50 protein-coding genes are annotated in these 43,133 nt (G+C 51.5%); 38 read left to right on the top strand and 12 right to left on the bottom strand.

All coding sequences use genetic code 11. From position 1 onward, the window contains the following. Positions 1-178: 178 nt before the first annotated feature. Positions 179-1,021 (bottom strand): formyltetrahydrofolate deformylase, encoded by an 843-nt coding sequence (gene purU, locus AK59_RS0118250; RefSeq protein WP_013096262.1) that lies wholly within the window; start codon positions 1,019-1,021, stop codon positions 179-181. Between the two features lie 48 nt (positions 1,022-1,069). Beyond that, the gene (locus AK59_RS01000000123835) at positions 1,070-1,528 is read right to left on the bottom strand and encodes a YchJ family protein (protein ID WP_029883447.1); all 459 of its coding nucleotides are present in this window, start codon (positions 1,526-1,528) and stop codon (positions 1,070-1,072) included. Between the two features lie 115 nt (positions 1,529-1,643). Between AK59_RS01000000123835 and rssA the strand changes: the two genes are divergently transcribed. The 3 genes from rssA to galU all read left to right on the top strand — a co-directional run bounded on the left by rssA (position 1,644) and on the right by galU (position 4,760). Beyond that, complete coding sequence (gene rssA / locus AK59_RS0118240) at positions 1,644-2,546, top strand: patatin-like phospholipase RssA (protein ID WP_013096264.1); 903 nt, start codon at positions 1,644-1,646, stop codon at positions 2,544-2,546. A gap of 91 nt (positions 2,547-2,637) precedes the next feature. Continuing rightward, positions 2,638-3,651 carry a two-component system response regulator RssB gene (rssB, locus tag AK59_RS0118235; protein ID WP_013096265.1) on the top strand — a complete coding sequence of 338 codons (1,014 nt, stop codon included), beginning with the start codon at positions 2,638-2,640 and terminating at the stop codon, positions 3,649-3,651. A 200-nt stretch (positions 3,652-3,851) separates the two neighbouring features. Further along, positions 3,852-4,760 (top strand): UTP--glucose-1-phosphate uridylyltransferase GalU, encoded by a 909-nt coding sequence (galU, locus tag AK59_RS0118230; protein WP_029883446.1) that lies wholly within the window; start codon positions 3,852-3,854, stop codon positions 4,758-4,760. A gap of 199 nt (positions 4,761-4,959) precedes the next feature. On the opposite strand, the gene hns is transcribed toward galU, so the two are convergent. Continuing rightward, a complete protein-coding gene (hns, locus tag AK59_RS0118225; protein ID WP_008502781.1) occupies positions 4,960-5,373 on the bottom strand; it encodes a histone-like nucleoid-structuring protein H-NS in 414 nt (137 codons plus the stop codon). Positions 5,374-5,921: 548 nt separating this feature from the next. Here hns and tdk point away from each other — a divergent pair. Continuing rightward, the gene (gene tdk / locus AK59_RS0118220; protein ID WP_013096267.1) at positions 5,922-6,536 is read left to right on the top strand and encodes a thymidine kinase; all 615 of its coding nucleotides are present in this window, start codon (positions 5,922-5,924) and stop codon (positions 6,534-6,536) included. Positions 6,537-6,609: 73 nt separating this feature from the next. On the opposite strand, the gene adhE is transcribed toward tdk, so the two are convergent. Next, complete coding sequence (gene adhE, locus AK59_RS0118215; RefSeq protein ID WP_013096268.1) at positions 6,610-9,288, bottom strand: bifunctional acetaldehyde-CoA/alcohol dehydrogenase; 2,679 nt, start codon at positions 9,286-9,288, stop codon at positions 6,610-6,612. A gap of 478 nt (positions 9,289-9,766) precedes the next feature. Here adhE and AK59_RS0118210 point away from each other — a divergent pair, with 478 nt between their 5' ends. The 7 genes from AK59_RS0118210 to AK59_RS0118180 all read left to right on the top strand — a co-directional run bounded on the left by AK59_RS0118210 (position 9,767) and on the right by AK59_RS0118180 (position 17,652). Continuing rightward, entirely contained in the window at positions 9,767-10,414 is a 648-nt protein-coding gene (locus AK59_RS0118210) for a YchE family NAAT transporter (RefSeq protein WP_020690921.1), read from the top strand. Between the two features lie 771 nt (positions 10,415-11,185). Then, entirely contained in the window at positions 11,186-12,817 is a 1,632-nt protein-coding gene (gene oppA / locus AK59_RS0118205; protein WP_020690922.1) for an oligopeptide ABC transporter substrate-binding protein OppA, read from the top strand. An 83-nt stretch (positions 12,818-12,900) separates the two neighbouring features. Next, positions 12,901-13,821 (top strand): oligopeptide ABC transporter permease OppB, encoded by a 921-nt coding sequence (gene oppB / locus AK59_RS0118200; protein ID WP_013096271.1) that lies wholly within the window; start codon positions 12,901-12,903, stop codon positions 13,819-13,821. Positions 13,822-13,833: 12 nt separating this feature from the next. Next, complete coding sequence (oppC, locus tag AK59_RS0118195; RefSeq protein ID WP_013096272.1) at positions 13,834-14,742, top strand: oligopeptide ABC transporter permease OppC; 909 nt, start codon at positions 13,834-13,836, stop codon at positions 14,740-14,742. Positions 14,743-14,753: 11 nt separating this feature from the next. Further along, positions 14,754-15,767, top strand: a complete 1,014-nt coding sequence (locus AK59_RS0118190) for an ABC transporter ATP-binding protein (protein WP_013096273.1) — start codon at positions 14,754-14,756, stop codon at positions 15,765-15,767. Continuing rightward, complete coding sequence (gene oppF / locus AK59_RS0118185) at positions 15,764-16,768, top strand: murein tripeptide/oligopeptide ABC transporter ATP-binding protein OppF (protein ID WP_020690924.1); 1,005 nt, start codon at positions 15,764-15,766, stop codon at positions 16,766-16,768. The genes AK59_RS0118190 and oppF overlap by 4 nt, the downstream gene beginning before the upstream one ends. A 14-nt stretch (positions 16,769-16,782) precedes the next feature. After that, positions 16,783-17,652: an ion transporter gene (locus AK59_RS0118180; RefSeq protein WP_029883445.1), complete on the top strand. Its 870-nt coding sequence runs from the start codon at positions 16,783-16,785 to the stop codon at positions 17,650-17,652. Positions 17,653-17,681: 29 nt separating this feature from the next. Here the strand turns inward: AK59_RS0118180 and AK59_RS0118175 are convergent, their stop codons facing one another. Beyond that, positions 17,682-18,011 carry an HI1450 family dsDNA-mimic protein gene (locus tag AK59_RS0118175; RefSeq protein ID WP_013096276.1) on the bottom strand — a complete coding sequence of 110 codons (330 nt, stop codon included), beginning with the start codon at positions 18,009-18,011 and terminating at the stop codon, positions 17,682-17,684. Between the two features lie 33 nt (positions 18,012-18,044). Continuing rightward, on the bottom strand, positions 18,045-19,505 hold the full coding sequence (cls, locus tag AK59_RS0118170; RefSeq protein WP_020690926.1) for a cardiolipin synthase: 1,461 nt from the start codon (positions 19,503-19,505) through the stop codon (positions 18,045-18,047). Between the two features lie 144 nt (positions 19,506-19,649). On the opposite strand from cls, the gene AK59_RS1000000125025 reads away from it, so the two are divergent. Both AK59_RS1000000125025 and leuE read left to right on the top strand, forming a co-directional pair. Then, positions 19,650-19,823 (top strand): YciY family protein, encoded by a 174-nt coding sequence (locus tag AK59_RS1000000125025; RefSeq protein WP_086528096.1) that lies wholly within the window; start codon positions 19,650-19,652, stop codon positions 19,821-19,823. 107 nt (positions 19,824-19,930) lie between these two features. Then, a complete protein-coding gene (gene leuE, locus AK59_RS0118165; protein ID WP_029883444.1) occupies positions 19,931-20,566 on the top strand; it encodes a leucine efflux protein LeuE in 636 nt (211 codons plus the stop codon). Positions 20,567-20,676: 110 nt separating this feature from the next. On the opposite strand, the gene AK59_RS0118160 is transcribed toward leuE, so the two are convergent. Together AK59_RS0118160 and AK59_RS0118155 are read right to left on the bottom strand one after the other, a co-directional pair. Next, entirely contained in the window at positions 20,677-21,687 is a 1,011-nt protein-coding gene (locus tag AK59_RS0118160) for a phage integrase (RefSeq protein ID WP_029883443.1), read from the bottom strand. A gap of 96 nt (positions 21,688-21,783) precedes the next feature. After that, on the bottom strand, positions 21,784-22,083 hold the full coding sequence (locus tag AK59_RS0118155) for a helix-turn-helix domain-containing protein (protein WP_029883442.1): 300 nt from the start codon (positions 22,081-22,083) through the stop codon (positions 21,784-21,786). 119 nt (positions 22,084-22,202) lie between these two features. On the opposite strand from AK59_RS0118155, the gene AK59_RS0118150 reads away from it, so the two are divergent. Together AK59_RS0118150 and AK59_RS0118145 are read left to right on the top strand one after the other, a co-directional pair. Further along, positions 22,203-22,481: a regulatory phage cox family protein gene (locus AK59_RS0118150; RefSeq protein ID WP_001064688.1), complete on the top strand. Its 279-nt coding sequence runs from the start codon at positions 22,203-22,205 to the stop codon at positions 22,479-22,481. A 41-nt stretch (positions 22,482-22,522) separates the two neighbouring features. Beyond that, positions 22,523-22,762 carry a hypothetical protein gene (locus AK59_RS0118145; RefSeq protein WP_000042568.1) on the top strand — a complete coding sequence of 80 codons (240 nt, stop codon included), beginning with the start codon at positions 22,523-22,525 and terminating at the stop codon, positions 22,760-22,762. Positions 22,763-22,764: 2 nt separating this feature from the next. Here the strand turns inward: AK59_RS0118145 and AK59_RS0118140 are convergent, their stop codons facing one another. After that, positions 22,765-22,953: a hypothetical protein gene (locus tag AK59_RS0118140; RefSeq protein WP_000184654.1), complete on the bottom strand. Its 189-nt coding sequence runs from the start codon at positions 22,951-22,953 to the stop codon at positions 22,765-22,767. 97 nt (positions 22,954-23,050) lie between these two features. Between AK59_RS0118140 and AK59_RS1000000125130 the strand changes: the two genes are divergently transcribed. The 7 genes from AK59_RS1000000125130 (at position 23,051) to AK59_RS0118105 (ending at position 28,355) form a co-directional block, all read left to right on the top strand. Beyond that, entirely contained in the window at positions 23,051-23,221 is a 171-nt protein-coding gene (locus AK59_RS1000000125130) for a hypothetical protein (protein WP_169810063.1), read from the top strand. Further along, the gene (locus AK59_RS0118130) at positions 23,218-23,718 is read left to right on the top strand and encodes a hypothetical protein (RefSeq protein ID WP_029883441.1); all 501 of its coding nucleotides are present in this window, start codon (positions 23,218-23,220) and stop codon (positions 23,716-23,718) included. Before AK59_RS1000000125130 ends, AK59_RS0118130 begins: the two co-directional genes overlap by 4 nt. A gap of 66 nt (positions 23,719-23,784) precedes the next feature. Continuing rightward, positions 23,785-24,003 carry a DUF2732 family protein gene (locus tag AK59_RS0118125; RefSeq protein WP_045268999.1) on the top strand — a complete coding sequence of 73 codons (219 nt, stop codon included), beginning with the start codon at positions 23,785-23,787 and terminating at the stop codon, positions 24,001-24,003. A 22-nt stretch (positions 24,004-24,025) separates the two neighbouring features. Next, complete coding sequence (locus AK59_RS0118120; protein WP_029883439.1) at positions 24,026-24,289, top strand: DUF5405 family protein; 264 nt, start codon at positions 24,026-24,028, stop codon at positions 24,287-24,289. 1 nt (position 24,290) lies between these two features. Then, a complete protein-coding gene (locus tag AK59_RS0118115) occupies positions 24,291-26,606 on the top strand; it encodes a replication endonuclease (protein ID WP_029883438.1) in 2,316 nt (771 codons plus the stop codon). A 200-nt stretch (positions 26,607-26,806) separates the two neighbouring features. Next, positions 26,807-27,064: a hypothetical protein gene (locus tag AK59_RS0118110; protein WP_029883437.1), complete on the top strand. Its 258-nt coding sequence runs from the start codon at positions 26,807-26,809 to the stop codon at positions 27,062-27,064. 226 nt (positions 27,065-27,290) lie between these two features. After that, positions 27,291-28,355, top strand: coding sequence for a hypothetical protein (locus AK59_RS0118105; protein WP_029883436.1), 1,065 nt, complete (start codon positions 27,291-27,293; stop codon positions 28,353-28,355). Positions 28,356-28,425: 70 nt separating this feature from the next. Here AK59_RS0118105 and AK59_RS0118100 read toward each other — a convergent pair whose 3' ends face one another. Both AK59_RS0118100 and AK59_RS0118095 read right to left on the bottom strand, forming a co-directional pair. Then, on the bottom strand, positions 28,426-29,448 hold the full coding sequence (locus tag AK59_RS0118100; RefSeq protein WP_029883435.1) for a phage portal protein: 1,023 nt from the start codon (positions 29,446-29,448) through the stop codon (positions 28,426-28,428). Between the two features lies 1 nt (position 29,449). Continuing rightward, entirely contained in the window at positions 29,450-31,219 is a 1,770-nt protein-coding gene (locus tag AK59_RS0118095; protein WP_029883434.1) for a terminase ATPase subunit family protein, read from the bottom strand. Positions 31,220-31,385: 166 nt separating this feature from the next. Between AK59_RS0118095 and AK59_RS0118090 the strand changes: the two genes are divergently transcribed. The 11 genes from AK59_RS0118090 to AK59_RS0118040 all read left to right on the top strand — a co-directional run bounded on the left by AK59_RS0118090 (position 31,386) and on the right by AK59_RS0118040 (position 37,066). Then, positions 31,386-32,240, top strand: coding sequence for a GPO family capsid scaffolding protein (locus AK59_RS0118090; protein WP_029883433.1), 855 nt, complete (start codon positions 31,386-31,388; stop codon positions 32,238-32,240). Positions 32,241-32,295: 55 nt separating this feature from the next. After that, entirely contained in the window at positions 32,296-33,363 is a 1,068-nt protein-coding gene (locus AK59_RS0118085; RefSeq protein WP_029883432.1) for a phage major capsid protein, P2 family, read from the top strand. Positions 33,364-33,366: 3 nt separating this feature from the next. Then, entirely contained in the window at positions 33,367-34,122 is a 756-nt protein-coding gene (locus AK59_RS0118080) for a phage terminase small subunit (RefSeq protein ID WP_029883431.1), read from the top strand. A gap of 99 nt (positions 34,123-34,221) precedes the next feature. Continuing rightward, positions 34,222-34,728 (top strand): head completion/stabilization protein, encoded by a 507-nt coding sequence (locus tag AK59_RS0118075; protein WP_029883430.1) that lies wholly within the window; start codon positions 34,222-34,224, stop codon positions 34,726-34,728. Continuing rightward, positions 34,728-34,931 (top strand): tail protein X, encoded by a 204-nt coding sequence (locus AK59_RS0118070; RefSeq protein ID WP_006175797.1) that lies wholly within the window; start codon positions 34,728-34,730, stop codon positions 34,929-34,931. Before AK59_RS0118075 ends, AK59_RS0118070 begins: the two co-directional genes overlap by 1 nt. After that, positions 34,922-35,143 carry a hypothetical protein gene (locus AK59_RS0118065; protein ID WP_014170137.1) on the top strand — a complete coding sequence of 74 codons (222 nt, stop codon included), beginning with the start codon at positions 34,922-34,924 and terminating at the stop codon, positions 35,141-35,143. Before AK59_RS0118070 ends, AK59_RS0118065 begins: the two co-directional genes overlap by 10 nt. Continuing rightward, positions 35,127-35,636 carry a lysozyme gene (locus tag AK59_RS0118060; protein WP_029883429.1) on the top strand — a complete coding sequence of 170 codons (510 nt, stop codon included), beginning with the start codon at positions 35,127-35,129 and terminating at the stop codon, positions 35,634-35,636. The genes AK59_RS0118065 and AK59_RS0118060 overlap by 17 nt, the downstream gene beginning before the upstream one ends. Beyond that, positions 35,633-36,058, top strand: a complete 426-nt coding sequence (lysB, locus tag AK59_RS0118055) for an Rz-like lysis system protein LysB (protein WP_029883428.1) — start codon at positions 35,633-35,635, stop codon at positions 36,056-36,058. Before AK59_RS0118060 ends, lysB begins: the two co-directional genes overlap by 4 nt. Further along, complete coding sequence (gene lysC, locus AK59_RS1000000125290) at positions 35,946-36,191, top strand: Rz1-like lysis system protein LysC (protein WP_231501499.1); 246 nt, start codon at positions 35,946-35,948, stop codon at positions 36,189-36,191. The genes lysB and lysC overlap by 113 nt, the downstream gene beginning before the upstream one ends. Then, positions 36,154-36,621 (top strand): phage tail protein, encoded by a 468-nt coding sequence (locus AK59_RS0118045; protein ID WP_029883426.1) that lies wholly within the window; start codon positions 36,154-36,156, stop codon positions 36,619-36,621. Before lysC ends, AK59_RS0118045 begins: the two co-directional genes overlap by 38 nt. Then, entirely contained in the window at positions 36,614-37,066 is a 453-nt protein-coding gene (locus AK59_RS0118040) for a phage virion morphogenesis protein (protein WP_029883425.1), read from the top strand. The genes AK59_RS0118045 and AK59_RS0118040 overlap by 8 nt, the downstream gene beginning before the upstream one ends. A gap of 43 nt (positions 37,067-37,109) precedes the next feature. Here AK59_RS0118040 and AK59_RS0118035 read toward each other — a convergent pair whose 3' ends face one another. After that, positions 37,110-38,285 (bottom strand): DUF2971 domain-containing protein, encoded by a 1,176-nt coding sequence (locus tag AK59_RS0118035; protein ID WP_029883424.1) that lies wholly within the window; start codon positions 38,283-38,285, stop codon positions 37,110-37,112. Between the two features lie 189 nt (positions 38,286-38,474). Between AK59_RS0118035 and AK59_RS0118030 the strand changes: the two genes are divergently transcribed. Genes AK59_RS0118030 through AK59_RS0118010 form a run of 5 tightly spaced genes read left to right on the top strand, consistent with a single transcriptional unit; the run spans position 38,475 to position 42,975 of the window. Beyond that, complete coding sequence (locus tag AK59_RS0118030; RefSeq protein WP_029883423.1) at positions 38,475-39,116, top strand: phage baseplate assembly protein V; 642 nt, start codon at positions 38,475-38,477, stop codon at positions 39,114-39,116. After that, positions 39,113-39,463 carry a GPW/gp25 family protein gene (locus AK59_RS0118025; RefSeq protein WP_029883422.1) on the top strand — a complete coding sequence of 117 codons (351 nt, stop codon included), beginning with the start codon at positions 39,113-39,115 and terminating at the stop codon, positions 39,461-39,463. Before AK59_RS0118030 ends, AK59_RS0118025 begins: the two co-directional genes overlap by 4 nt. 5 nt (positions 39,464-39,468) lie before the next feature. Beyond that, the gene (locus AK59_RS0118020) at positions 39,469-40,377 is read left to right on the top strand and encodes a baseplate assembly protein (RefSeq protein WP_029883421.1); all 909 of its coding nucleotides are present in this window, start codon (positions 39,469-39,471) and stop codon (positions 40,375-40,377) included. Continuing rightward, positions 40,370-40,900, top strand: a complete 531-nt coding sequence (locus AK59_RS0118015; RefSeq protein ID WP_029883420.1) for a phage tail protein I — start codon at positions 40,370-40,372, stop codon at positions 40,898-40,900. The genes AK59_RS0118020 and AK59_RS0118015 overlap by 8 nt, the downstream gene beginning before the upstream one ends. A gap of 11 nt (positions 40,901-40,911) precedes the next feature. Then, positions 40,912-42,975: a phage tail-collar fiber domain-containing protein gene (locus AK59_RS0118010; protein WP_029883419.1), complete on the top strand. Its 2,064-nt coding sequence runs from the start codon at positions 40,912-40,914 to the stop codon at positions 42,973-42,975. The last annotated feature ends 158 nt before the right edge of the window (positions 42,976-43,133 follow it).

Below are 43,133 nucleotides of genomic sequence, written 5' to 3'. Positions count from 1 at the left end.
TTGGCCGCTCGGGAACCCCACCACGGGGTAATGCTTCTACTGGCCTGCTTCCTGCTGGAAGCGGGGCGCATCATATCAAATGACACGCCCCTGTAAAGCGTTACCACAAGAAAAATAAACTGGTTGCCTGATTTTTACCCGCAAAGCTGTAAAGCTAACCAATTCATTTCACTGTCGATTAAAGAATGATCGTTCTGTTACCGTAAACGAATACGCGCTGCGCCAGCACCTGATAGAGTGCGCGGCTCAGAACGTTCTTCTCAACATCGCGCCCGGCACGCATCATGTCTTCCGCCGTGTAGGTGTGATCCACATGAATCACGTCCTGCATGATGATTGGGCCTTCATCCAGATTGTCATTTACGTAATGCGCCGTTGCGCCGATGATCTTCACGCCGCGTTCATAGGCTTGATGGTAGGGGCGTGCGCCAATAAAGGCGGGCAGGAAGGAGTGGTGAATGTTGATAATTTTGTTCGGGAAACGCGCCACGAAGGAGGGCGTCAACACGCGCATGTATTTCGCCAGGACAACGTAGTCCGGGTTGTGCGCTTCAATAGCCTCTGCCATCAGGTTGTCGTGCTCTTCACGCGTATGGCCTTCATGGCTCACCAGCTCGAACGGAATATCAAAACGTTCAACCAGCGTACGCAGCGTCTCGTGGTTACCGATAACGGCGGCGATTTCGACATCCAGACCGCCGTAGTTTGCTTTCATCAGCAAATCGCCCAGGCAGTGGGCTTCTTTGGTCACCAGAATCACGATGCGACGACGGCCCGCTGGCGTCAGCTCGCGTACGGAACCTTCCGGCAGCGCGCTGTCCAGATCGGCAAGCAGAGTGGTGTCGTTGAAAATACCTTCCAGTTCGGTACGCATGAAGAAACGACCGGTGCGGTGGTCAACGAATTCGTTGTTCTGCACGATATTCAATTCATGTTTGTAACAGATGTTGGTAATTCGTGCGATCAGCCCTTTTTGATCGGGACAGATGGTGCGCAGAACTTTACGTTGTAGTGATTGCATCGCCGGGAAATCCTGTTTGAGTATTTGCGAAGTCTCGGTTGTCGGGCGTTACTGCCCGCAACACTTTTTAAATTTTTTACCAGAACCACAAGGGCAGGGATCGTTACGACCAAACTGCGGGCGCGTTCCGTCAATATAATACCATTGCCCGCTTTCCTTTAAGAACCGGGAACGCTCGATAATGGCACCCGGTTTATTGTGTTCAGTAAACCGGGCAACAAAGCTGACGTAACCTTCATTTTCGTGACTACCGGGTGCGGATTCATAAACGGTAAGACCGAGCCACTGGGTATTGGCGAACCCGGCTTCGATCTCCTGTTTGAAACTGGCGGCCTGGCATGAGGGGTGCCAGGTTTTAATCAGGTAGTCTGCGTCCTTGATCACAAAAGCGGTATACCGTGAACGCATAAGGTGTGATGGGTCTGGTGCAACCTGATCGCCAGAAAGATATCGCTGGCAACATAGGCTATACTCCAGAGCGCTACCACAGGGGCAGAGTTGAGACACAATTCTCTTCCTGGAACAAAAAATTAAGGGCGTAAAACGCTTCGGGTAGCACCATGTTAACTGAGCTGTTGCGTTGACGCTATGTCGGGAATCCAGGGGAAGTAAAACAGGGCTAATGAGAAAGGTTAAAATTGGACTGGCGCTGGGCTCAGGTGCAGCCCGCGGATGGTCACACATCGGCGTGATAAATGCCTTAAACCAGATGGGCGTCGATGTCGATATTGTTGCAGGATGTTCGATTGGATCGCTGGTAGGTTCCGCCTATGCGTGCGGCAAATTGCCCGAACTTGAAGCGTGGGTGCGATCCTTCAGTTACTGGGACGTGCTGCGCCTGATGGACCTTTCGTGGCAGCGCGGCGGTTTGCTTCGCGGTGAACGCGTCTTTAACCAGTTCCGTCAGATTATGCCTCTTCAGGACTTCAGCGATTGTCAGCTGCCATTTGGTGCCGTGGCGACGAATCTCAGTACGGGACGTGAGCTGTGGCTGACCGAAGGGGACATCCACCTTGCCGTTCGCGCCTCCTGCAGTATGCCGGGCCTTATGGCTCCTGTCCCGCATAATGGTTACTGGCTTGTTGATGGCGGTGTCGTTAACCCCGTGCCAATCTCTTTGACGCGGGCAATGGGGGCTGACATCGTGATCGCGGTCGATTTACAACACGACGCTCACCTGATGCAGCAAGACCTCATGCCGGTCAATTTGCAAAGCGAAGATGCCGAGGCGGAAAAACTGGCCTGGCATGAGCGCTTACGCGGGCGAATTGGTCGGATAGCCGCGCGCCGCTCGGTCGCTGCACCCACGGCAATGGAGATTATGACCACCTCAATCCAGGTGCTGGAAAACCGCCTGAAACGTAACCGTATGGCGGGCGACCCACCGGATATTCTGATTCAACCCTATTGTCCACAAATCTCTACCCTTGATTTCCATCGGGCTGAGGCCGCCATCGCAGCGGGCTCTTTAGCCGTCGAAAAGAAAATGGACGAATTATTGCCATTTGTGCGAACCGCACGTTGAGCACCTTTTTTTGACTACTTCAGCAAAATCTGACAGGCGATAGTGCCGATAGCATGCCACTATTTAGTAACTGTCAGCCAGGGGAGGAACCATGACGCAGCCATTGGCCGGAAAACATATTTTGATTGTTGAAGACGAGCCCGTTTTCCGATCGCTACTGGATTCGTGGTTATCCTCGCTGGGGGCAACCACTGCCCTGGCTGAAGATGGTGTTGATGCCCTGGAAAAAATGGTCAGTATCACGCCCGACCTGATGATCTGTGATATCGCAATGCCACGGATGAATGGCCTGAAGTTGGTTGAACATCTGCGTAATGAGGGCAACCAGACGCCCATACTGGTGATCTCCGCGACAGAAAATATGGCGGATATTGCCAAAGCATTGCGTCTGGGGGTGCAGGATATTCTGCTGAAACCAGTAAAAGATCTGAACCGATTGCGTGAAACGGTATTGGCCTGCCTTTATCCGAATATGTTTAATTCCCGCGTCGAGGAAGAAGAGCGCCTTTTCCAGGACTGGGATGCTTTAGTCAGTAATCCGCCTGCCGCGGCCAAGCTATTGCAGGAACTTCAGCCGCCGGTACAACAGACCTTTTCACACTGTCGAATAAATTATCGCCAGCTTGTGGCCGCGGATCAGCCCGGTCTGGTGCTGGATATTGCGCCATTATCGGATTCCGATCTTGCGTTTTATTCCCTGGATGTTACCCGTGCCGGGGATAATGGTGTATTAGCAGCGTTATTACTTCGTGCGCTATTTAACGGGCTGTTGCAGGAACAGTTATCGCATCAGGGGCAACGGCTTCCGGAGTTAGGCAGTTTACTTAAACAGGTTAACCAGCTTTTTCGCCAGGCCAATTTACCAGGACAATTTCCATTGCTGGTTGGCTATTACCATAGTGGATTGAAAAATCTTATCCTCGTTTCAGCGGGTCTGAACGCCTCTCTGAATACCGGGGAACATCATATTCAGGTTAGCAACGGTGTGCCGCTGGGTACATTGGGTACGGCTTATCTTAATCAAATTAGCCATCGCTGTTCTTCCTGGCAGTGCCAAATTTGGGGCGCCGGGGGGCGGTTGCGGTTAATGTTGTCCACGGAATAAGCAGTTGGATCTTAATTTTAAGATTGCCTTACCTGTGTTTTGTGGGGAGTGCTACTATCGCTGCCCAGATTCATGCGTATTTATCCTAATTGATCGGCAACGCGTTCTTTTCAGACCCGGACTGTGTGATGAGGCTGATATACTCAACGCGTTATTTAATGCATAAAAGTTCAAAACTTGAACAGCTCAGGAGAATTTGAATGGCTGCCCTAAATTCGAAAGTCAGAAAGGCCGTCATCCCGGTAGCGGGATTGGGGACCAGGATGTTACCAGCAACTAAGGCAATTCCTAAAGAGATGCTGCCACTGGTTGATAAGCCATTAATTCAGTATGTCGTAAACGAATGTATCGCGGCCGGCATCACTGAAATTGTGCTGGTTACACATTCATCTAAAAACTCTATCGAAAACCATTTCGATACCAGTTTCGAACTCGAAGCCATGCTGGAAAAACGCGTTAAGCGTCAGCTGTTAGAAGAAGTTCAGTCTATTTGCCCTCCGCACGTTACCATTATGCAGGTGCGTCAGGGGCTGGCGAAAGGTCTGGGCCACGCGGTACTTTGTGCATATCCTGTTGTGGGTAATGAACCTGTTGCGGTCATTCTGCCAGACGTCATTCTGGACGAATATGAATCCGATCTGTCTCAGGATAACCTTGCTGAGATGATCAAGCGCTTTGACGAAACGGGTAGCAGCCAGATTATGGTTGAACCTGTTGAAGACGTGACGGCTTACGGTGTTGTTGACTGTAAAGGCGTTAATCTTGAACCCGGTGAAAGCGTGCCAATGGTAGGCGTCGTAGAGAAGCCTAAAGCCGACGTAGCGCCGTCTAATCTGGCGGTAGTAGGTCGCTATGTCCTGAGTGCTGAAATCTGGCCACTGCTGGCGAAAACGCCTCCAGGAGCAGGAGATGAGATCCAGCTGACCGATGCCATCGATATGCTGATCGAGAAAGAGACCGTTGAAGCCTACCATATGAAAGGTAAGAGCCATGACTGCGGTAATAAACTCGGTTATATGCAGGCGTTCGTGGAATATGGCATCCGCCACAATTCACTCGGTGAAGAATTTAAAGCCTGGCTGAAAGAGAGCGTGGGTATTAAAAAATAACCCCGTCTGCAAATGATCAAGACCGGTGAGGCGATGCCCACCGGTTTTTTTATGCCCACAACTCAGGGTAACCACGCCGGTCTGTAAGGAACGTTAAATAGTACGATGTCCCAATATGACGGCATGTAAGGGGATGTTTGCAGGAATTGAGGATAAAAAAAATCCCGCATTAAGCGGGATTTTTCTGAATACGTTAGGATTAATCCTTGATCAGGAAGTCGTCCAGCTGTTTACCTTGCTCATCCATGGCTTTTTTGATAACAGCAGGTGTACGACCCTGGCCAGTCCAGGTTTTAGTTTCGCCGTTCTCGTCAACATAGCTATATTTAGCAGGACGAGCAGCGCGTTTTGCTTTAGTACCGGTCTTCGCTGCAGCCATGCTGTTCAGCAATTCATTTGGATCGATACCATCAGCAATCAGCATTTCACGATATTGCTGCAGTTTACGCGTACGCTCTTCGATTTCAGCAGCAGCAGCGCTTTCTTCTTCGCGACGTTCATTAACTACAACTTCTAATTTTTCCAGCATTTCTTCAAGCGTTTCCAGGGTGCATTCTCTTGCCTGCGCACGAAGAGTACGGATGTTGTTCAGAATTTTAAGTGCTTCGCTCATTGTAGTAATCTCAAACTTATAATGGGGGGTGGTTTGTTGTCCTAATAATAGAGCGATAAATTCAGTTGTGCAATAGGTGGGAATGTAAGGAATTCAAAAAATACGGAATAATGGGCGCTATTATTAATTACGCTAACTTAAATTTCATACCCACACAGGCTCGCTTGTTATCACGCTTACCTGCTTAACCCGTTCGGTTGCATCTTTTTTTGTGACATTTACCGCAGGAATTATAGTTGCGGCGGATAAATATCAGCCTTTTGTATTAGTTTCTGCCAGCGTTGCCAGAGCAAAAATAGTTAATAAATAGTGAATTTTAATGAACGTGGATTCCAGTATAAAAAGAAGTGTTATGTTTAGTGGGTTCGCGACATATAGAGCATGCTGAATCCGTTTACCTCCTGTTTTATCGCATTATTTTCCTGTGCATCTCGTGGTTAACAGCGGCTTGAACCCCATACTCTGTGTGGTGTATCGCTGATGACCAGACAAAATATGGTACAATGAATCATTGGGAATATTACACATTGATTAGGGTTTGACGGCCAATGGCACAACTTTATTTCTACTATTCGGCAATGAATGCCGGAAAATCCACGGCGTTACTGCAATCCTCTTACAATTATCAGGAACGAGGGATGCGCACCGTTGTTTACACCGCTGAAATCGACGATCGCTTCGGTGCAGGTAAGGTGAGTTCAAGAATTGGTCTCTCGTCTCCGGCCAGACTGTTTAACCCACAAACGGACCTGTTGCAGGATATCCGTGCCGAGCATACTTCCCAGCCCATTCATTGCGTTCTGGTCGATGAAAGCCAGTTCCTGACGCGTGAACAGGTGCATGCGCTTTCAGAGGTCGTAGATGAACTTGATATTCCCGTTCTCTGCTATGGTTTGCGTACGGACTTTCGCGGGGAGCTATTTGCCGGTAGCCAGTATTTGCTTGCATGGTCCGATAAACTGGTCGAACTGAAAACCATCTGTTTTTGCGGCCGTAAAGCCAGTATGGTGCTTCGTCTCGATCAGTCTGGTAAACCCTATGCAGACGGTGAGCAGGTGGTGATAGGGGGGAATGAACGCTATGTGTCGGTCTGTCGTAAGCATTATAAAGAGGCGTTGTCTGTGGGCTCCCTGACGGCGATTCAGCACGATAACCGGAAGTAGTTCCAAAGAACCCAAAGCCTGATCTTCAGACATAAAAAAACCCGCCAGAGGCGGGTTTTTTAACAGCGGTCAATTAAGCGCTTTTCTTCGCTTTTTTGTCAGCTTTAATGACGGGTGCTTCTGTTTTCACAGCAGCAACGTCACCTTCTTTGAACTCACGTCCGTAGAATGTATCCAGCAGGATCTGTTTCAGCTCGGAGATCAGTGGGTAGCGCGGGTTCGCACCAGTACACTGGTCATCGAATGCATCTTCAGACAGCTTATCAACGTGTGCCAGGAAGTCAGCTTCCTGAACACCCGCTTCGCGGATAGATTTAGGAATGCCCAGTTCAGCCTTCAGGCTTTCCAGCCATGCCAGCAGTTTCTCGATCTTAGCAGCAGTACGGTCGCCCGGTGCGCTCAGACCCAGGTGGTCTGCGATTTCAGCGTAACGACGACGTGCTTGCGGACGGTCGTACTGGCTGAAAGCAGTCTGCTTGGTTGGGTTGTCATTCGCGTTATAACGGATAACGTTGCTGATCAACAGGGCGTTCGCCAGACCGTGAGGAATGTGGAACTGAGAACCCAGTTTGTGAGCCATGGAGTGGCAAACCCCGAGGAAGGCGTTAGCAAACGCGATACCGGCGATGGTTGCTGCACTGTGGACACGCTCACGGGCAACCGGGTTTTTAGACCCTTCGTTGTAAGACGCTGGCAGGTTTTCTTTCAGCAGTTTCAGCGCCTGCAGAGCCTGACCATCAGAGAACTCAGAAGCCAGTACGGAAACATAGGCTTCCAGGGCGTGAGTCACGGCGTCCAGACCACCGAATGCACACAGTGATTTCGGCATATCCATCACCAGGTTGGCATCAACGATGGCCATATCTGGGGTCAGCGCGTAGTCAGCCAGTGGGTATTTCTGACCCGTTGCGTCATCAGTGACCACTGCGAACGGCGTAACTTCAGAACCTGTACCGGAAGTGGTGGTAACGGCGATCATCTTCGCTTTTACGCCCATTTTCGGGAACTTGTAGATACGTTTACGGATGTCCATAAAGCGCAGCGCCAGTTCTTCGAAGTGGGTTTCTGGATGCTCGTACATTACCCACATGATTTTCGCGGCGTCCATTGGGGAACCACCACCCAGTGCGATAATCACATCTGGTTTGAAGGAGTTAGCCAGCTCCGCACCTTTACGCACAACGCTCAGGGTTGGGTCAGCTTCAACTTCAAAGAACACTTCAGTTTCTACGCCAGCGGCTTTAAGAACAGAGGTGATCTGGTCAGCGTAACCGTTGTTGAACAGGAAACGGTCAGTCACGATGAGCGCACGTTTGTGGCCATCAGTAATCACTTCATCCAGCGCGATTGGCAGAGAACCACGGCGGAAGTAGATAGATTTCGGAAGTTTGTGCCACAACATGTTTTCAGCTCGCTTAGCAACGGTTTTCTTGTTGATCAGGTGTTTTGGACCAACGTTTTCAGAGATGGAGTTACCACCCCAGGAACCACAACCCAGAGTCAGGGAAGGTGCGAGTTTGAAGTTGTACAGGTCGCCGATACCACCCTGAGAAGCCGGGGTGTTGATCAGGATACGTGCAGTTTTCATCATCTGACCAAAGTGAGCAACACGTTCTGGCTGGTTATCCTGGTCAGTGTACAGGCAAGAGGTATGGCCGATACCACCCATCGCAACCAGTTTCTCTGCTTTCTCTACTGCGTCTTCGAAATCTTTGGCGCGGTACATCGCCAGAGTAGGGGACAGTTTTTCGTGAGCGAATGGTTCGCTTTCGTCGACAACTTTAACTTCACCAATCAGAATTTTGGTGGTTGCCGGAACAGTGAAGCCTGCCAGTTCAGCGATTTTATACGCTGGCTGACCCACGATAGCCGCGTTCAGCGCGCCATTTTTCAGAATGATATCCTGAACCGCTTTCAGCTCTTTGCCCTGCAGCAGGTAGCCGCCGTGGCTGGCGAAACGTTCGCGAACAGCATCATAAACGGAATCAACAACAACAACAGACTGTTCAGAAGCACAGATAACACCGTTGTCGAAGGTTTTGGACATCAGCACGGACGCAACAGCACGTTTGATATCGGCTGTTTCATCAATAACCACTGGGGTATTACCCGCGCCTACGCCGATAGCAGGTTTACCGGAACTGTATGCCGCTTTAACCATGCCAGGACCACCGGTCGCCAGGATCAGGTTAATGTCCGGGTGGTGCATCAGCGCGTTAGAAAGCTCAACGGACGGTTGGTCGATCCAGCCGATCAGATCTTTAGGGGCACCGGCAGCAATCGCAGCCTGCAGAACGATGTCAGCGGCTTTGTTGGTCGCATCTTTTGCACGTGGGTGCGGGGAGAAGATGATTGCGTTACGGGTCTTCAGGCTGATCAGAGATTTGAAGATAGCGGTAGACGTTGGGTTGGTGGTTGGAACGATACCGCAAATAATGCCGATAGGTTCTGCAATAGTGATAGTACCGAAAGTGTCGTCTTCAGACAGCACGCCACAGGTTTTCTCATCTTTATAGGCGTTGTAGATATACTCTGAAGCGAAGTGGTTTTTGATCACTTTATCTTCAACGATACCCATGCCGGATTCGGCAACGGCCATTTTAGCGAGAGGGATTCGAGCATCTGCAGCAGCCAGAGCGGCCGCGCGGAAGATTTTATCAACCTGTTCTTGGGTGAAATTGGCATATTCACGCTGGGCTTTTTTAACGCGCTCGACGAGGGCGTTCAGTTCAGCGATATTAGTAACAGCCATAATGCTCTCCTGATAATGTTTAAACTCTTTTAGTAAACCAGCGCTCGATACGTCAGACAGTATAGACAGAGCCAATACGACTTGCGTAACACACAGTAAAACAATGGGTTACTTCCTGCACCAGCACACTAATTTACTAAAAGAGCCTTACCTTAGCATCATCCTTTTTTGGCAGGTCCTCTCCCTTGGGGCGTAATCAAGATTACTCACTTCTGAGTACGAAAATCATGATCTGCGTCAATTTTCCCCCAAGCTGATACCTTTCAGCAGGGTTATTTCTTTGAGATTATTCCAGTGTTAAATAATTAAGTAACTATTGGAAGTGGCGCTATCATTGCTTATACAAATATTTAACATCATGAATTGATAACGTTTTGGCACAGATTTCTGGTGAAGTATGCTGATAAAAAGCGTATCTTCAGCGCGATTTTCACTGACAGTTGTCAGCCCCGGGGCATACGCATAAGCGGAGCAAAATGTGATCTTATCGCTCTTTGATTTTCCTACATATTTTAAGTTTTTTATTGGTTTGTTTGCATTGGTCAACCCGGTGGGGATCATTCCTGTCTTCATTAGCATGACCAGTTACCAGACGGCGGCGGCCAGAAACAAAACCAATCTTACCGCTAACCTGTCAGTGGCGATTATTCTCCTGACCTCCCTTTACCTTGGGGATGCCATTCTTCAGGTGTTCGGTATCTCGATTGATTCTTTCCGTATTGCGGGGGGGATTCTGGTGGTCACTATCGCTATGTCGATGATCAGCGGTAAGCTGGGGGAAGACAAACAGAACAAGCAGGAAAAATCAGAAACCGCCATTCGCGAGAGCATTGGCGTAGTGCCGCTGGCGTTACCGCTGATGGCCGGTCCCGGCGCTATCAGTTCGACGATTGTCTGGGGTACGCGCTACCACAACTGGATGCATCTGATTGGCTTTTCTGTCGCCATTGCCATTTTTGCGCTTTGTTGTTGGGGCGTTTTCCGCATGGCACCCTGGCTGGTGCGTCTGCTTGGGCAGACAGGCATCAACGTCATTACCCGTATTATGGGGTTGCTATTGATGGCCCTGGGCATCGAATTCATTGTGACCGGCATCAAAAGCATTTTCCCCGGCTTATTGCACTGACGTTTCATATGAAAGAACGGAGCCAACGGCTCCGTTTTTTTTACGTGAATATCAGCAAATCATATAAATAAAGTTGAAATGCTTACCTGTCATAATAAATTCTACTAATAATGTTCAATTCTTATATTTCAACGAGTTATTAATCCCACCGTTTCCTGCCTGCACAGAAAACCTGCGATCATTCTGTTATTTTACTCACACGATACTCTGGGGCTTGCTGAGTGATAACCGAAATGATATTAGTAAATTCAACGTTCCCTTAGAGGAATGTGCTAAATAATAATCAGTTGTTAAATTTTTGTACAAAATGACGTGATGGTAGCGCAGCGACGCGCGCAGAGAGACTGATTTTTTTATCTCTTTGAATGAAAAGATTTTTCTTGTCCTTTCATGTCAGGCAGGGCTGCCCTCAACGATTTAGTACACTTCGTAAAAGAGAATTGCTTAACAAATTTGCAAAATGTATTGGCGTGCGTTTACGCCTTTTGATACTTTCCGGCCTAATATTTTGCAGCATAAAACAAGAAGATGAGAATTATTTTCATATAGTCATCTTCGCGAATATCCAACACATGTCTCAGACAGGGGAGACGTGTAAAGAATCGACGCAAGACGGCCATACGAGCGGTCAGTAATAAAGAAGTCGGTGATAGCAAGAAGTAAAAAAAGAACCTGGCAGCAGCAAAAAAAACTCCTGCGCTGTACAGGCCCCAACAGGGGATTACACAGCTGGCGAAGGCCAGTAATTATAATGAGTGGAGTACCAACACAATGTCCATCATCACAAAAAAAAATCTGGTAGCGGCGGGGATTTTAACTGCGCTAATCGCGGGCAACGCTGCAATGGCTGCGGACGTGCCTGCAGGGGTACAGCTGGCTGAGAAGCAGACGCTGGTACGTAACAACGGGGCGGAAGTCCAGTCTCTTGATCCGCATAAAATTGAGGGCGTGCCAGAGTCAAACGTCAACCGCGACCTGTTTGAAGGGCTGCTGGTCACTGACGTAGAAGGCCACCCGGCGCCGGGCGTCGCCGAAAAGTGGGAAAACAAAGATTTTAAAGTCTGGACCTTCCATCTGCGTAAAGATGCTAAATGGTCCGACGGTACACCGGTTACCGCCGAAGATTTCGTTTACAGCTGGCAGCGCCTGGCGAATCCAAACACCGCCTCTCCGTATGCGAGCTATCTGCAATATGGCCATATCGCCAATATCGATGACATCATCGCCGGTAAAAAACCGGTCACCGATCTGGGTGTAAAAGCGATTGATGCCAACACGTTTGAAGTGACGTTGAGCGAACCTGTTCCGTACTTCTATAAACTGCTGGTTCACCCGTCTGTCTCCCCGGTACCGAAATCCGCAGTGGAAAAATTCGGTGAAAAATGGACCCAGCCTGCCAATATTGTGACCAACGGTGCTTATAAACTGAAAGACTGGGTGGTCAACGAACGTATGGTTCTGGAGCGTAACCCGCAATACTGGGATAACGCCAAAACCGTGATTAACCAGGTGACCTACCTGCCAATCTCTTCTGAAGTGACTGACGTGAACCGCTACCGCAGCGGTGAAATCGACATGACCTATAACAACATGCCGATTGAACTGTTCCAGAAACTGAAGAAAGAGATCCCGAAAGAAGTTCACGTCGATCCATACCTGTGTACTTATTACTACGAAATTAACAACCAGAAAGCACCGTTCACCGACGTACGTGTCCGTACGGCGCTGAAGCTGGCACTGGATCGCGATATCATCGTGAACAAAGTGAAAAACCAGGGCGATCTGCCTGCCTACAGCTACACTCCACCGTACACCGACGGCATGAAACTGGTTGAACCTGAGTGGTTCAAGTGGTCACAGGAAAAACGTAACGAAGAAGCGAAAAAATTGCTGGCCGAAGCAGGGTACACCGCAGATAAGCCGCTGACGTTTAACCTGCTGTATAACACCTCCGATCTGCATAAAAAACTGGCGATTGCCGTTGCCTCTATCTGGAAGAAAAACCTGGGCGCGAACGTTAAGCTGGAAAACCAGGAGTGGAAAACCTTCCTGGATACCCGTCATCAGGGCACCTTTGACGTGGCGCGTGCAGGCTGGTGTGCGGACTATAATGAACCGACATCCTTCCTGAATACCATGCTCAGCGACAGCTCGAACAACACGGCGCACTATAAGAGCCCGGCATTCGATAAGCTTATCGCTGAAACGCTGCAGGTTACTGACGATGCAAAACGCGCAGACCTGTACGCCAAAGCAGAACAACAGCTCGATAAAGACTCGGCAATTGTACCGGTTTACTACTACGTGAACGCCCGCCTGGTGAAACCATGGGTTGGCGGCTATACCGGTAAAGACCCGTTGGATAATATTTCCGTTAAGAATCTTTATATTATCAAGCATTAATGGCAATACGTGGGGCGGGCCTGGCTTGCCCCACTGTGTCTACTTTGTAACATTCATCAGGCACACGCCAGAAGGTACGGGCAATGTTGAAATTTATCCTGCGTCGCTGTTTAGAAGCGATACCAACGTTATTTATTCTAATTACAATTTCCTTCTTTATGATGCGTCTCGCGCCGGGAAGTCCATTCACGGGTGAACGTACGCTGCCACCTGAAGTGATGGCGAATATCGAAGCGAAATATCATTTAAACGATCCTATCTCCACGCAATACTTCAACTATCTGAAGCAACTGGCGCATGGCGATTTCGGGCCGTCATTCAAATATAAAGACTATTCCGTTAACGACCTGGTGGCGTCCAGCTTCCCGGTATCGGCAAAACTGGGTGCTGCGGCATTCTTGTTGGCCGTGGTTCTCGGGGTCACCGCAGGCGTTATCGCCGCGCTTAAACAAAATACCAAATGGGATTATACGGTAATGGGGGTCGCAATGACCGGGGTGGTTATCCCCAGCTTCGTTGTCGCGCCGTTACTGGTGATGATATTTGCCATCACGCTGAAATGGCTGCCCGGCGGCGGCTGGAACGGCGGGGCACTGAAATTCATGATTTTACCGATGGTGGCGCTTTCTCTGGCTTACATCGCCAGTATCGCGCGTATCACCCGTGGTTCGATGATTGAAGTGTTACATTCAAACTTCATCCGTACCGCGCGCGCGAAAGGGTTGCCGATGCGCCGGATTATCTTCCGCCATGCGCTCAAGCCAGCTCTGTTACCTGTGCTCTCGTACATGGGACCGGCGTTCGTCGGTATTATTACCGGTTCAATGGTTATTGAAACCATCTACGGTCTGCCAGGTATTGGCCAGCTGTTTGTTAACGGTGCCCTCAACCGCGACTATTCCCTGGTGCTGAGCCTGACGATCCTTGTGGGTGCGTTGACCATTCTCTTTAACGCTGTTGTCGATGTGCTGTATGCCGTTATCGACCCGAAAATCCGTTACTAACTGGAGCACGCCATGATGTTGAGTAAGAAAAACAGCGAGGCGCTGGAAAACTTCAGTGAAAAACTGGAAGTCGAAGGGCGTAGCCTCTGGCAGGACGCCCGCCGTCGCTTTATGCATAACCGCGCAGCGGTCGCCAGTCTGGTTGTTCTGGTGCTGATCGCGCTGTTTGTGACCCTGGCGCCGATGCTGTCGCAATTCACCTATTTCGATACGGACTGGGGCATGATGTCAAGCGCGCCGGATATGGAGTCCGGCCACTACTTTGGTACGGACTCGTCCGGCCGTGACCTGCTGGTCCGCGTCGCCATTGGGGGCCGTATTTCATTGATGGTGGGGATTGCAGCAGCGCTGGTGGCCGTGATCGTCGGCACGCTCTACGGCTCGCTCTCCGGCTATCTCGGCGGGAAAGTGGACTCGGTCATGATGCGTCTGCTGGAGATTTTAAACTCCTTCCCGTTCATGTTCTTCGTGATCCTGCTGGTGACCTTCTTCGGCCAGAACATCCTGTTGATCTTCGTGGCCATCGGCATGGTTTCCTGGCTGGATATGGCGCGTATCGTACGTGGCCAGACGCTGAGCCTTAAACGCAAAGAGTTTATCGAAGCGGCGCAGGTGGGGGGTGTATCGACAGGGAATATCGTTGTCCGCCACATTGTTCCTAACGTGCTGGGCGTGGTGGTGGTGTATGCCTCACTGCTGGTACCAAGCATGATCCTGTTTGAATCCTTCCTGAGCTTCCTTGGGCTGGGCACGCAAGAGCCGCTGAGCAGCTGGGGCGCGCTGTTGAGCGATGGCGCAAACTCAATGGAAGTTTCACCGTGGCTGCTGTTATACCCGGCGGGTTTCCTGGTCGTGACCCTGTTCTGTTTCAACTTTATCGGCGATGGCCTGCGTGATGCCCTCGACCCGAAAGACCGTTAAGGAGCGCCGTCATGACAATTATTGAAACGGCAACCGCGCCACAGGCGCAACAGCGGAGTGACCTTCTGCTGGATGTAAACGATCTCCGCGTCACCTTTAAGACACCGGACGGTGATGTCACCGCCGTAAACGATCTCAACTTCAACCTGCGCGCGGGTGAAACGCTGGGTATCGTGGGCGAATCCGGCTCCGGGAAATCTCAGACGGCGTTCGCGCTGATGGGGCTGCTGGCCGCAAACGGTGTAATTGGCGGATCCGCCAAATTCAACGGACGTGAGATCCTCAACCTGCCTGAACACGAGCTGAACAAGCTGCGTGCTGAGCAGATTTCAATGATTTTCCAGGATCCGATGACCTCGTTGAACCCGTACATGCGCGTCGGTGAGCAACTGATGGAAGTCCTGATGCTGCACAAAGGGTTGAGCAAAGCTGAAGCCTTTGAAGAGTCCGTTAAAATGCTCGATGCGGTAAAAATGCCAGAGGCGCGTAAGCGCATGCGCATGTTCCCGCATGAGTTCTCTGGCGGTATGCGTCAGCGTGTGATGATTGCCATGGCACTGCTGTGTCGTCCAAAACTGCTGATTGCCGATGAACCGACCACCGCGCTGGATGTGACCGTCCAGGCGCAAATCATGACTCTGCTGAACGAGCTTAAGCGTGAGTTCAACACGGCGATTATCATGATCACCCACGATTTAGGCGTGGTTGCCGGTATCTGTGACAAAGTGCTGGTAATGTATGCCGGCCGTACGATGGAATATGGCAAAGCGCGCGATGTTTTCTATCAGCCTGCGCACCCGTACTCGATCGGCCTGTTGAATGCGGTGCCACGTCTTGATGCGGAAGGGGAATCCCTGTTGACCATTCCGGGCAACCCGCCAAACTTGCTGCGCCTGCCGAAAGGCTGCCCTTTCCAGCCGCGCTGCCCGCACGCGATGGAGATTTGTAACAGCGCTCCGCCGCTGGAAGAGTTTGCACCAGGCCGTCTGCGCGCCTGCTTTAAGCCGCAGGAGGAGCTGGTATGAACGCATTAGATGAAAAAAGAAATGTGCTGCTCGAAATTGCCGATCTTAAAGTGCATTTCGACATCAAAGACGGTAAACAGTGGTTCTGGCAGCCGCCCAAGACCCTGAAAGCTGTGGATGGCGTAACGCTTCGTCTGTATGAAGGGGAAACGCTGGGCGTGGTGGGTGAGTCCGGATGCGGTAAATCGACCTTTGCGCGTGCCATTATCGGGCTGGTGAAAGCGACCGGCGGTAAAGTAGCGTGGCTGGGTAAAGATCTGCTGGGGATGAAGCCCGAAGAGTGGCGCGACGTACGCAGCGATATCCAGATGATATTCCAGGATCCGCTGGCGTCCTTAAACCCGCGTATGACCATTGGTGAAATCATTGCCGAGCCGCTGCGGACCTATCATCCGAAGATGCCACGTCAGGAAGTACGCGATCGTGTTAAGGCGATGATGATGAAAGTGGGGCTGCTGCCAAACCTCATCAACCGCTATCCGCACGAATTCTCCGGCGGCCAGTGTCAGCGTATCGGTATTGCCCGCGCGTTAATCCTTGAGCCGAAGCTGATCATCTGCGATGAGCCTGTCTCCGCGCTGGATGTGTCGATTCAGGCGCAGGTGGTTAACCTGCTGCAGAAGCTGCAGCGTGAGATGGGGCTGTCGCTGATCTTCATTGCGCACGACCTGGCGGTGGTGAAGCACATTTCTGACCGCGTACTGGTTATGTACCTGGGCCATGCCGTGGAGCTGGGCACCTATGATGAGGTGTACCACAATCCACTGCACCCCTACACCAAAGCGCTGATGTCCGCGGTGCCAATTCCCGATCCCGATCTGGAAAAAAATAAAACCATCCAGCTGCTGGAAGGCGAATTGCCGTCGCCGATTAATCCGCCATCAGGCTGCGTGTTCCGTACGCGATGCCCACTGGCCGGGCCGGAGTGTGCGAAAACACGACCAGTTCTGGAAGGCAGTTTCCGACATGCGGTTTCCTGCCTGAAAGTAGACCCGTTATAATCGCAAGGGCTGACATGATGTCAGCCCTTATTTTTTGCGAGGTTACCGTGTCGAGTCTATTCACCTCTGCCCGTCGGCGGCTTTATCATTTTTTATTCGATCCTAAAACGATATCCGGACGCCGCTTCGAAGGGATCTGCGGGCTGTTTGCACTCATCAGCGTGGTGGTTATTTTCTTTGAATCGGGAGCCGGGACGCAGTATCACCTGACCTATGATGAATGGCATATATTTGTCTGGATCGAACTGATTATTACCCTGGTCTTTACTGCCGAATATCTGCTGCGGGTCGTCTGCTGGCCCAACCCGGCGAGATATGTTTTCAGTTTCTGGGGATTTATCGATTTAGCCACCGTCCTGCCGCTCTACGTTATGTGGTTGTGGCCGGAGATTAGCCTGAGCTATGTCTTTGCATGGCGGGCGATGCGCGTTATTCGTGTATTACGTATTCTGAAATTGCTGCGTTTTATGCCGTCTCTGCGGGTCTTCTGGAGCGCAATAGTCAGTGCCCGGCATCAGCTCATTCTGTTTTACTCGTTTATCGCGATCGTCATGATTGTTTTCGGCGCGTTGATGTACCTGATAGAAGGGCCAAAATATGGCTTCACAACGCTGAATGCCTCTGTGTATTGGGCCATTGTCACCGTCACGACCGTTGGCTACGGGGATATCACGCCGCATACGCCGCTTGGACGTATCGTCGCATCGGTGCTGATTCTGATTGGGTATTCGGTGATTGCCATTCCGACAGGTCTTATCACAACCCATATGAGCAGCGCATTTCAGAGCCGCAAACAGCAGCGAAAATGTCCGGGTTGTCACCAGGCTGAACATGAGCTTAACGCCCGCTACTGTAACCGTTGCGGGAGTGCGCTACCGGATTAAACAAAAAAGGCTGCATTCGCAGCCTTTTACTATTCGCGCCAGATGATATGGCACAGCTTATGGTCTTTCTCGCGGCAGAGCAGCACGCGGGCGAAGATGTCATTAATTTCGCCACCATCTTCATCTGCCAGCCCAATCACCACTTCGGCAAAGAAGTCAGGATTGAGATCGTAATCCACGTGCTCAGCCCAGTCTTCGGCAGGGTCGAATAACTCCGCGCCGCCGCGCTCTTCGAACTGCAGATTAAAGAGGATCACATCTGCGGGATCGAGGTTATCAACCGCCAGTTCGAGAAAAATGTCATAGGCCTGCTCGAGCGTTTCGTCTTCGGTCAGGCGATTGTTCAGATCCATTTCCATGATGACTACCTGTTAAACATCGTTGGGCACGTTTTACAGCAACGGACTAAAGAAGTAAAACAGTCGTTCAGCAATTCTCTGCCACAGCGGACGTTTTACCCACAGCCGGGCATCCAGCAGGCGCGAACGGGAGATATAATCGTCCTGTACCGCCGCCAGGTCACCGCCGAATCCGGCATCATCAATGACCAGCGTGATTTCAAAGTTTAACCACAGGCTGCGCATATCCAGGTTTACCGTGCCCACCAGACTTAACTCACCGTCCACGAGGACGCTTTTGGTATGCAGGAGCCCGCCTTCAAACTGGTAGATTTTTACACCGGCGGCAAGCAGTTCGCTAAAGAACGCTCGGCTGGCCCAGCCCACCAGAAGCGAGTCATTTTTGCGTGGCAGAATGATGCTGACATCGACACCGCGCTGTGCTGCGGTGCAGATTGCGTGCAGCAGGTCATCGCTCGGAACGAAGTAGGGCGTGGTCATGATCAGATATTCACGCGCTGCGTAAGTGGCGGTCAGTAGCGCCTGATGGATTAAATCCTCCGGGAAACCCGGCCCGGAGGCAATGGTATGGATGGTATGTCCGCTGGCCTCTTCAAAGGGCATGATATTGCCATCCGGTGGCGGCGGGAGAATACGCTTACCGGTTTCTATCTCCCAGTCGCAGGAATAGACAATCCCCATGGAGGTGGCGATCGGTCCTTCCATCCTTGCCATCAGGTCAATCCACTGGCCGACACCCGAGTCCTGCTTGAAGAAGCGGGGGTCAACCATGTTCATGCTGCCGGTATAGGCAATATAGTTGTCGATCATGATCATCTTGCGGTGCTGGCGAAGATCCATCCGGCGCAGGAAAACGCGCAGTAAATTGACCTTTAACGCCTCCACCACTTCGATGCCGGCATTACGCATCATCCCTGCCCAGGGGCTACGGAAAAAGGCGACGCTGCCTGCGGAGTCGAGCATCAAACGGCAGTGAATGCCACGACGTGCGGCAGCCATCAGCGATTCCGCCACCTGGTCTGCCATCCCGCCGGGCTGCCAGATATAGAACACCATCTCGATATTGTGACGAGCCAGTTGAATATCGCGGATCAAGGCCTGCATGACGTCATCAGAAGAGGTCAGCAACTGGAGCTGATTGCCTTTTACCCCACCAATACCTTGTCTGAGTTCGCACAGTTTAAATAATGAGGAGGCAACGCTGCTGTTTTCCTCTGCGAAGATGTGTTTACAGGCTTTGAGATCGCTCAGCCATTTGGCGGTGGAAGGCCACATGGCCCGGGCACGCTCGGCACGACGCTTGCCCAGATGAAGTTCACCGAAAGAGAGATAGGCAATAATTCCTACCAGCGGCAGGATATAAATTATAAGAAGCCAGGCCATGGCAGAGGGTACGGCTCTGCGCTTCATCAGGATGCGCAATGTCACACCCGCGATTAACAGCCAGTATCCCAGAATGACCAGCCAACTCACCACGGTGTAGAAGGTTGTCATAGGTAAAAAAATCCTTTTGAAAGCGTATTGTTATGAGTGTACGCATCAGGAATCATCTGGCAAATAAAAACGCCAGCTAAAAGCGCTGGTTTGCTGCAGGGTTGGGTTTATAATGGCCTCTCTTTTAAAGAAAGAGTTGTAGACATGAAGCGCAGTAGAACTGAAGTAGGGCGCTGGCGCATGTTGCGACAGGTGAACCGTCGTAAGGCTCGTTGGCTGGAAGCACAATCCCGCCGCAATATGCGTATACACGCCATCAGGAAATGTGGAATGACCCGGCACCGCAATGCGTTGCTGTTCGCAGTCCAGGATTTCTGAGAACCATCAGGGCACCGCAAGGTGCCCAATGATTTTATGGCGTCTGGTTGTCGGGAATAGCGTCTTTGCAGCGCTATTCCTGTTGTGTTGAGCAAAAGGAGGGAGAAGTGTTTGCGGAGTTTGGCGTACTGAATTTCTGGACATACGTTGTCGGCGCATTTTTTATCGTGCTGGTGCCAGGGCCGAATACTTTATTTGTGCTGAAAACCGGGATTGGTCACGGCGTTAAAAAAGGGTATCTCGCCGCCACCGGCGTGTTTATCGGCGATGCCGTACTGATGTTCCTGGCCTGGGCGGGCGTTGCCGCGTTAATTCAGACCACACCGGTACTGTTTAATATCGTACGTTATTTAGGTGCTTTTTATCTGCTGTGGCTGGGCGGTAAAATGCTCTGGTCGGTTATTACCCGTCAGAATAATACACATGAAAGCGGTACCGAGCCTGCCAGAATGATCATGAAACGCTCGCTGGTATTGAGCCTGACGAACCCGAAAGCGATTCTGTTCTACGTCTCGTTCTTTGTTCAGTTTATCGATGTGAATGCGAAGAATACCGGTACCTCTTTCCTGATCCTCGCGACCACGCTTGAGCTAATAAGCTTTATGTATATGAGCTTCCTGATCTTCTCAGGCGCTTTTGTCACACGTTATCTGAAAACGAAAAAGAAACTGGCAAAGCTGGGGAACGGCCTGATAGGACTGTTGTTTGTCGGGTTTGCGGCGCGATTAGCATCGCTGCATTGATTGAAAGAAAGGCTCCTGAGGGAGCCTTTTTAATGTCTGGCGTAGCTGGGAAGCCGCGCCAGACAAGGCTTCACGTTTTACTACTAGCAGCCAAAAGCCATAAAAAGCGGCTAGGGTGTGGACACATTGTGGACACTCTGACAACCATTTGCACCCTTCAACGGGTTAAGCGAAATCGCATCCTGCAGGTACTGAGGAGCGAAGTGCGCATAGACCATCGTCTGCGCAATCTTCGTATGACCTAAGATCCTCTGCAGTGTGATGATATTGCCCCCGTTAATCATAAAGTGCGTGGCGAAAGAGTGTCGTAGCGCATGTGTTGCTTGCCCCGCCGGTAAGTCGGGCTTAACTTCTTTGAGGATTCGTCTGAATTCAGCATAACTGGCATCAGGAAACAGAAAGCCTCGTGCTTTGCCGACTACGTAAGCCGCAACGTCATCAGAGATCGGGACCGTGCGCGGTGTGTTGGTTTTCGTCTTAACGAAAGACACCCGGTTATGAATCACGTTCTCCGCTTTCAGCCTTGCAGCCTCACCCCATCTTGCCCCGGTACTCAGACACAAGACGGCAATTTTACGATTATCTCCTGATAGCGCTGCCAGTAAGGCGTCAATTTCCTCAAGAGTGAGATAGCCCGTTTCGGCTGTCTGCTCTTTCAGTTTTTTGAATCCCCTGAATGGATGCTCACCGTTATACAGCTCTGACTCAATCAGGGTTGTGAACATCCCACCTAACGTGATCAGGTCGCGGTTGATGGTAGTTGGCTTAATACCTTCACCCCGGCGTTGAGCACAATATTGCGTTATCAGGCTCTTGGTGATTTGGAAAGCGCATGGGTTACCGGTCATCGTTTCGAAACGCTCAATTTTCCTGAGATACGATTGACCGTGTTCCTCGTGTTTACCTTTCAGCTTCCACCATAACTCTTTCAGTTCTGACAGTTGGCGTTTGTCCGTGGGTTTTGAAAGCCATTCCTTTGAGTGATGGTTATATTGAGTATGCTTTTCAAAAGCCATCGCCTCGCTTTTCTTGTCGAACTTCCGACGGATGCGTTTTCCGTTACGCCCAGCCGGTCTAATGTCCACTTCATATCGACCATCATCGAGCTTTTTAACAGACATAAAGCCTCCCGATGATGTTACTTCGTACTTCAATTTCCTGATTTAGATAGCAAAAACTCACTGTGCATTTATTGCACAAAAAAGCGCCGTAAATGGTTAGCCAGTTTTCTGGTCTGAGTGGGGTAACGTTGTTGTCTGCTGCCCAAAGTGCGCGAGAGCCGGTGCAATCTGCCCAGCTTCAGGTGCTATTTGGTCAGTCATAAACCATAGGGTGTACTTGGTGAAACGAGGATGTTGAAGGATTCTCATTATGGGTTCGACACCCGGTTTTTTATCCCCAGCTTCGTATCCACAAAATGAACCATATGCTATTCCGGTTAACTCACTGATTTCCTTTCTATTTAATCGTTCTGACTCCCTGATGAGTTTGATTTTTTCATTTATCGGGGTTGACATAAATCCTCCATACGATGATTATTCCCTTATAAGGAAATAAATTCCTTTTTAGGGTTTTGGCTATAGGCAATTAAAGCCCTTTATGAGCAATTAAATGCACTAAAGGAGAATCGTAACAGATGAACAACCAGCTTGTAAGTAGCACGGACGCGGTTCCGTATCAGGAGTTTGCGCGTCTGATAGGCAAAACTCCTGCTGCCGTAAAAGGAATGATTGAGAAAGGAAAGCTGCCAGTAGTTGAGATGACTGACCCACAATCAACAAGCGGTAGAGCAGGGGAATATTGGGTCTACCTGCCTGCATGGAACAAAGGAATGAAGATGGCTTATGACAGCCGTCCTAAAGAAATTCGCGATGGTTGGCTGATGTGGCTCGGCTTAGGTCAACCTTCACGGTGATTAAATTCATCTAATCCATTCAAATTCAATCGAGAAATTGCATGTCAAAACCAATAAAGCATGGCTGCATTCGTCATATCACTAATGGTATGCGGGTGCTGATCGACTTAAAAAGCGTGGCCGCTATCCGTGAGCGCACTGAAACAGCCGACAAAGTGGAGGTGCATCTGACGTCGGGAGAAGTTTTTGAACTTGATGTTGCCTATGAGGAGATTGCAGGTCTGTATCTAGAATTTTTAGCAAAAGAACGTGGGGTTATGGCAAACCCCACCAGTATTTGAGCTTAGTTGATATCTAAAAAGCTTTTATGCGTGACAGGCATTTTAGATTGAACTGCCTCTCTCAACTGGATTGAGAGTTTGTTGATTTCCTCAGCCTTCTCACGATTAGAGATCGCATCAGAGGAAGAATTAACCAATGCAATGGCTGATTTTAGAGTGGCAATTAATTCATCATTTTGTTGATTAGTCATGAAATACCTCATGTGATTGGCTTGTTTTTGGCGATTCGATCCTATCACAAGGCCATGTGTCGGGCATGGTTAAAACCCGACTCCCTAAGGAGAATTTATGAAAGAGCCTCGCTGTATTGCACAGTTGCTTCGAAGAGAAAACCCTAATCCGATCAACTTCACCATCACTCACGGTCGCGGCCGCAAGGGCATAATCATCCGAACCCGTAAGCCGGGCGTTATCGAGAAGGTTCGCCGTCTGGTCAAAAAGAGAGGACTGTGGTTATGACGGTAATGACACTGGACGTGATCCAGAAACAACCAACAGCGCTTCGCGGTCTGGTCTGCAAGTATTTGGCTCAGCCTCGCTGGCAGGACACTTGCGATTTTTACAATCAGATGATGGAGCGGGAGCGTCTTACGGTTTGTTTCCACGCACAATTAAAACAGCGCCACTCTGTCATGCGCTTAGAGGAAATGACCGAAGCCGATCGTGAGCGTCTTGTTTGCGCGCTTGATGAATTGAGAAATGCATTCGCCCGGCACCGCCAACTTGGCGTGTCGAAAGCAACTTTCATCAGCCGCCTGACCGTTAGCCAAAGGCGATCACTGTTTCTTCATGCGGGGCTGACAGAGCAGGAATTTATGATGCCGCACTGGCGTTTGAACGAAGAGGGCTGTTATTGGCGCGACAAACTTTTCCGCGCGCTGCGAGAGCTGTTCAGCCTTTTTGAGTACGCACCAACTATTTTAACCTCGGTAAAACCTGAGCAGTATTTACATTAATTAATCTGGATTCGTTTTATTACGCGCCTTACAGCGTGGGGACTCCTTTTGTCTGGAGATAGGCAAATGCAAAAACAAAATACAGCGCAGCGGGGGATGTGTTCGGCACATCTGGCGCAGGCAGTAAGCGAGGCACAGCGCGACTTGGCGACCCGTTACTCTTCTCAGTTTGATGGGCTTATCGCGTACATCAGTAAGTCAGAACTTAATCGCACCGAGATTATCGAGTTATTAGGCCAGGAGTCGGAAAAGTTACACAACTCAATTTTCGGTAGAGCTGGTTAACCACTGTTAACAGGAAGCAAAAATGAGCATACGCATCGAGATTAATAACCAATACGTCATCACAAGTGACCGCTATCAATTCATTTTGCAGGAAAAAAAGACCGCTACATCCGGGAAGAATGAAGGTAAGGAATGGTTGGACGTTGTGGGTTACTACCCAACTATCCCTAAGCTTATCTCAGGCTTGGTTTTGCATGATCTTTTGACCAGCGATCTTACCGGCTTCTCAGCTTTGGAAGCTCGGATTGAACGCATGGGGAAGCAATGTCTGGACGCTTTTAAATAATATGTCCAACGAACCTCGGGGGCGTGTTGCCCCCTCGCCACCACCACCATTTTTGAAGGGCACCAGTGATTCATTCGTTGGTGCTTATCCCTGGAATAACGTCACCAAAGAGGCCATTGGCCGCGACAGACCCCTTACACGTGCCGAACTCCGTCAGGTGCAAGGTGTTTTAAACCGGATTGACCGTCTGCCGTTTTTCCTGCAAACGCTGTTTACATCGCGTTATAACTTCATCCGCCGTAAAAAGAGCCCTTTAGGTGGGCTGTATTTCCTCAAAAACACGTTTGAGCGTAAGCTGCTGCCGCGTCTTGAGCGTGTTAATGAGCTGTGCGGGATGAATGAATCTGCCTCGATTGGGTTTATGTCTGCGCGTGATGAATATGCACGCCTGCCGGATATGAATGACAAAGAGCTCAGGAGGTTTGCGGCCAGAATAGCCTCGCAGCTCTGGAGCAGATACGAGGAATTGAGCGACGCCTGGGCGCACGCGCACGGCGGCAAAGAAACCCTTTTCACTGATGAGGCGCAGGCGCATTTATACGGAAAGGTTGCCGGTGTCGCGCGCGCTTTCAACTTTACCCCGATGTACTGGAAAAAATACCGCAAGGGTCAGATGACGATCCGCATGGCATTTTCCGCTATTTCCCGCCTGATTAAAGACGAGTGGTGGGTCAACCAGCTTAAGGCGCAGCGAATGCGCTGGCGCGAGGCGCTGCTTATTGCTGCCGGTGAGGTCAACAAAGACCGTTCACCCTACGCCAGTAAAATGGCGATCCGAGACGTTCACGCGCGCCGCCTAGCTAATCTCGAATACCTGAAATCCTGCGAGCTGGAAAACAAAGTCACCGGTGAACGTATCGACCTCATCAGCAAGGTTATGGGGAGTATTTCTAACCCTGAAATACGTCGCATGGAGCTGATGAATACCATCGCCGGGATTGAGCGCTACGCGGCCAGCGCCGGTGACGTGGGGATGTTTATCACCCTGACCACGCCCTCGAAATACCATCCGACCCGACAGGTCGGCAAAGGCGAAAGCAAAACAGTGCAGCTCAATCACGGCTGGAACGACACCGCATTTACGCCAAAAGACGGCCAGCGCTATCTCTGCCGAATCTGGGGCCTGATGCGTACCGCGTTCAAAGATAACGATTTAGAGGTTTACGGGTTGCGCGTTGTCGAACCGCACCACGACGGCACGCCTCACTGGCACATGATGCTTTTTTGCAAACCCGGTCAGCGTAAAGTCATCAACGAAATCATGCGTCGTTATGCCCTTAAAGAGGACGGACACGAAAAGGGCGCGGCAAAACAGCGCTTTGAGTCCCGTCACCTTAATCAGGGCGGCGCGGCGGGTTATATCGCTAAATACATTGCCAAAAATATCGACGGCTACGCGCTCGACGGCCAGCTCGACCACGACACCGGCAAGCCCCTGAAAGATACGGCCGCAGCCGTCACCGCATGGGCGTCTACATGGCGCATCCCGCAGTTTAAACCGATTGGCCTCCCGACGATGGGCGCCTACCGCGAACTGCGAAAGCTGCCGCGCGGGGTGAGCATTGCCAGTGAATTTGACGACAGAGTCGAGGCCGCGCGAGCGGCTGCAGATGCAGGGGAATTTGACCAGTACATCATCGCGCAGGGTGGGGCAAACATGCCGCGTGATGCTCAGGCCGTCAGGGTCGCCCGTAAGGTGACAGATGAGGTCAACGAGTACGAGGAAGATATCGAGAGGGTTGTCGGGATTTATGCCCCTCACCTCGGGGCTCATCATGTTCATGTAACCCGTACAGCCGAATGGCGCATCGTTCCAAAGGTTTTGGCCGTTGAGCCTTTGACCTTAAAAAGCGGCTCTGCCGCGCCTCGGAGTCCTGTCAATAACTGTGGAAAGCTCACCGGCGGCGGCGATCCAGTTATGACCCCCACACCGTCTGAGCAAGCCGCAGCGGTGTTAAATCTGATTGAGCGCGGGGTTATCGGCTGGAATGAGCCGGACGTCGTGAAGGTGCTTAACGGGGCGTTAAAAGCTGGCGCACCGCGCAAACATCGGCAGCAAATAAGCAATGCGACGCTCAAAACCAGCGAGCAAGCGCCATCAGCCAGGATGACAAAGCCCGAAAGGGATCGCGTCGCAAAAATTCGTTTCGATTTAGCTCAGGAGGGCGTTACCCCGGAACGGTGGGAGCTCGACGCGCTGGCGCGTGGGGCAACGGTGATTTATGGCGATAAAAAATTCAAATATAGGGCTGCTGATGGGTGGCCGGGATTTTCAATGCAAGAGGAGATTAGTGAGAAACAACCATCGCCGATATAGCTACATCAGTAATCCGAAATCATATGCGATCACATCGGTAACCATGCCGGCCACCACGGCGACCGTAAGAACAGCACCGGTGCTGAAACTCACTTTCAGTGCCGATGGTGTTGAACAACGATCCCGGCGAGGCGTTAGCATTTCGCCTGGATATCTGCTATAAATACTGTATGTATATACAGTACTTATGCGGAGGGGCTATGGCGGGTCATGACTTGGATTTTCAGGTGGTCTATCGGGGTGTGACCTTAGAGCATTACCGTCCCGGAGGGTGGGTTTTCTTTCAGCGGCCTAAAGAGTGCGGCGGCGGATACTGGCTGGGGCGCACTTTTGATGGTGTTTTTATGATTGAGTGCGAGCGACCGGTATCGCTAAATGATGGTATGAATTTTCTGGCCTCAATGAAAAAAGTAGAGGCAAAAAGCGAGGAATTTGACCCAAATTTTTCACTTTTCTAGTGGTGCACGCATCAGGTGCATGAGTTTGCATTCATTTTTGATTCCAGCGTTTGCGAGCCAGCGCCAGCGCAGGCGCGGCTCGGGGCTCCTGATGCACGTGCATTAAAAGCGACCCGTTAAGCGGGCAGGCGTGGCGGGGAAAGCATTGCGCGATCTGTTGTAAGTGCATTAAAATGCAATACTCTTTTATCTTAAAAAAGCGATTAAAATGTCCAGAAATGATGATATGGGTAATATACAATTAATAGTTGATAGCGGGGATGGCTCTCAAAATTATGGCGTTATGCTCCCATGTGAGCCCTCCTCATTTGGCCGTTTTATCTCTCAACTGCTTGGTAAACCTCAGTTGATTGAAAAAGCTATCTACGGGAGTTTTAAAGTAGACCAACAAGATTTAATTAGTACTCATTACTTAATAAGCCAAAGAATAAATCAACAGAATGAAGCGACTTTTATACAATTTACAGCAAAAATGTTCTTTTCAGATGATTCATCAGTAGAGATAAATACTTTTGAGGAGTTTGTTTCGTACAGTGAAGTAAAGAAAGTTAACTGTACTCTCATAAATTTGTCATGGACTTATTTGATTAAGTTCAAGAATCGAAATGTTGCTGAAAAACAACAAATAGAAATTACGTTCGGTGGAGCGGGGCATTCCTATTACCCAACTAGATTGCGCAATAGGAACAGTTTCACAACTGCTGGCAACTGTATTTATATTTCTATAAATCATACGGAAAGGACTTGGGGAGTTGACATTGAGTCACTATTAACTTCACATCTTCAGAACTTCATAGTTGATGTGAAAAAAATCCCTGAATTAATACACAAAAATAGTGATAAAATAGGTTTTTTAACAGGGGCAGTGTTTTTTGGGTTTTCTACTGCTGGTGCTATGTTTACGATATTGAAATTGGCTAAAAACTATAGCGATGAAATATCTAAAATTACTGAACAAGCTGGCGCAGATGATTTGACTTCGAAAAAAATTGATTTCCTGCTTAACATAACATCAACAGGTGTATGGCCAAGGTTTATATTGGGTTTGGTTTTCTTTATGATAATTGCCCTGATTGTGTCAGTCGTATTAGCAGCATGGGTTTCTGTGCGGGCGGAGTCCAAACATCAGAGTTGGATTTTAATAACTGAGCATGCCAAGGAACAGTATGTATCATACCTTTCCTCTCTGAAAAGCAAAGCTAAAGTTTTTTATGGTGGCATTATAATTTCAATTATATGTGGTGTGGTTGGTAATATTATATTTTCTTTGTATTTCTCTAAGTTAATGTAGTGGTGTTTGGGTACAGCCCCGTTAAATGTTTTTAGGGGCTGTGCAATGTGGTTCTGAAATTTATTAAAGCTTAGTTATTAAGATTATAAGGTGTAAATTTTATTATCTCATCTCCTACGAATTCATTTATTTCTTTAAAACGTTCTTGCAATGGTGTTAGTTCATTACGAACGAACACTTCAGCTACCTTTACAATATCTCCGAATCCACCAGTATGTTTTGAAACAATCCCCATTAATTCAGGTGGTACTCGGTGTGCGCTTAAAAGGTCTTCACTACTCACCTTTTTAATATTAAAAAAATCATCCTTCGTGGCGACTTCACTCAGCGGCACGATCTTAATGCCGTCCGGTTTCCCGTTTGGGGCGTAGAAAAACAGGTTTTTGAAATTCCCGAGCCCTTTCGAGTCGCGCATCGCGGAGCGCAGCGCCTCAACGTCGGTGCTGCTTTGCGCGGCGTCGGTCACGTACATGATGTAACCCGCGTGCGCGCCGTTCTGGTAATACTTGCGACGAAACAGCGTGGCGGATTCATTCAGCCAGGCAGAATTGAGCGCGCTAAGGTATTCCGGCATCCCGTAGAGCTCCTGATTGATATCAGGCTCAAGCAGATGGCACACCGAACCGGGGGCGAACTGGTGTGGATTGGTAAAGCTCGACACGTACCAGTAAACGCCATCTTCGACACCACGGCGGGTGTATTTGGCCGGGGAGGTTTCCAGTTTAAAGAGCTGGCCGGTCACGCTCATGCGCTTTTCAAGGTAGCCGTTTGCAAACACCAGATAATCAAGCACAAGGCGGCTAAAATCCTGACGAGACAGCAACGGGTGCGGGATGTAGGTGCTCGTGAGAATGTTACGTTTGACGTAAATCGGCGAGCTGTGGTGTACGGCGGCGCGCAGGCTTTTCGCCAGCCCCGAGAAATTGACCGGCGGCTCGTACCATTTCCCATTATGAATACACTCGACATAGTCGAGGATGTCGCGGCGATCCAGAACGGGTGACGGCTCACCAAAGGTGAACGCCTCCATTTTCTGAGGCGAGCTGGCGGTCATGCTGGTCTGTTTTGGCTGTTTGTTTTGGCGTTTTTTCATCTTAGTTAATATCCAGAATTGAACTTGATTGCATACCGCTACCGGCGGAAAGCGGCTCGTTTAACAGGGCGTGCATGGTCGCCCACGCGATATCCGCGTGGCTGGCTTCCTCACTGCGGCTGGCTTCATAGGTGGCGCTGCGGCCGCTGTTGGTCATGGTTTTTCGGATTGCCATAAATGACTGCGTGATGTCGGTCGCACCGGCGTCATATTCCAGACACCCGCGCCTGATGGTGTCTTTTGCTTTGAGCACCATGGCGGTTTTCATTTCCGGCGTGTAGCGGATGGCGCGCGCCGCCGGGAAGAATGAGCGCACAAGCTGGTAAACACCCTGGCCGATGCCGGTCGCATCGATGCCGATATAGTCGACGGTGTATTTCTCGGTCAGCGACCGGATAGCCTCGGCCTGTGCGGCAAAGTCCATGCCTTTCCACTGGTGACGCTCAAGGATGCGGAACTTGCCACCGGCAACCAGCGGCGGAGCCAGTACCGCGCACCCGGCGCTATCGCCGGTGTGTGACGGGTCATAGCCAATCCAGACAGGACGCCAGTTAAACGGACGGTCGGCGAACGGCTCGAAGTCCTCCCATTCTTCCATCGCATCGACCATGCAGCGCTGCAGCTCCTCGAATGGGAATACTGACGCCTTATCGTCAACGAACTCGCACATAAACAGGTTTCGGAAGTCATCCGCGCTGTTTTCCTGCTTAAGCTGGTCGAGGTTAAACAGGGTGCAGCCACCAGCGAGCGCGTCCTCAATGGTGACAATCTGCCGCCACTGTCCATCACCGCACAGCACGCCACCGGCGAGCGCCTGATGACTGATATCGATGTCGACACGTTCTTCGCGGTTGCTGCGGCCACGGTTAAACAGCTCGCCTGACCAGAACGGGTAAGCGCCGTGCGCCAGCGTCGACGGGGTCGAAAAATAGGTGGTGCGCAGATGTGACTGCGAGGCCATGCCCGAGGCGACTTTGCGCAGCTTCTGAAAATTGGGTATCCAGAAAATTTCGTCGACGTAAAGGTCGCCGTTGTGGCTCTGCGCGGTGTTGGAATTAGTCCCGAGAAAAATCAGCTCAGCGCCATTGTTGCCGATGACGATCGGATCGCCTGACAGGTCGACGTCAACCAGACGGGCAAAGGCGATGATGTACTTACGGAAAACGTAAGCCTGCGTTTTACTGGCCGACAAAAATATCTGGTTCTGCCCGGTCTTAAGCGCGCGCAGGAGGGACTCGCGCGCAAAGTAGAACGTCGCGCCAATCTGTCGCGATTTCAGGATGTGGCGGATGCGGTGCTCTAACCCTGCTTTATGCCAGCGGAGCTGATACTCAAACGACTGGTCGAAGAAAATCTCTTCCAGCTTTTCTATCGCTTCATCACTAAAGAAATTGCGTTTCGGCTTTTTGCGATCGCCTTTGTTGCGGCTGGCGATATTGGGGTTTAAATCCACCTCGTTTCCGGTCTGGCCGTAGCGGTTAACGCGCGCGAGTCGCTCCATCTGGCGCGACAGAAAATCAGCGACTTTGAAGTCATGCGCGGTCAGGTCTGGCTTTGCGTAGAGCTGGATAAGTCGCGCCTCTAATGTCGATTCCACGCGGTTAATCGGCGCGGTTTCTTCCCATCCGTCACGCTGTTTCCAGCTCTGTACGGTCGGGCGCTTGAGCTGCAGCATGTCGCAGATTTGCGGCACGGCGAATCCCTGCCAGTACAACAGCCGCGCCTGTCGTCGCGGGTCATTTAACAGAGAAAGGTCAGTTGAAATGGTCATGCTTGCCTCGTTTTTGGTGTGACGTGGCAAGGCTAAGGAAATGGGGAACTATTCGCGCTAAGTGCCTGTTGTGTCAGATCTAATCAGATCGTAAGCGGTGGCTGATACGGGTCAGAGTCGGGAAACTAAACCCGACCCGAAAACCCAACATCAGGACACCTGAACAATGGCAAAGAAAGTTTCGAAATGGTTTCGCATCGGCGTCGAGGGTGACACCTGCGATGGCCGCGTCATCAGCGGCGATGACATTCAGGATATGGCCGACACGTTCGACCCGCGCGTCTACGGCTGCCGCATTAACCTCGAACATATCCGGGGGCTGATGCCTGACAGTCCGTTTAAACGCTATGGCGATGTAACCGAGCTTAAGGCGGAGATTATCAGTGATGACTCTGTCCTCAACGGCAAAAAGGCACTGTTTGCCAAAATTGCCCCGCTTGACGAGCTGGTCAGCATGGTGCGTGCCGGGCAGAAGGTTTACACCTCCATGGAGATCCGCCCGAACTTCTCGAACAGCGGCAAGTGCTACCTCATCGGGCTGGCCGTCACCGATGACCCGGCAAGCCTCGGCACGGAATACCTCGAATTCTGCAGCCGCGCCGCGCAGAACCCGCTCGCCGGTAAAAAAGACCAGCCGGACGACGTTTTCTCTGTGGCGTCACTGGCTGCGCTGGAGTTTGAGGACGTTCCCGACACCATGCTCAACAGCCTGACCGATAAGGTTAAAGCCATTTTTGGCCGTAAGCAGGCCAGCGATGACGCCCGTTTCGCCGATGTGCATGAGGCGGTGACCACCGTTACCGAGCAGGTACAAACCAATCTCAACGCCACCGACCAGCGCGTCACCGAGCTGGAGACCGCTTTTGCGCTGCTTAAGCAGGACGTGACCAGCAAAGTCGATGAAAACGCGCAGGCGTTTACCTCCCTGAAAAGCTCCCTCGACAGTACCGAAAGCCAGAGCCAGCCGCGCCGCGAGCTTTCAAAAGGCGGTACCGGCGACGAGCTGCTGACCAACTGCTGATAACGCGCCGGGCGCGTTGTCCGGCCTGAACCCTTTTACCCGAACAGGAAAAACCATGCGTAAAGATACCCGCTTCAAATTTAATGCCTACCTGTCCCGCGTCGCGGAGCTGAACGGCGTTTCCACTGACGACGTGGCGAAGAAATTCACCGTCGAGCCGTCGGTCACGCAAACCCTGATGACGACCCTGCAGATGTCATCCGCGTTTCTGACCAAAATTAACATCGTGCCGGTTGACGAGCTGAAAGGCGAAAAAGTCGGGGTGGGCGTTAACGGTACGATTGCGAGCACCGCCGACACCGCCGGTGATGATGAGCGTAAGACCGCTGACTTTACCGCGCTGGAGTCCAACAAATACGAGTGCGCGCAGATTAACTTTGACTTCCATATCCGTTACAAACAGCTCGACCTGTGGGCGCGATTCCAGGACTTCCAGACCCGTATCCGTGACGCCATTATCAAACGCCAGTCCCTCGATTTCATCATGGCCGGTTTCAACGGCATCGAGCGCGCGGCGACGTCCGACCGCAAAAAAAATCCACTGCTGCAGGACGTGGCGACCGGCTGGCTGCAGAAGTACCGCAATGAAGCGTCAGCGCGCGTGATGTCCAAAATCACCGACGAGGACGGCAAGGTCATTTCAGACGTGATCCGCGTGGGTAAAAACGGCGACTATGCGAACCTCGACGCGCTGGTCATGGATGCCACCGGCAACCTGATTGACGAGATTTATCAGGATGACCCGGAGCTGGTTGTCATCACCGGGCGTAAGTTGATGGCGGATAAATATTTCCCGATCGTCAACAAAGAGCAGGCAAACACCGAGTCGCTGGCCGCTGACATCATCATCAGCCAGAAGCGAATCGGCAACCTGCCAGCCGTGCGCGTGCCTTACTTCCCGGCAGATGCGCTGATGGTGACGCGTCTCGACAATCTGTCGATTTACTTCATGGATGACGCGCACCGTCGCGCCATTATCGAAGAACCGAAAAAAGACCGCGTCGAAAACTACGAGTCCATGAATATTGACTACGTGGTCGAGGCTTACGCCGCCGGTTGCCTGATTGAAAACATCCAGCTTGGTGACTTCACCGCACCTGCAGCACCGGAAAGCGGAGAGTAAGCCATGACGAGTCCCGCAGCGCGTCACATGATGCGGGTCTCGGCCTCTGAAACTGCGCAACGGGCTGCTGTCCCGCTGCGCAATGCAACTGCCTATGAGCAGATGCTCGTTAAGCTGGCCGCAGACAACCGCACGCTAAAACAAATCAGTTCAAAAGAGCGTAAAGCCGCAAAAAAACGCGAGCTGCTGCCGTTCTATCTGCCGTGGGTGGCTGGCGTCCTCGACAGTGGTAAAGGAGCGCAGGATGACATCGTCATGACGGTCATGCTGTGGCGTCTCGATGCTGACGATATCGCCGGGGCTCTGGAGATAGCCCGTTACGCCATGACCTACGGCCTCACCATGCCGGTCGGTCGCCGTCCGACGCCGTGCCTGCTGGCCGAAGAGGTCACGCTCGCCGCGCAGCGCCTGCTCGCTGCAAAACAGCCGGTCGAACTGGCAAACCTGCTCGACACCATTGCGCTGACGGAGCGCGCGGATATGCCCGATATCGTGCGTGCGAAGCTGCACAAAATCACCGGCTACGTGCTGCGTGAGGCGAAGCAATTACCCGAGGCGCTGGCGCACCTGCAGCGTGCGATCCAGTTAGAAAGCACTATCGGGGTGAAAAAGGATATCGAGCAGTTAGCGCGCCAGCTCAGGCCAAAACCTGAACCCGCCCCGAAAACCCAAAAGACTAAACCGCGCACGCGCAAACCTGCCGCTAAACCGGCGGCACGGCGCGGGCGTCCACCAAAGGCGGTAAAAGCCGCAGGTTAACCGAGCGCTCCCCGAGCCGGGCGGCACGCCGTTCAATGCGGGTATTCCTTACCCTGACTGCGAACGGCGTCCACCGCCCACCTATTACCCGAGGTTGTCATGACGACGCTGATTATTGAGCCAAAAAAAGAGCCGCAGGATGTGCCGGGCGTGGTGATACCGCCACCGGGCGTGAGCGAGCCGGTAATCAAAAACACCCCGTTTTTTCCTGACGTGGATCCGAAGCGCGTGCGGGAGGAAATGCGGTTAGAACAGACCGTTTCCCCCGTGCGCCTGCGCCGGGCGATTAAGACCGCCATCGCGGAAACGAACGCGGAGCTGAGCGAATGGCGCGAGCGTCAGCTCGAAGCCGGTCACGCCACGCTGGCGGATGTCCCGACCGACCAGCTCGACGGCGAGAGCGTGCGCGTTTTCCACTATTTCAACGCCGTGTGTGCCATGACGACGGCAACGCTTTACGAGCGCTTTCGCGGCGTGGATGCGACCGCCAAAGGTGACAAAAAGGCCGACAGCATCGACAGCACTATCGATGAGATGTGGCGGGATATGCGCTGGTCAGTGGCGCGTATCCAGGACAAAGCGCGCTGTATTGTGGGGCAAATCTGATGAAAGCGTATGCGCTGCAGGGCGACACCCTCGACGCGATTTGCGCCCGTTATTACGGGCGAACTGAGGGCGTAGTCGAAACCGTGCTGGAGGCTAACCCCGGCCTGTCTGAGCTCGGCGTCATTCTGCCGCACGGCACGGCAATTGAGCTGCCCGAGACCGACAGCGCGGCCAGAACCGAAACGGTGAATCTATGGGACTGAGCATGGAAAAAATCACCACGTTTATCGCCTACTGGCTGGCCGTTGCGCTGGCGTATCTCGGGGCAATTTCACCCGAAAAGATGGCGCTTTACGTGGGCGGCGGATGCGCCATTTTTACCGCGCTGACGAACTACTGGTTTAAGCGCAAAACCTATCTCTATCTGACGTCACTCGGACTCGATAAGGGGGCTATTCGTGAAATCAATCGTTAAACGTTGCAGTGTGGCCGCAGTGCTGGCGCTGGCGGCGCTGATGCCTGACTTTCGACTGCTTAACACCTCGCCCGAGGGGCTGGCGCTGATTGCTGACCTCGAAGGTTGTCGCCTGACGCCTTACCAGTGCAGCGCGGGAGTGTGGACGTCAGGCATCGGCCACACTGCAGGCGTCGTCCCGAAAGGGGACATCACCGAGCGTCAGGCGGCGGCGAACCTTGTCGCAGATGTGATGAACGTCGAGAAACGTCTCGCGGTCTGCGCGCCGGTAGAAATGCCGCAGCACGTTTACGACGCACTGGTCAGCTTCTCATTCAACGTGGGAACCGGCGCGGCCTGCCGCTCAACGCTGGTTTCGTACATCAAGCGTCATCAATGGTGGCAGGCGTGCGACCAGCTCACCCGCTGGGTTTATGTGAATGGCAAAGTCAGCACCGGGCTGGAAAATCGCCGCGCGCGCGAGCGTGCCTACTGCATCAGGGGGATTCAATGAAAGTGATGTTGTTTTTACTGGCCGCGCTGATGGCGATTGTGCTCTGGCAGCGTCATGAAAACGGCACCCTGATCCGCTCCTTTGAACGGGCAAACAAGGTCGCAGGTGAACAGAAAAACGTGATCGGAATGCTGAAAAATCAGCTTTCCGTTTCGCAGGGAATTGCCAGGAAAAACGAAACCGCGCAGGTCACTTTACGCGGTGAGTTAATCGCCGCCGGTGCAATGGCCGTGCGACGGGAAGAAACCATTACGAGGCTGATAAATGAGAATGAAACGTTACGCAGCTGGTATAGCGACAAGCTGCCTGATGTTGTGCGCAGGCTGCACACCCGCGCCGGTTGCACCTCCGCCGGTCATTGTTTACAGCGCCTGCCCGAAGGTGAGCTATTGCCCGATGCCGGAAAGCGATCCGGTCACTAATGGCGACCTGAGTGCAGATATCCGCAGGCTTGAGCACGCGCTCGCCGCCTGCGCGCTGCAGGTTGAAACCATCAAAGACTGTCAGGATAAACTCGATGAAGAAAGCAATCAGCCTGCGCAAGGCGTTAACTGACGCCGTACCGCAGCTTAAAACCAATCCCGAGATGATGCGCATTTTTGCCGACGAGGGGAATATCGATGCGCGGCTCGCGGCTTCCCTGTCCCACGAGAAAATTTACACCCTGAATGTGATCGTGTGTGATTTTGTGGGCGACCCTGATTTGATTTTCGTGCCGGTGGCCGCATGGCTGCGTGAGAATCAGCCGGATATTTGCACGCTCGATGACGGCCGTAAAAAGGGCTACCGTTTCCAGATGGATTTGAACGACGAGGACAGTGTTGATATCAGCATCAGCCTGCAGCTCACCGAACGCACCATCATCAAAGAGGAAAACGGCGCGCTGCACGTGAGCTATGCCCCTGAGCCTCCGCCGCCTGAGCCCGTCACCCGACCAAAAGAGCTCTATATCAACGGCGAACTGGTGAGTAAGTGGGATGAGTGACTTTAAGCCTTTTGACGACAAGCTCGCCGGGCTGCTTGCTTCCCTGTCACCGGCAGGACGTCGGAAGCTGGCCGGGGAGATTGCAAAGGAGCTGCGCAAGTCGCAACAACAACGCATCAAACAGCAAAAAGCCCCGGACGGCTCACCGTATCAGGCGCGAAAGCGCCAGCCGCTCAGGGCAAAGACCGGGCGAATAAAAAGGGCGATGTTTCAGAAGCTGCGCGCGAGCCGTTACATGAAAGCCACTGGCCGTGAAAACAGTGCAGCGGTGGAATTTACCGGCAAAGTGCAGCGCATCGCTCGCGTTCACCAGTACGGGCTAAAAGACCGGCCAAACCCGCACAGCCGTGACGTGCAGTATGCAGAGCGCCAGTTACTGGGGTTTAGCCAGAATGATAAAGAATTGATGGAGGCAATGATAATAAATCATTTTAAAAATGGTTAAGATAAAAGCCCCTTGATATTAGGGGCTGCAGAACGTGCAATTATTAACTTGCATTGATTGCTTCTAATATTTTCTTTAATTCTTCTGAACGGATTTGGTCATTCCATTCAACTTCGTTTATAAAAGGAAGCCATCTACCATGAATGTCACAAACTCTTCCTAGGGGTGTAACTATAATTTTATATTGACCGGGCATGCTTTTTGCCTGAAAAATATATATATCACTTTCGGGTGGTTGCGCTTTTTTTAAATGATAACAAGCGGCGAGGATTTTTTCCTTATCATCCTCATTTGTTTTTGACCCAAAGATAATTCCTTTTATGTGATGTTTTGATATTTTTATGCTTCGAAGCGCTGAAGGTAGTTCGTCAAAAACAGGTAAGTGTAGCCTTAACTCTTTTTCATATTTCCAGTCAGTGTATTTTACACGTCCGATGTGATTTTCGTTGTATTTCGGTAAATCTGACAGGAGAATTTCGCCGCAATCGTAAAAATCCTCTTGGTCACTGAAAGCGAAGGTAGGGACAAGCTTTCTAAAACCATTTGCTCTAACTGGTTTGTTCTTGTAATCCACCTCAAGGAGTTGTGCTGTGCCTAGCTTAGACGTTCCGAATAATGAGGATGAATCGGAAAGCTTAGTAAAAGAAGGAAAGATTTCTATATTGCTTTCGAGGTTGATAGTTCCATCGGTTGACTCGTAAATGATGGCGAAACCTTTTTCAGCATTACTATAAAGACCCCACATCGTTAAAATGGTGGCGCTCTTCGAAAAGGATGTTATATATAATGTGTCATTTAATTTTGTGTCTAATTCATTTTGCAAATATAAGTTAAGCGCGTGCATAGCATTAGTTGCATCATTGTAACTTAATTCTGCGAAAGCCTTTTTGCCAAAGGCATCTGTGATTTTGCTGATTGTCTCTTCATATTTTAGTGATAATGCCTTTTTTTTGTTTAGAAGATCGGCTAAAACATCTTTTTTAAATGAGAGTATTTCATAAGCTAGCTGGGATTCTGGTTTTAAATTTAGTTGGATGCAGATTCTAAAAAGAATCTCCTCGATGAATCTTGACCATACTTCACGGTTTGCATTAAATGTGAATTGCGGTTTACATTCATGTATGTCGTTTAGTTCTTTTGGTGATGCAAAGAAAACCTCACCATGACGGAGCATTGAAAAGTTTAAATTGTCGGCCTTGAAGTATTTATAAAAGTACATCTCAATTCCTTATGTTTGAATCAATATCTTCAGATTAAATAGGAAAAGTTAAAGGTTTTCAAATTTTCAACATTTCTCAATCAAAGATTTTCAAAGCATCATGGAACATGAACTTTTGAGGGTGTTGTTGTATCCACCACAAAACACCGTTCCATTGCCGCTGGCCTCGCCCGGCAGCATCCTTTCCCCATGAATAATCTAAATTCTCTGCAGGAAATCGCACGCGCGATCCGCAACCTTATCCGCACCGGCATCGTGACCGACGTCGACCACGACGAGGGGCTTTGTCGTGTCCAGACCGGCGGCATGGAAACCACCTGGCTAAACTGGCTAACCTGTCGCGCCGGTCGTTCTCGCGTGTGGTGGGCTCCCTCGGTCGGTGAGCAGGTGTTATTGCTGGCCATCGGTGGCGAGCTCGATACGGCCTTTGTGCTGCCGGGCATTTTTTCTGATGACCATCCCGCACCGTCGGCCTCACCCGATGCGTTCCATGTGTCATTTCCTGATGGCGCTGTTATCGAATACGAACCAGAAAGCGGCGCGCTTACCGTGTCAGGGATCAAAACTGCCGACGTCACCGCGTCGGATTCCATCACGGCCACCGTGCCGGTGGTTCTGGTGAAAGCCTCGACCAGCATCACGCTCGATACACCCGAGGTGGTATGCACCAACAAGCTGACCACCGGCACGCTGGAAGTGCAGAAAGGCGGGAAGATGACCGGGAACATCGAGCACACCGGCGGGAAATTTATCAGCAACGGCGTGCAGGTTGATGACCACGCGCACGGCAACGTACAGAGCGGCGGGAGCTGGACTAAGGGGACACAATGACGGTGCGTTATCTCGGTATGAACAGCCAGACCGGGCTCAGTGTTTCTGAGGCCGAACATATCAGGCAGAGCGTGCGCGACATACTGGTCACGCCGGTTGGCTCGCGTGTCATGCGCCGTGAATACGGATCCCTTATGTCAGCGCTGATTGACCAGCCTCAGAGCCCGGCGCTACGGCTGCAGATTATGGCCGCGTGTTATTCCGCGATCCAGAAGTGGGAGCCGCGCATCAGCCTGACGACCATCACTTTTGAACGGTCAGAGACCGACGGCGGGCTGTATGTCGATATCACCGGCACGCGCTCGACCGGCGGACAATCCTTTTCCCTCACCATTCCACTGAGTTAAACGCTATGGCAATTGTTGACCTGAACCAGCTCGCCGCGCCTGATGTCGTGGAAGTGCTGGACTATGAAACCATCCTGAGCGAACGAAAGGCGACGCTCGTCTCGTTATACCCCGAGGAACAGCAGGAGGCCGTCGCGCGCACGCTGATGCTTGAATCAGAGCCGATTGTTAAGTTGCTGGAGGAAAACGCCTATCGGGAAGTTATCTGGCGACAGCGCGTCAACGAGGCCGCGCGTGCCGTCATGCTGGCTTACGCTGCTGACAGCGACCTCGACCAGATTGGCGGGAATTACAACGTTGAGCGCCTCGTCATCACGCCTGCAGACGACACCACATTTCCGCCGACACCAGCCGTAATGGAGTCGGACACCGACTACCGTCTGCGCATTCAACAGGCTTTTGAGGGGCTGAGTACCGCAGGCTCAACCGGTGCATATCAGTTTCATGGCCGCAGCGCCGACGGGCGGGTCGCGGATATTTCGGTCATCAGTCCTGAGCCAGCGTGTGTGACGGTCTCGGTGCTTTCCCGCGAAAATAATGGTGTCGCCTCTGACGAGCTTCTCGCCATCGTGCGCACTGCGCTGAATGACGAGGACGTCCGACCGGTGGCCGACCGCGTGACCGTGCAGTCAGCGAACATCGTCGACTATAAAATTACCGCGTCGCTTTACCTGTATCCCGGTCCCGAAAGTGAGCCGGTGCTCAGTGCGGCAAAAGCAAAGCTGCAAGCGTATATCACCGCGCAGCACCGCCTCGGTCGTGACATCCGCAAATCAGCCATTTATGCCGCGCTCCACGTCGAGGGCGTGCAGCGCGTCGAGCTGGCCGCGCCAGTGGCCGATATCGTGCTCGATGAGACTCAGGCGTCATGGTGCACCGAGTACAGCGTGACCATCGGGGGCAACGATGAGTAATACCCGACTGTTACCGGTGGGCTCCTCACCGCTTGAGGTGGCGGCGGCGCGCGCCTGCGCTGAGATTGAAAACACCCCCGTTCCCCTGCGCCGACTCTGGAGCCCTGACGACTGCCCGGCAAACCTGCTGCCGTGGCTTGCGTGGGCGTTTTCCGTTGACCGGTGGGATGAGAGCTGGCCGGAGACCACAAAAAGGGAAGTGATCCGCGCGGCGTGGTTTATTCATGCGCACAAAGGCACGATTGGTGCAGTGCGTCGCGTGGTGGAGCCGCTCGGCTACCTGATAAACGTGACTGAGTGGTGGGAAACCAGTGACCCGCCCGGCACGTTTCGCCTCGATATCGGTGTGTTAGAAACCGGCATCACCGAGGAAATGTATTACGAAATGGAGCGGCTTATTGCTGATGCAAAGCCAGCCAGCCGCCATCTTATCGGCCTCAATATTATTCAGGACATCCCCGGCTACCTCTACACCGGCGCCCTGAGCTATGACGGCGACATCATCACGGTTTACCCCGGATAAGTGAGAGCACAATGACAGTGAAATACAAAACGGTCATCACCAAAGCCGGTGCAATCAAGCTGGCTGCAGCGACCATCCCCGGCGGAAAAAAAGTGAACCTGACGGCGATGGCCGTCGGTGATGGTGGCGGTACGCTGCCTACACCTGACCCGAACCAGACAAAGCTCGTCAAAGAGGTCTGGCGTCACGCGCTGAACAAAATCAGCCAGGACAAAAAGAATAAAAATTATGTCGTGGCGGAGCTGCTTATCCCGCCTGAGACCGGCGGTTTCTGGATGCGTGAGCTCGGGCTCTACGATGACACCGGCACGCTGATTGCGGTCGGGAATATGGCCGAAAGCTACAAGCCCGCGCTCGCAGAGGGGTCAGGGCGCGCGCAGACCGTGCGCATGGTTATCATGGTGAGCGACATCGAGTCAGTCGAGCTGACGATTGATACCTCAACGGTGATGGCCACACAGGACTATGTCGACGATAAGCTCGCGGAGCACGAGCAGTCCCGCCGCCATCCTGACGCCACGCTAACGGCAAAGGGTTTCACACAGTTAAGCAACGCAACCGACAGCGCGTCTGAGACCGTCGCAGCGACGCCCAAAGCCGTTAAGGCAGCGTATGACCTTGCGAAAGGGAAATATACGGCTCAGGACGCCACCACGGCGCAAAAGGGCATCGTCCAGCTAAGCAGCGCGACCGACAGCGCGTCTGAGAGCGTCGCAGCGACGCCGAAAGCGGTAAAGGCGGCGTATGAACTTGCAAAAGGAAAATATACAGCTCAGGACGCCACCACTGCGCAAAAGGGTATTGTCCAGCTCAGTAGCGCAACCGACAGCACGTCTGAGGCACTGGCGGCGACACCGAAAGCCGTTAAGGCCGCGAATGACAATGCAAACGGACGCGTGCCGTCAGTGCGTAAGGTAAACGGCCGTGCGCTGACTTCTGATATCAGCATTACGGCGCAAGATATTTTTAACGGTCAGACTGTTGGCATTGGAAACGCCGCCGACCTGAACGCCTACACGACACCGGGGCTGTATTACCAGCCAGCAAACGCGCAGGCAGCAACAGGGAAAAATTATCCAGAGGCTAATGCAGGTTCGCTGGAAGTCTATAAGCACGCGGGTATCACGCAGATATACCGTGTTTACAACAATTCTCGCTCCTACATCCGTACGCTGTACAGCGGCACGTGGTCAGCCTGGACAAAGCAGTATGACGCGGCTAATAAACCATCACCTGAAGATATTGGTGCTTTGGCGGTAACTGGCGGGACAGTTACAGGTAATGTTGTAGTAACCGGGAGCGTGAGGACAGGAAATTCACGCGTCATGGAAATTAGTTCTTCTAATACCTCGACGCTAAATGGACTTATAAACCTCTGGGGAGCCAATGGCAGACCGACGGTGATAGAGTTCAAAGATTCGTCGGGATACCATTTTTATTCACAACGCAATGACGATGGTTCTGTGTCGTTTGACTTTAATGGTATTGCCAATTTTCAGCGTGGGGTGACGTCAACAGGTGAGGTTATTTCTAAAAGCGCGAATGCTTTTCGTATGGCTTATGGGAGTTACGGAGCTATCTGGCGCAATGATGGGGCTAATATTTACCTGTTGCTAACTGATTCAGGTAATCCGCTCGGTGGCTTTAATAACCTTCGTCCTTTTACTGTCAATCTTGCGTCTGGCGATATAGTCATGAATAAACTGACTCTGGCTAATTACGCTAGTTTTGATGGTCGTTACTATACCAAAACGCAGTCTGACGCCGGGTATATGGCAAAAACAGGCGCTTACACTAAGACTGAAAGTGACGCGCGTTTTCAGCCAAAAGGAAGTTACACCCCATCAGGTGAAGCGTATACCAAAGCCGAAAGTAACGGTCGCTATGTGACTCAAGTCAGGCTGGGAAGCGTAACAAGTACCGGTCAGATAGGTAACAGAGATTTGAGCTTCGGGAATGGCATCGTTTTAACGGGCATCTATGGTTCTGCTAACTACACCGTTAACCTGAATATCTATTATCGCGCTGTGCAATACCTCATTAACGGTGTCTGGTATACAGCAATCTCAGCATAGGGAAATATTATGTTTATTTTAAAAAATCTAACGGCATATGTGCCTGATGATAATAGTGATGTGGCGGAGTTATTATCATTGGGTGTTTCTTTCTTAAAAGATGAAAATGGTCAGGACTGGTACGAGGCGCAAAAGGAATTTGATAAGGATAAATTAAA

This window comes from Enterobacter sp. T1-1 (assembly GCF_000710795.1).
Lineage (GTDB): Bacteria > Pseudomonadota > Gammaproteobacteria > Enterobacterales > Enterobacteriaceae > Enterobacter > Enterobacter cloacae.
The sequence above is the reverse complement of the archived record's forward strand: the minus strand, read 5'-3'. Positions and strand labels throughout refer to the sequence as shown.

What these genes read in the sequence shown, in the direction of transcription:
- purU (WP_013096262.1), bottom strand. Translation starts at nt 1,021, where the DNA reads ATGCAATCACTACAACGTAAAGTTCTGCGCACCATCTGTCCCGATCAA.
- rssA (WP_013096264.1), top strand. Translation starts at nt 1,644, where the DNA reads ATGAGAAAGGTTAAAATTGGACTGGCGCTGGGCTCAGGTGCAGCCCGC.
- rssB (WP_013096265.1), top strand. Translation starts at nt 2,638, where the DNA reads ATGACGCAGCCATTGGCCGGAAAACATATTTTGATTGTTGAAGACGAG.
- galU (WP_029883446.1), top strand. Translation starts at nt 3,852, where the DNA reads ATGGCTGCCCTAAATTCGAAAGTCAGAAAGGCCGTCATCCCGGTAGCG.
- hns (WP_008502781.1), bottom strand. Translation starts at nt 5,373, where the DNA reads ATGAGCGAAGCACTTAAAATTCTGAACAACATCCGTACTCTTCGTGCG.
- tdk (WP_013096267.1), top strand. Translation starts at nt 5,922, where the DNA reads ATGGCACAACTTTATTTCTACTATTCGGCAATGAATGCCGGAAAATCC.
- adhE (WP_013096268.1), bottom strand. Translation starts at nt 9,288, where the DNA reads ATGGCTGTTACTAATATCGCTGAACTGAACGCCCTCGTCGAGCGCGTT.
- oppA (WP_020690922.1), top strand. Translation starts at nt 11,186, where the DNA reads ATGTCCATCATCACAAAAAAAAATCTGGTAGCGGCGGGGATTTTAACT.
- oppB (WP_013096271.1), top strand. Translation starts at nt 12,901, where the DNA reads ATGTTGAAATTTATCCTGCGTCGCTGTTTAGAAGCGATACCAACGTTA.
- oppC (WP_013096272.1), top strand. Translation starts at nt 13,834, where the DNA reads ATGATGTTGAGTAAGAAAAACAGCGAGGCGCTGGAAAACTTCAGTGAA.
- AK59_RS0118190 (WP_013096273.1), top strand. Translation starts at nt 14,754, where the DNA reads ATGACAATTATTGAAACGGCAACCGCGCCACAGGCGCAACAGCGGAGT.
- oppF (WP_020690924.1), top strand. Translation starts at nt 15,764, where the DNA reads ATGAACGCATTAGATGAAAAAAGAAATGTGCTGCTCGAAATTGCCGAT.
- AK59_RS0118180 (WP_029883445.1), top strand. Translation starts at nt 16,783, where the DNA reads ATGATGTCAGCCCTTATTTTTTGCGAGGTTACCGTGTCGAGTCTATTC.
- AK59_RS0118175 (WP_013096276.1), bottom strand. Translation starts at nt 18,011, where the DNA reads ATGGAAATGGATCTGAACAATCGCCTGACCGAAGACGAAACGCTCGAG.
- cls (WP_020690926.1), bottom strand. Translation starts at nt 19,505, where the DNA reads ATGACAACCTTCTACACCGTGGTGAGTTGGCTGGTCATTCTGGGATAC.
- AK59_RS1000000125025 (WP_086528096.1), top strand. Translation starts at nt 19,650, where the DNA reads ATGAAGCGCAGTAGAACTGAAGTAGGGCGCTGGCGCATGTTGCGACAG.
- AK59_RS0118160 (WP_029883443.1), bottom strand. Translation starts at nt 21,687, where the DNA reads ATGTCTGTTAAAAAGCTCGATGATGGTCGATATGAAGTGGACATTAGA.
- AK59_RS0118155 (WP_029883442.1), bottom strand. Translation starts at nt 22,083, where the DNA reads ATGTCAACCCCGATAAATGAAAAAATCAAACTCATCAGGGAGTCAGAA.
- AK59_RS0118150 (WP_001064688.1), top strand. Translation starts at nt 22,203, where the DNA reads ATGAACAACCAGCTTGTAAGTAGCACGGACGCGGTTCCGTATCAGGAG.
- AK59_RS0118145 (WP_000042568.1), top strand. Translation starts at nt 22,523, where the DNA reads ATGTCAAAACCAATAAAGCATGGCTGCATTCGTCATATCACTAATGGT.
- AK59_RS0118140 (WP_000184654.1), bottom strand. Translation starts at nt 22,953, where the DNA reads ATGACTAATCAACAAAATGATGAATTAATTGCCACTCTAAAATCAGCC.
- AK59_RS1000000125130 (WP_169810063.1), top strand. Translation starts at nt 23,051, where the DNA reads ATGAAAGAGCCTCGCTGTATTGCACAGTTGCTTCGAAGAGAAAACCCT.
- AK59_RS0118130 (WP_029883441.1), top strand. Translation starts at nt 23,218, where the DNA reads ATGACGGTAATGACACTGGACGTGATCCAGAAACAACCAACAGCGCTT.
- AK59_RS0118125 (WP_045268999.1), top strand. Translation starts at nt 23,785, where the DNA reads ATGCAAAAACAAAATACAGCGCAGCGGGGGATGTGTTCGGCACATCTG.
- AK59_RS0118120 (WP_029883439.1), top strand. Translation starts at nt 24,026, where the DNA reads ATGAGCATACGCATCGAGATTAATAACCAATACGTCATCACAAGTGAC.
- AK59_RS0118115 (WP_029883438.1), top strand. Translation starts at nt 24,291, where the DNA reads ATGTCCAACGAACCTCGGGGGCGTGTTGCCCCCTCGCCACCACCACCA.
- AK59_RS0118110 (WP_029883437.1), top strand. Translation starts at nt 26,807, where the DNA reads ATGGCGGGTCATGACTTGGATTTTCAGGTGGTCTATCGGGGTGTGACC.
- AK59_RS0118105 (WP_029883436.1), top strand. Translation starts at nt 27,291, where the DNA reads ATGGGTAATATACAATTAATAGTTGATAGCGGGGATGGCTCTCAAAAT.
- AK59_RS0118100 (WP_029883435.1), bottom strand. Translation starts at nt 29,448, where the DNA reads ATGAAAAAACGCCAAAACAAACAGCCAAAACAGACCAGCATGACCGCC.
- AK59_RS0118095 (WP_029883434.1), bottom strand. Translation starts at nt 31,219, where the DNA reads ATGACCATTTCAACTGACCTTTCTCTGTTAAATGACCCGCGACGACAG.
- AK59_RS0118090 (WP_029883433.1), top strand. Translation starts at nt 31,386, where the DNA reads ATGGCAAAGAAAGTTTCGAAATGGTTTCGCATCGGCGTCGAGGGTGAC.
- AK59_RS0118085 (WP_029883432.1), top strand. Translation starts at nt 32,296, where the DNA reads ATGCGTAAAGATACCCGCTTCAAATTTAATGCCTACCTGTCCCGCGTC.
- AK59_RS0118080 (WP_029883431.1), top strand. Translation starts at nt 33,367, where the DNA reads ATGACGAGTCCCGCAGCGCGTCACATGATGCGGGTCTCGGCCTCTGAA.
- AK59_RS0118075 (WP_029883430.1), top strand. Translation starts at nt 34,222, where the DNA reads ATGACGACGCTGATTATTGAGCCAAAAAAAGAGCCGCAGGATGTGCCG.
- AK59_RS0118070 (WP_006175797.1), top strand. Translation starts at nt 34,728, where the DNA reads ATGAAAGCGTATGCGCTGCAGGGCGACACCCTCGACGCGATTTGCGCC.
- AK59_RS0118065 (WP_014170137.1), top strand. Translation starts at nt 34,922, where the DNA reads ATGGGACTGAGCATGGAAAAAATCACCACGTTTATCGCCTACTGGCTG.
- lysB (WP_029883428.1), top strand. Translation starts at nt 35,633, where the DNA reads ATGAAAGTGATGTTGTTTTTACTGGCCGCGCTGATGGCGATTGTGCTC.
- lysC (WP_231501499.1), top strand. Translation starts at nt 35,946, where the DNA reads ATGTTGTGCGCAGGCTGCACACCCGCGCCGGTTGCACCTCCGCCGGTC.
- AK59_RS0118045 (WP_029883426.1), top strand. Translation starts at nt 36,154, where the DNA reads ATGAAGAAAGCAATCAGCCTGCGCAAGGCGTTAACTGACGCCGTACCG.
- AK59_RS0118040 (WP_029883425.1), top strand. Translation starts at nt 36,614, where the DNA reads ATGAGTGACTTTAAGCCTTTTGACGACAAGCTCGCCGGGCTGCTTGCT.
- AK59_RS0118035 (WP_029883424.1), bottom strand. Translation starts at nt 38,285, where the DNA reads ATGTACTTTTATAAATACTTCAAGGCCGACAATTTAAACTTTTCAATG.
- AK59_RS0118030 (WP_029883423.1), top strand. Translation starts at nt 38,475, where the DNA reads ATGAATAATCTAAATTCTCTGCAGGAAATCGCACGCGCGATCCGCAAC.
- AK59_RS0118025 (WP_029883422.1), top strand. Translation starts at nt 39,113, where the DNA reads ATGACGGTGCGTTATCTCGGTATGAACAGCCAGACCGGGCTCAGTGTT.
- AK59_RS0118020 (WP_029883421.1), top strand. Translation starts at nt 39,469, where the DNA reads ATGGCAATTGTTGACCTGAACCAGCTCGCCGCGCCTGATGTCGTGGAA.
- AK59_RS0118015 (WP_029883420.1), top strand. Translation starts at nt 40,370, where the DNA reads ATGAGTAATACCCGACTGTTACCGGTGGGCTCCTCACCGCTTGAGGTG.
- AK59_RS0118010 (WP_029883419.1), top strand. Translation starts at nt 40,912, where the DNA reads ATGACAGTGAAATACAAAACGGTCATCACCAAAGCCGGTGCAATCAAG.